Raw genomic sequence first — 57671 nt, 5'->3', positions numbered from 1 at the left:
TGGTAGAACCTTTTCTGAACCATACGCATAGCGTATGGTTTTCTTTTTACAACCAAAAAAGCAACACTATAGAAATAGTGTTGCTTGACATATCTTTTAGTAAAGTATGACACATAGTTAAATGGTTATTAGTCAACCATACGTTGTGCTTCTTGTAATTGGAACGTACGAACTTTTCTAGGTAAGAAACGTCGAATCTCGTCATCATTATAACCAACTTGTAGTCGTTTATTATCTAAAATAATTGGACGACGTAATAAGCCAGGATTATCTTGAATGATTGAATATAAGTCTTGTAATGGTAGTGAATCAATATCAACATTTAATTTTTGGTATGTTTTAGAACGTGTAGAAATGATTTCATCAGTACCGTCTTCAGTCATTTTTAATATTTGCTTAATTTCATCAATTGTTAAATGTTCAGAAAAAATATTACGCTCCGTATACGGAATGTCATGTTCTTGTAACCATGCTTTCGCTTTACGGCAAGATGTGCAACTTGGTGAAGTAAATAATGTTACCATACATCTCACTCTCCTATTTGAATGAATAAAATTCATTGCTTAAAATTTAGTTATAGATCAAGAAAAAACATTTTTTTCTAAAATTCTTAATCGTTACTATTTATTATAACTATCTAACATTAAAATTAAATGAGAAAAACCTAATTTTTCAGATAAGTTTCTACACTTATAAAAAAGATTATTAATCCCTTTGTTAGTAGTAAGTTATACGTATATTCTAACACATCTTACATTTTTAAGAAATACTGTTATAATGATAATTATTAAAATATTACTAAGAAAGTAGGCATTTAAATGGAGACATTATTTTCAGGCATCCAACCTAGTGGAATTCCTACTATTGGAAATTATATTGGCGCACTAAAACAATTTGTTGATGTGCAAAATGACTATGATTGTTATTTCTGTATCGTAGATCAACATGCAATTACAATGCCACAAGATCGCTTAAAATTACGTAAACAAACTAGACAATTAGCAGCGATTTATTTAGCTTCTGGTATAGATCCAGACAAAGCAACATTGTTCATACAATCTGAAGTCCCTGCACACGTACAAGCAGGATGGATGTTAACTACGATTGCTTCTGTTGGAGAATTAGAGCGTATGACGCAATACAAAGATAAAGCTCAGAAAGCAGTTGAAGGTATACCAGCTGGTCTATTAACATATCCACCTTTAATGGCAGCTGATATTGTTCTTTACAATACTAATATCGTTCCAGTTGGCGATGACCAAAAGCAGCATATCGAATTGACTCGTAACCTTGTAGATAGATTTAATAGTCGCTATAATGATGTGCTTGTGAAACCTGAAATTCGTATGCCTAAAGTTGGTGGACGTGTCATGAGTTTACAAGACCCAACAAGAAAAATGAGTAAGAGTGATGATAATACTAAAAACTTCATTTCATTATTAGACGAACCAAATGTTGCTGCTAAAAAAATTAAAAGTGCTGTGACTGATTCAGACGGTATTATTAAATTCGACCGCGACAATAAACCAGGTATTACAAATTTAATTTCAATATACGCTGGATTAACAGACATGCCTATTAAAGATATTGAGGCAAAATATGAAGGTGAAGGTTACGGTAAATTTAAAGGCGACCTTGCTGAAATAGTTAAAGCATTTTTAGTAGAATTCCAAGAAAAATACGAAAGTTTCTATAACTCAGATAAACTTGATGATATTTTAGATCAAGGTAGAGATAAAGCACACAAAGTTTCATTTAAAACTGTCAAAAAAATGGAAAAAGCGATGGGTTTAGGACGTAAGAGATAAAATAAGAGCTTTGGACATTAAGTTCTTAGGCAATGTAAAAAAGCTGATTTCTATTAATTATTTGATAGAAATCAGCTTTTTTGATATGTATTTTATAATGTACAGCTCGTTGAGCTGCTATTTCCCTTATATTAAGTGCCATTAATACAAAACCTAGCTCTCGTTTAACTTTATTTATTCCTCGAACTGACATTCGAGTGAAACCCAAAATAGCCTTCATAAATCCAAAAACAGGCTCTACATCAATTTTTCTTTGACTATAGATTTTTTTCGTTTCTGGTTTAGAAAGCTTTTGATTAATTTGGGCTTTAAAGTATTCCCAATTATAATTCTTCATGATTTTCTTATTGGATTTCAAATTTGGCTTCATGCATTGATGTCTCAAAGAACATGCTGAACAGTCATCGCGTTCATATAGCTTGAAGTCACGTTTAAAACCATATCTATCATTACGGTACGCATATCTTTTAAAACCTATTCTTTTGTTATTAGGACATATAAACTCATCATTAAATTCGTCATATTTCCAATTTTGAGGAATTCTAACAGAAGTTTCTATTGGTAGTGTAAGTTGGGTCATGTTATAATTTTTATACATAAGGCACCTCGTTAATTTAGTTTAGTGGTATTTATTAAATTATACGAAGGGACCCAACACAGAAAATTCATTTTATTGAATTTTACATTTATGTGCAAGTTGGGCAAAGTGTCTTATTTTTTTAAGTATTTAAAAGTAAAATTACATGTTAATACGTAGTATTAATGGCGAGACTCCTGAGGGGGCAGTGCCAGTCGAAGACCGAGGCTGAGACGGCACCCTAGGAAGGGACCCATCATCAAAAATTCTATTTATAGAATTTTACAGTAATGTGCCAGATGGGCAAAGCGAAGCCATTCAATACGAAGTATTGTATAAATAGAGAACAGCAGTAAGATATTTTCTAATTGAAAATTATCTTACTGCTGTTTTTTAGGGATTTATGTCCCAGCCTGTTTATTATTTAACGTCTACCTCTAGGATTAAAAGCATCTTTAAGCCCTTCACCTACAAAGTTTATACTTAATATAGTTAATGTAATCATTATAGCAGGTGGCATCCATATCCACGGTTTACCACTTATAACATCCCCTTCTTGAGCATCACTCAACATATTACCCCAAGATGGGATTGCTTTACTAATTCCGAATCCTAAAAAACTCAATCCTGATTCCACTACAATCATACCGGCAAATAACAATGTTGCTTGTACGATAACTACACTTAATATATTCGGCAAAAGATGTTTCAAAATAATTTTATATGTGGGTGTACCAATTGATTTTGCTGCCAAAAAGTATTCATTTTCTTTTTCTTGAAGTACTTTACCACGAACAAGTCTTGCAATACCTCCCCAACTTAATACGATAATAACTAGAACAAGAATTATGGCAGATCCATAAGGATTTTTAATTTTATCTCCAAGTGCAGCATTTAATACAATTGCAAATATTAAAAATGGAAATAACATAACAAATTCGGTTATTCTCATTAATAATGTATCAACAATACTTCCAAAATAACCAGAAATCACTCCAACTGTAATTCCAATCAAAAGCATTCCTATTGTAGATGTAATTCCAATGGATAATGAAATACGACCTGCATATAACAAACGACTAAAGTTATCCCTACCACCGGAGTCTGTACCAAGAATGTTTTGTGCTGTCATTTCACCTTTTATATTTAATAAATCTTGTTGGTTCACTGGAAAAGGAGCTATTAATGGCGCTATAATTGATACAATAGTTATGATTAATAAAAAAATAATCGATAACATTGCAATTTTATTATGAATAAATTTAGACAATGCAATTTTAAAAGGCGATTTTGACTTATTTTGCATTCCAATCCCCCCTAGTTACTTCTAATTCTTGGATCTATAAATCCATAAGTAATATCAGAAATCAAATTACCCAGTAAACCTAAAAATGAGAAAAACAACGTTAATGCCATCATTAATGGATAGTCTTGACCTATTACCGATTCTAAAAATAATTTACCGATACCGTTATATGAAAAGATAGTCTCAGTAATCACAGCTCCACCTAAAATACTTACAATATCAGCACCTAAAAATGTAATAATAGGTATTAAAGAATTTCTCAATATATGTTTATTATAAATTTTATTCATAGATAATCCTTTTGACCTTGCCGTCAATACATAATCTTTTTTAGAATTTTCAATAATATCATTACGTAAATATTGAATATAACCAGCAGTAGATAATAATCCTAAAGTTAATGCAGGCAAAAATGTATGATAAATTTTACTCATATAATATTCAAAAGTACCTTCTTTAAGGTTAATATCAACAGAACCTTGAAACGGAAACCATTGTAATTCAAAAGAAAAAATAAAAATTGCAAATACTCCCGCAATAAAAGATGGAATAGCTAACATCAAATAATTAAATATTTGCACAGTATAATCAGTCAAACTGTAAGAATATCTACCTGACGTTATTCCTAAAGCAAATGAGATAATATAAGTAATAATTAATGACATAGCACCGAGTAATATTGTATTTGGAATTCTTTCCTCAATAACATCAATTACCGGCCTTTTATATTTGATTGACTCCCCTAAATCACCATGTATAACATGATTGACCCATCTAATGTATTGATGTGATATAGAGTCGTTGAGGCCTAACTTTTCCCTTTGTGCATTTATCGCTTCTTGTTTTATTTTTCCGTTTTGTAAATCTGAAAATGGATCTCCTGGTTGAATGATAGCTAATGAAAATACAACAATAGAAATTAAAATTAGTAACGGAATCATTAAACCTAATCTCTTTAATATTAATTTAACCATTTAAATCACCTACTTTATTTACATAAAAACAAGCAACTTGATGTTCATCACCAATGTCCTTTAATTGTGGTATATTTTCTTTACATTTATCTTTTGCAATCGGACATCTTGTATGAAAAGGACAACCTTGCGGCGGATTACTTGGCGAAGGTAATTCTCCTTTTAATATAATTCTATTGTTATTATGTTTATCAATTTGTGGTATTGATGAAATCAACGCTTTTGTATATGGATGTTTGGGATTTTCATAAATTTCTTTATCAGATGCGATTTCAACTATATGACCTAAATACATAACTCCAATGACATCACTTATATGTTTTACTACACTTAAATCATGTGCGATAAATAAATAGCTTAAGTTAAATTGTTCTTGTAAATCTTTTAATAAATTCAGTACTTGAGATTGAACAGATACATCTAATGCACTTACAGGCTCATCAGCAACAATTAAACTCGGACGCAAAGCCAATGCTCTTGCAATTCCCACTCTTTGTCTCTGTCCACCTGAAAATTCATGTGCATATTTATAATATGCATCTTCACTTAGGCCAACACATTTTAATAAATATAGTACTTCTTTTTTTATTTCTTCTTTTGGCAATTTTTTATAATTTAAAATAGGTTCTGAAATGATATCTCCAACCATTTGCATCGGATTCAATGATGCATACGGATCTTGAAATATCATCTGATATTGTTGTCGTGATTTTCTGAGTTTTTTACCTTGTAATCTTGTTATATCTTCACCATTAACAATTATTGAGCCTGAAGTTGCATCTTCAAGCCTGATAATCACTTTACCTAACGTTGACTTACCACAACCCGATTCTCCTACTAATCCAAAAGTTTGTCCTTTTTTTATTGAAAACGATACGTCATCAACAGCTTTAACGTACTGAGTTTTTTGTAATAATCCAGTTTTAATTTTGTAGTATTTTTTTATTTGGTTGACTTCTAAAATATTTTCCATTCTTATATCTCCTTATATTCATTTTTGTACAAATGACAACGTACAATGACGTCTTCACAAACATGCATTTTAGGAGATTGATTATTACAAATATCCATTTTTTTGTTACATCTATTTGCAAATCTGCACTTATTAACGTGAAATGCTTGGATTGATGGCACAATTCCTTCTATCGTTTCAAGTCGTTTCTGCTCTTCTTTAAGTTTTGGAATTGTTGATAATAATTTTTGGGTATAAGGATGTTTCGGATTGTGTAGTATTTCTTTTATGCCTCCAAATTCTACAATTTGACCTGCATACATAACTAAGACTTTATCGCAAAACTCAGCAACTACACTCAAATCATGTGTAATCATCATAATTGCCATTTGCGTTTCCTTTTGCAATTCTTTTAATAAGTCTAATATTTGCGCTTGAATCGTGACATCCAATGCTGTTGTAGGTTCATCAGCAATTAATAATTTAGGAGAACATGAAATGGCCATTGCAATCATTACTCTTTGTCTCATACCACCAGATAATTGATGAGGATAGCTATTTAATATTTCATCTTGTCTAGCAATTCCAACTTTTTTTAGTAAATCTTTTGCTAAGTTATTTGCTTCTTTTTTAGAAATTTTTTATGTGATTTTATAGATTCCACAAGTTGATTTTTTATGGTAAATACAGGATTTAAAGCAGTCATAGGTTCTTGAAAAATCATAGCAATATCATTTCCTCGAATATCTAGCAATTGCTTCTCATTGAGCGTATCGATTCGTTTACCATCAAATATAACTTCTCCACTACTTAGTTTAGATATCTTTTCTGGTAATAATTTAATAATTGACTTACTTAATATGGACTTACCGCAACCAGATTCCCCTACTATACCCAAAACTTCTCCTTTAGATAATTCAAAAGAAATATTTTCAACAGTTGCTAACCATTCATTATTTATTTTTAATGATGTTTCTAAATCTTTAACCTCTAACAATACATTATTCATAACATCCCCCCATATAAGTAAACCTCGACAAAATCGTCGAGGTTACATTACTAAGCTTCTTTAGTTAAATTATATAAACTTTGATCAGTTCCAATTTCAATGTCTAAGTTTCGTACTTTATCGTTAACAATAGTTATCGATTTACCTTGGAACATTGGTAATCCAGGTAACTCATCATTCATATATTTTTGCCATTTAACATAAATATCTTTACGTTTCTTTTCATCAATGCCTACTTTTTCGAAGTCTAATGCATCATCTAAATATTGATCTGATTTTGGTAAAACTGTTCTCATTTCATTTTGAGGTCTATCAGTGTGGTATAAATCTGATGGATCTGGATCTGTACCTCCTGCCCATGATCTAAAGTACACTTCCATATCTTTAGATGCATTTGCTAAGTCTTCATTATATTTACCGAATTCTACTAACTTCACATTTGTTTTCAAGCCAACTTTTTCCCAGAAATCTTTTATCGCAGCAGTTCTTGGTTCAAAAGTAGGATTTGAACCTGAATAATGTTTAAAGTTAATCTCAAATTTATTACCTTTAGGATCTTCTCTAAATCCATCACCATCTCTATCTTTATAACCTAACTTATCTAAGATTTTTTTAGCTTTTTCAGGATCATATTTATAATCGTTTAGTTCCTTAGGATCAGCAGCTATCCAATGCATTGATGGTACAAAACTATTTATTTCACTAGCGTAACCATTGAAAAATGCTTTGATCCATTTTTCTCTATCAATTGCATAAAGCATTGCTTTACGTAATTCTTTGTCTTCATATTTTGGTCTCACTTTACCAGTTTTATTAGATTTTTTATCGTAATCATGAGATACGAATCCTATTAAACCGTAGTCTAAGCTTGGCGCAGATAATACCTTGAGACCAGCATTAGATGACTTAGCATCTTTTGCCATTGCACCGGTAGCATCATTCGCAACATCAATATCGCCTTTTTCCATTGCCTTAATAATTTGAGCTTGATCAATAACTTTTAAATTGATTTTGTCTAGTGCAGGCTTACCTTGCCAATAATCATCAAATTTAACGAGTTGAACAGCCTCACCTGGAACGATTTTCTTAACTTTATACGGTCCAATACCAATAGGATATTTTCGGATTTTATCTGATTTCGCTAAATCTTTAATTGGTACATCTGATAAATATTTTTTACTTAATAAAGGTCCAGTAATAAATCCTGTTAAGTAATTTTCTTGTTTTTTATCAAATGTAACCTGCATAGTGTAGTCATCTATTTTCTTCAATCCGCTAATATGATCAGTTTTTCCTTCATGATAATCTTTCGCACCTTGGATATTTTCTACACTTGGATAATAAGCACCTTCGTAGTCCTTGTTAGCTAAGACTTCAATTGAATAAATCCAATCATCAATTTTCAATTCATTACCATCATGCCATTTAATACCTTTTTTAATTTTAAATTCTATTTTCTTAGCCGGCTCGATGTCCTTCCATGAAGCAATATATGCCTTAGGACGTATTTTTTTATCAGTTGCTAATAAGCTTTCGTTAAAATATCCCTCAACTACAGCATCCGCATGTGTACTATTTAATAACGAAGAATAAACACCACTTGGAGGTGCTGTTAATGCTACATTTAAGGTACCACCTTTATGTTTTGAGGTTTCTGTTTTAGTAGCATCTTTTACTCCTTCGTCTTTATTACTGCTTTTTCCGCAAGCACTCAACACTAAAACGATAACAATAAGTATTGAAATATATTTAATTAGCTTCCCCATTTATATGCCTCCTACTTTCAATCTAATTTTTCTTTTTAGTTTACTCATAGAAAAAATTATTACAAGTTTATTTTTAGAATATTCAGTTATTTATGCATTTAATCAATTTCAGTAATTTAAAAAACGACTTATTTTAAATTTTTATTCCCAAAGTTTCTATCCAACACAAAAAGACTGGAGATATGTCTCCAGCCTAATTTACAAAGCATATTATTTTTTCTTCTTACCTGTTTCTTTATCTATCGATTTATCAATATAGACATGTTTAAGTGAGTTATTTGGACCAAATTTATGGTAAATTAATCCTTTTACTTGAGGATTTGTTAAATGTGCAACACCTTTTTGATAAATTGGTGCTACCGGTGCATCTCCTAGGAACATTTCTTCTGCTTTTTTCAAGTTTTCATATCGTTCGTTCGGTTGAAGTGCCAATTTGGTTCTTGCTACTTTAAGTAATTGATCATATTCTTTATTACCCCAGTCTGTATTATTTTGTGCGCTACCTGTGGTCATTGTTTCTAAATAAGCCATAGGATCAGGGTAATCTGCAGACCAACCACTAAGTGATGCTTCAAAATTGTTACTTAACTCTAATGAAACTCTTTGCTTAAATGGCAATTGCTTAATTTTTAAAGTAACACCTGGTAAATTTTTCTCAACTTGCGATTTGATATATTCTGCAGATATTTTTGCATCTGGCGTATCTTCTGTGTTCATAGAAAATGTCACTTCATTTTTACCTAACTCTTTTTTAGCTTTTTCCCAATGTGCTCTTGCTTCTTTAGGATTATATTTTAACGGTGAATTCATGGTACTCGCATAATCTTTGCCATTCGGTGCTTTCGCAATTCCTTTGGCTGTTAGTGTATCGGAAGGAATTGAGCCATTGTTTTTCACTGAATCAACGTATCCTTTTTTATCTATTGCTTGTGCGATAGCCAGTCTTAAATTTTTGTTTTTAAAATCAGGATATTGTTTTTCATTCATTTTTACAAAAAATGTCCCAGTCGTTAACACAAAGTTTAATCCTTTGTTATCTTTATATTTATTTACTTGATCTGCAGTAATAACTGCGTCATCTACTGATTCAGTATCATACAATGATGCACCGGCTTGTAAGTCTTTAATAACTTTATAATTCACTTTATCTAATTTTACATTCTTTTTATCCCAATAATACTGATTTTTAGATAGTAAGGTTTTATCTTCTTGTTTCCAATCATCAACTTTAAATGGACCATTGTATACCGCTCTATCAGCTGCCGTACCGTAATTTTTACCATATTTTTTGGCAACTTTTTCATTTTGAGGTGCAAATGTATTAAGTGCTAATAATTGATTAATATATGGAACCGGCTTTTCTAATTCAATTTGTAATGTTTCATCATTTAATGCTTTGATACCTAATTGCTCTACAGGTTTCTTACCAGTACTAATATCACTCGCATTTTTAATGTCCCCCATAATGTATGCAAATTCAGAACCTGTTTTAGGGTCAACTGTTTTTCTCCAAGCATAAACAAAGTCTTGTGCAGTCACTTTGTCACCATTGCTCCATTTAGCATCGCTTCTTAATTTAACCTTTATAGTTTTACCATCTTTACTCTTTTCAGGAAAAGCTTTCGCAACACCTAACACCGGTTTGTCACCTTTTCCTAATGTGTATAAACCTTCGAATGTTTGCGCAGTCACTTCAGAAGATATTTCATCCGTTATTAATGATGTATCAAGGGATGTTAAGTCTGATGACAAAATTTTTCTGAATACTTGACCTTTATCTGAATAAATACCATCATCATTAGCACAACCACTTAATGCAATTGTAGCAATCAAAATTAAAATAAGTGTTCTAAATTTTCTCGTCATTGCATTTCCCCCTTCCCTTAATTTTGTGTCACCAATTTATTTTCTCGTAGTTGTGCCGCTTCTTCTTCAGTACTAAAGACAAAATGCTGTGGTCTTATTTCATGTAATTGTCTTAAATGATTATTTGCTTCATCATCAATATAACTAAATCGTTTGCGACTACGTTCCGATTCAGGATCCGGTTGAGGAATTGCCGACAATAAAGACTTAGTATAATCATGTAATGGATATTGATAAATATCGTCTGCTGGTCCGATTTCTACAATTTTCCCAAAATGCATGACTGCAATTCGATCAGAGATATACTTCACCATTGATAAATCATGTGCAATAAATAGGAATGTAATACCTTTTTCACGCTGTAATTTTAATAACAAATTGACTACTTGAGCTTGAATCGAAACATCCAATGCTGAAATAGGTTCATCTGCAATAATAAATTCTGGTTCAACGGCTAATGCACGGGCAATTCCAATACGTTGGCGTTGTCCGCCTGAAAATTCATGAGGATAACGATTGGCATGTTCTTTACTTAATCCAACAGTTTCAAGTAAATCATAGACACGTTTTTTACGGTCACGTTTATCAGTTGCTAAATGATGGATATCAATACCTTCAGCTACTATATCCATTACTTTTAACCTAGGATTTAAAGACGCATATGGGTCTTGAAAAATCATCTGTATCTTTTTATTAAATTTAAGCAAATCTTTGCGTTTACGAATCTTTTGTATATCAATACCCTCATACAAAATTTCTCCACTTGTAATATCATTAAGTTTGATAATTGATTTACCAGTTGTAGATTTACCACACCCCGATTCTCCTACTAAACCTAATGTTTCCCCTTTGTATAATTCAAACGAAATATTTTCAATCGCTCTCACTTCGTTTTTCTTTCCTGCGTTAAAATATTGCTTTAAATTTTTAATAGATAATAGCACTTCATCATTTTTCATTGAACGACACCCTTTCTACCTTGAGTGGTTTTTCATAATTATTAGGCATCGGTTTCATACATTGTTTTACCAGCTCGGGTAGTTCAACTTTTGGTGCACGTGCGTCTAATAACCAAGATTTCACAAAATGTGTCGGTGAAACTTTAAACCACGGTGGTTCTACTTTAAAATCAATATCTAATGCATATTGACTACGTCTCGCAAATGCATCACCTTTAGGTGGGTGTAATAAATCAGGTGGCGCTCCAGGAATCGCTAGTAATGGTGTGTCATTTGTTGTTGATAAATCAGGCATTGACGATAATAATCCCCATGTATATGGATGCTTTGGATCATAAAATATTTCGTTAACATCTCCTGTTTCAACCATTTGACCACCATACATAACTGCCACTCTATCAGCAATATTCGCAACAACCCCTAAATCATGCGTTATAAAAATAATTGCTGTATCGATTTTTTGTTGTAGTTCTTTCATTAAATCTAAAATTTGTGCCTGCATCGTTACGTCTAATGCAGTCGTTGGTTCATCAGCAATGAGCACTTTAGGTTCACAAGCTAATGCGGTTGCAATAACAATTCTTTGCCTTTGTCCACCTGAAAATTGATGTGGATATGCTTTAAATCTTTTTTCTGCATTTGGTAAACCTACAAGATTTAGTATTTCCAATGCGCGCTTTTTAGCTTGTGCTTTACTATAATTTTTGTGCTTAATTAATGGTTCCATGACTTGTTTACCAATTTGCATCGTTGGGTTTAAAGATGTCATTGGATCTTGAAAGATCATTGAAATATCTTTGCCACGTAATTTAATTAACTCATTTTCAGGTTTTTTTGCTAAATCTTCCTCTAAAAATAAAATTTCTCCCTTTTTAATTCTTCCTGTGTCCCCTTGGAATAATTTTGTAATTGCTTTTGTTGTTACAGATTTACCTGAACCTGATTCACCAACAATTGCCAATGTTTCCCCTTTGTTTAAATAAAAATCTACACCTCTCACTGCCTGCACTTCCCCTGCTGTAATATCAAAGGAAACATGCAAATCATTTACTTCTAATATTCTTTCAGTCATATGCTATGCCCCCTTTTATTTACGCATTTTCGGATCAAATGCATCACGTAATCCATCACTAAATAAGTAAAAGAATAGAATTAATAAACTTAAAATCATTGCTGGTATAAATAATTCATGTGGATAAATTAATAACATTGCGCGCCCATCATTTACTAATGACCCTAACGATGTTTGAGGTGCGGGTACACCTATACCAATGAAACTTAAAAATGCTTCGAAGAAAATAGCACTAGGTACTGTAAACATTGATGTAACCACGATAGCACCTAATGTATTAGGTAAAATATGCTTAAATATCAATTTGAATTTTGAAGCCCCCAATGTTTTCGAAGCCATGACAAACTCTTGATTTTTTAATTTTAAAAATTCTCCACGTACAACTCTGCTCATGCCTAACCAGCCTGTGATAGACATAGCCAATATAATTGTCCAAATGGATGGTTCAAAAATTAATACAAATAAAATTACGACAATTAAATTCGGAATAGATGCTATGACTTCAAGTATACGTTGCATAATCGTATCGACACGTCCACCGAAGAATCCAGAAATCGCACCATATACAACGCCAATAAAAATATCTAACATCGCTGCAACAACACCGATAAACAATGAAATTTGAGCACCTTTCCATGTTCTTGTCCATAAATCTCGACCCAACTGATCAGTACCAAACCAATAATTTTCTTTAGCATTTGCTGCTTTATAAGCATCCTTGCCATCTGCATCTTTACCATCAAAAGGTAAAAATGGAACTTTGTCTAATACAGGTATTTTTGCCGGAAGATTTCTATGTTGTACATTTTGTTCAGCATAATCATGTTTATTTATAACTGGACCGATAAAAGCAAATATTACAATGATAATTAAACCTATCATACCGACAACAGCTAACTTATTTCGTTTTAATTGAGCCCAAGCATCTTGCCAAAAGTTTTTGCTTTCTCGTTGCATTTCAGGTTCCTGATTAAAATCTAATTCTCTAATAATAAAATCAGATGATGCGATAGCGTCAGAGGTATGCGTCATAGCTGCATTAGAATGATCTTCGTTAATCGACAAATTGTTTTTATTTTCAGCCATTATTTTTTACCTCCTTGAACACGAATTCGTGGATCTATCACACCGTACAAAATATCTACAATAAAAATAGAAACGATAAACAGTGTGCTAAATAATAGTGTGATTGCCATGATTACTGAAAAATCATTTGTTGTAATTGAACGTACGAATTGATCCCCTAATCCAGGAACCCCAAAAATATTTTCAATAGTTAAAGTGCCTGTTAAAATACTTGCTAACATGGGAACGATAATTGTAATAATTGGAATTAAAGCATTTCTAAGTGCATGTCCAAAAAGTACACGCATTGTCGAATTACCTTTAGCTCTCGCTAATAAAATGTAGTCTGAACTTAATACCTCAATCATCTCTGCTCTTATGTATCTGGAGACAGTTGCTAAAACAGCTGCAGATAATGCAAGTGACGGTAATACCGCGGTCGAAAAACCTTCCCATCCAGCTACTGGGAACCATCTTAATTTAACTGCAAATACATATTGTAAAAGTACAGCAAGTACAAAAGATGGTACAGATACTGCAATAACTGAAATAACTGTAGTTGTATAGTCAACCCAAGAATTTTGTTTAGTAGCTGCTGCAACACCTAAAATAAGTCCCAGTATCACACCGATGAACATTGCTGTAAGACCCATTTCAAAAGAAGGTAGTAGTCTCGGTTTAATCAAATCCCACACAGGTTGATTATGATACTGGAATGAATTACCAAAATCGCCTGTAACAACATTTTTTAAATAATGTAAATACTGCGTAGCTACAGGATCATTTAATCCATATTTTTCATTTAAAATTTCTTTTTGTTCAGCATTTAATTTAGCATCGTTAAATGGCGAACCTGGCATTAATTTCATTAAGAAAAATGTAATTGTAATAATAATAAATAAAGAAATAAGCATATAAATAAATCGTTTGAAAATATATTTCCCCATCTAATCCCCTCCTCTAACAAATTCCGATTTCTAAATTTCCATTCCCTTCAAAATTTTCTGAAATCTTAACTAATATTATATATACAATATTTACTATATATCAATATTTTTTTGCTTTAAACTAATGAAGAATGATTGATTTTAGAATTTCAATAAAGCTGAAGAAATTAAAAAATCATTCCTCAATGTCTCATTTTAATGTAAACTATGCGTAAGAGTTTTCTATAAGTGGGAGTGATCAAATGTTGAAAAAATGGCTTGGAATGGCACTAATAACGCCAATATTAACGTTTATTATATGGGTTTTTAATAGCCATACTATCATTACATATTTAAATATATTGTTTTATGTTTCATTAATTATTTTTATTAGCATATTTTTGATTTTACTTGTACAAGAAGGCATTTTTGATGCGACAAGTTATGGTTTTAGAAGATTAAAGTATCAAATGTCATCTTCGAAAAAGAAGAAGTCTATCTCTGATGATCCATTTTTCAACCCACAAGAGGTAAAAAAAGAGCATTACTTTGTTTCTACATGGATAATCCCCTTATTATTAATAAATATTCTATATTTTATTATGACGATTGTGCTGTCGCTCATCTTAGTATAAAGAAACAGAAAAAATCTTCAGTAACTAAAACAACGTTACTGAAGATTTTTATAATTATGCTTCAAATTTCTTGAATACTAATACTGCGTTATGTCCACCGAATCCTAAGCTATTACTCATTGCATAAGTAATATCAAGGTCTTGCGCTTCATTTGGAACAATATCCAAATCACATTCTGGGTCTGGTGTTACCGCATGAATTGTCGGTGCGACTTTAGAGTCTTTAATTGAAAGCGCTGAGAAGATTGCTTCAATTCCACCTGTTGCACCAAGTAAGTGACCAGTCATTGATTTTGTTGAGCTAACTTTTAAGTGTTTAGCTGCTTCACCAAATGTATTTTTAATAGCTTTAACTTCATTTAAGTCACCAACAGGAGTACTTGTACCATGGGCATTTAAGTATTGTACATCTTTAGGTTCAATACCAGCATCATCCATAGCTGCTTGCATTGCTCTAGAACCGCCTTCACCTTCTGGAGCTGGCGCTGTAATATGATAAGCATCACCTGTAGTACCATAGCCAACTATCTCAGCATAAATATTGGCACCTCGAGCTTGTGCTGATTCTAAAGATTCGATTACTAAAATACCAGCACCTTCACCCATAACAAAACCGTCTCTACCTTCTTGGAATGGACGACATGCTGTTTCAATGTCATCATTTGTAGAAAGCGCTCGACTTGCACTGAAACCAGCAATTGCCATATGAGTAATTGGTGCTTCTGTACCACCAGTAATCATTGCATCTGCATCACCGCGTTGCACAATTTTAAATGCTTCTCCGATTGAATTTGTACCTGTTGCACATGCTGTAACTGTTGCACCATTTGGTCCTTTTGCACATAAGTCAATTGATACTTGCCCAGTTGCCATATCAGGAATTAACATTGGTACGAAAAATGGACTCACACGTCTTGGGCCTTTATCCATTAATTGTTTATGTGCAATTTCAAATGTTTCCATACCACCGATACCAGAACCAATCCATACACCGATTCGATCTGCAGTATTTTCATTGATATCTAATTGCGCATCTTTAACAGCCTCTCTAGCTGCTACAATTGCATATTGAGTAAATCTATCCATACGACGCGCTTCTTTTTTGTCGATATGATCTTCAATATTAAAGTTTTTAAGTTCTCCTGCTAAGTGAACGCTATAAGGTTCAGTATCGATACGTGTAATTTTATCGATACCATTTACGCCTTTTAGAGCATTCTCCCATGTTGTTTTGACATCATTACCGATTGGAGAAAGGGCTCCCATACCTGTAATAACTACTCTTTTATTTTGACTCATTCGTTATCCTCCTATTTTCCCCATTTTATTGTCATTGCGCCCCAAGTTAGGCCGCCACCGAATCCGACAAGAACAATTGTATCATCATCTTTGAGTTTACCATTTTTTAATTCTTGATCGATACTTAAAGGTATTGACGCAGCTGAAGTATTTCCATATTTATTTACAGAAACACTCATTTTGTCTTTTGAAATACCTAAGCGTTCTCTAGCTGATTCCATAATTCTAATATTAGCTTGATGAGGAATAAATAAATCTATATCATCTGATGTTAAATTCGCTTTTTCAACTACACGTGTTGATGCATCACCCATAATTCTAACAGCAAATTTAAATACTTCTCGACCATTCATTTTCAGTTTACCAGTATCTTTATCTAAATATAAATGTTTACCACCAGTGCCATCAGAACCCATTTCATAACTTATAATACCTCTGCCTTCTGAAACTTCACCGATAATAACCGCACCTGCACCATCTCCAAATAGAACTGCAGTAGAACGGTCAGTTAAATCTGTTATTTTAGATAATTTATCTGCACCGACAACTAAAATATTATGATAATCTCCAGATTGAACATATTGTTTAGCTGTAATCATTGAATACATAAATCCTGAACATGCTGCAAGTTGATCCATAGAGGCAACTTTGCCCGTCCCTAAACGTTCTTGCAACATATTTGCGACAGTTGGAAATGGCATATCTCCAGTTGCTGTGGCAACAATTATCATATCTATATCTTCGGGCTGAATACCAGCGTCAGCGATTGCTTTTACACTTGCTTCATATGCTAAATCTGAAGTATCTTGATCGTCATCTGCCCAATGTCTTTCTTTAATTCCAGTCATCTTAGAAATCCATTCATCAGATGTATCTAAAAATTGCTCAAAATAGGCATTGTCAATAATCTTTTCTGGTGCATATGCACCAAAACCTTTAATACCCACGTTCATAGTTGAACACCTTCTTAATAAAATTTTTAATACCAGGTATTAATTTAACATAGATTACTTTTTAAACTCAAGTCAGAGGTAGGAATATTGACTAGTTAATAAAATTTTAATGCTTTATTATCGTCAAATTCCAGTATGAAATTTGTTTTAATGTGCTTAAATTATAATAGCCATTCAGATAAAATCATTTATTTAAACTGTATAATATGGTCAAAATATATGAGATGTTACTATACAAATTTCTAACTTTCACTTAAAATAAAATATATATAATTAAAGTGGAGGTAGAATGACATGAAACACCTCGTAACATTCTTTTGGGCATTATTATTAATGCAAATGGTTAACTTTGTACTTAATAGCCTAGTAGGTGGAGACAGCTTAAATTTAGTGAATCCAATTATCATGGCAGTATTGTTCACGATTTTCACAGCAATTTTTGCTGCAGTAATTAAACCGCCGAAAGATTCATCACAATAACTATTTAGTATAAAATGAAATATGTCTTTCTTATTATTGAAGCTGCCCAGATAAAGGCGGCTTTTATTTTTGGCCATTAATGTTTTGTATTTTGAATATTTTAAAGCTCAATGACCTCTAACCCATCACTTTTAAATTTAGAAAAAGCCTTAATACAAAGATGTCATTTACGAGTAATCTTTGTATCAAGGCAATTATATTATAATCATCACTGTAAAATTAAATGCTTCATGTTGAATTTGATAATTTTAAGTGTTTATTTAGTTTTTACATTAATATCAATTTGTTTAATTGAATTTGAATCAAACAAGTTTGCTGTGTAGCTATCTTTCTTAAGATCCACTTCTTTTTTACTACTATCTTTCCAAGTAATCGTGTAAACGGCAGATTTTGCATTTCGAATCTTCTCAGGTGTTACACCGCGTTCATCATATAATAAAGCTTTAACTTTATTTCCTAAATCTAAATATGATAATTGGCTATCTTTTGGTAAATTTAAGTAAGATTGATTGAAAGCCATAATGCCATCTACTGCAATTGTATATGGAACATTTTGCATTTCTTTAGCTTTTTGAGTTGCTGGTTGTTTGTCCTTTTCTGCTGCAGATACCTCATTACTTGCCACAGTAGCGCCAGTCGTTGCGATCATGCCCAGTGCCAAAGTTACAGTTATAAATGATTTTAATTTCATATAATCTCTCTCCTTTGTGAGTTAAAGTATCTTACAAAATCAATATAACACAAATTGAAAAGTTTCAAAAATTATAAGTATGTAAATTGTTTACTTGTTTTTAAAAATAAATTTTAATTAATGTAAAAGCTATAATTGTTAATACTTTCTATTTTTTCAAATAAATTCACATTACAATAACTAAGTTTACATTTCTTAAATTTAATTACTTCTTTGCATTATAGCGAACGCCGTACCTAATATATAAATTAAAACCTTTGTTTCTTTGTACTTTTAATTGAACAATTTTATATTGATGAGATATTTAGTATTAAATTTTTCTTCCTATAAGGTTAATACTTGTTTGATCAATTTTATGTTGATTTACTTCTTTTAAAAATTCATTCAAGTAGAACCCATTCTTCAAATTTAAAGAATGATCTAACGCATAAACTGTTAATTCATATTGATGATCTTGATCAGGTGGTGTAGGTCCTACATAGTGATTTTCTATTTCTGAAAAATCATCAGCTAACAAACCACTAGTGAAGCTATTTTTACCTTGTACATAGTCGCCCTTTGTTCTTGATAAATCAGGTTTAATTGAAATTGAATCACGAGTGACACTTACATTAGCAACGCTCCAATGAATCCATGCAAATCCGCAAACTGGTATTGCATCATAATCTATCAGAGACCATGCAAGATATTTAGTATCTTTTGGAAGTTCTGTTATTTCAAACGGGAATGATTTAATTGGATTGCCATTTATTAAATCACTTATATCTGCGCCTGCCGCATATTCATATGGTATATTATTTCCTTTAAATTCTGTGTTGATTTTCATGTTGATCTCTCCTTAAATAAAATAATGTTAGTAAATATATAAACGTCAATAATGACATAAATAACATTAAATATTGAATAGTTCCAATTGAATATAGGTAACCACCAATAAGTAAAAATGCTATATTAAAAATAAAGTACAGTGTTTCCGCGTAATTAAGTATAGCTGCTAAGTTACTACTATTTGAAAGTTCATTAATTGTCTGAGGACGAGTTAAGCCTGAAGAAATCCCTAAAAATAAAATAGCGATTGTAATTGCAATAATATTTTGGAATGTATATATTATTAAAAATATTACTAAACAAATTTCAGATAGAAATTTATAATTCAAATATCTAGTCAAGTAGCGGGAAGAAATGTAACCCATTATTGTATAACTAGTTAATACAGATATAAATTGAACGTTATTCAGTTTTAAATCAATATACAAATTAATTGGAATAAATCCTACAAAAAACCCTAATATTAAAGCTCTTAAAAAAGAATAATGTAATACCCAAAATTTCTCATCAGCCAATAATTTTTTTCTCTTTCTCTTAGATTCCGATTTTATATTACAATCAACGTTTTCAACCAATGTGAGTAGAATAACTAAAATTGTTAAAATCGAAAATAAACCTGTCATATAAATCGGCCATTTTATATTAATTCCATAAAGGTAACTCCCAATAATTCCTGAAATTAATAATGATAAAAACATATAACCATTAGATTTATTTTGTATAAGTTTATGATTTTTTATATTCATTTTAATAATAGAAGTATCTACTCCAGCCATTATTGAATAACTCAAACCTAATAACAGTTGGGCTACTAATAAAATATAAAAATGGCTTGGATACAATAATAATATTAAGCCTATTATTTTAAATACCTCACTCACAATTAATTTATAAGCATCTTTTATCTGATAAATTCTAAATATTTTCTCTTTATATAAACCGAACAAAAAAGCTGCAACTCCATATGTCGCCATTAGTATTTCTAACTGCATTATAGAATAGTTTTGTGCTAAAAAATAAATTAATAAAAATGGCAAATAGAAGTAAGCTCTTGACAAAATTCGATATAAATAAATTCCAAGTATTAATTTATTCATATTGAATACCTGAACCTAGTTTTGCTTTTATTTCTTCGAATTTTATATCCCCTTCTCTTAAGAGTTCAATTTTATTCCCCGTCACTTTAATAATCGTACTTGATGATTTATATTTACTTTTATTTTTACTCCTAAGCATATAATTAACATTATTCCCCATATGTTTAATTGCTTCATTTTCAGTTATCAATATATCATCAGCAGTTCCTGAAATATTCGCTGAAGTGATAGCAATTGGTGATTGAATGTAGGAAATTAGATTTCTCATTGTTTTATTTTGAACACATCCAATCGCAATACTATCTGAATTATTAAGCATGTAGTTATAATTCGTTTTATTTTTCAAAATAATATTTAATGGACCTGGCCAAAATATATTAACCAGTTTATCTACTAATTCTACATTTTTATTTTCTCCATATAATTTCCAGTCTTCTGGTTCATCAATAAATAAAGATAACGGTTTGTCTTTTGAACGCTTTTTATATTTAAATATTCTATCAATGCAAATTTTATTGTTAGACAAGCTGCATAAATTATAATTTGTATCCGTGGGAACAATTATGGGGTAACTATTTTGTAGTTGTAAGTATAATTTTTCAAAGCTTTCAACAGATTCATTTAAAATTTCCATCTTTACTCCTCCCTTTTATTACCTGAAGTAAGTCTGCTGTATCTTCAGGTACAACCTCAGGTATGAATTTGTTTATGAGTTTATAAAATGATATGTTTTCCTCAATATCTTTAGGATGCACAATTGATTTAAATTTATTTTTCAAAATTTTCTTACTCGAAATATTACTTATTGGAAATTGCACTGCTTTTGAATTTTTTAATCCTAAATCACTAGGTAATATATACTGGTACATACTTATATTTTTATTAGTGCCATCTTGATGAATGCCTGATTCATGTTTAAATATATTTTTTCCGATAACAGGTTTATTTTCAGCTAATCGAATATCAAGTATTTTACTTATATTCATGCTAGTTTTATAAATATCTGGTAAATTCAATGAAGTCATTACTATTTGCTTTTTTGTTAAAATTGCTATTATCTCTTCAATTGAGGCATTACCTGCTCTTTCACCAATTCCTAAAAAAGTTGTCTCGATTTGCTGTGCACCATTTAAAATAGCAGCAAATGTGTTGGCAGTAGCCAATCCAAGATCATTATGACAATGAGCAGAAAAAGTTATATTTGGATATTTTTTTACAAATTCCTTAAAAATATTTCCATATTCAAATGGAGTTGAACATCCAACAGTATCAGCAAAAGTAACTGTTCTTATTGGAAATTTTGAAATCATTTCCATATATTCACATAATTTTTCTAATGAACATCTTGTAGCATCTTCAAAACAAATATCAATTGCTACTTGATTTACCTTTATCATATTTAAACACTTATTAATTCGTTCATTGTAATACTCACTTGTGAAGTTAAGTTTTTCTTTTATGTGTAAATCAGATATTGGTAAAAGTATTTTTACTGCTAGGTTATGTATTTTTAAATTTAGAATTTTATTAATTTCATTTTCATCTAGCCGAGTTAAGACTACTATTTCTTTATCATTATTTAAAATTTCTCGGTATTGATGAATATTATATTCATCCTCAAAAGTTGTGCACATGCCAACTTCCACAGAATTTATGCTTATCTTATTTATTTCTTGTAACACTTCTTTTTTTACAATAATGCTTTTACGAACATTACTTTGTTGCATACCATCCCTTATTGTATTATCTTGAATTCGAATCATATTACTTCACCCCCTCGGTAACCTCTGATATAATATTAATATTATTTTTATGCAATAAAAATTAAATATTATCTAATGAATTATTAACTTTTTTGAAAGAGGTAAGTTCATGAATTTGGATTGGTACTATACATTTGTCATTTTAGCGAAGACGTTAAACTATCGATTAGCTAGTGAAGAAATTAATCTCACTATACCTTCTATACATAAGCAAATTAAAAATTTAGAACAGCATCTCAATGTGAAACTATTTGAAACTTATAAAAATCAAATTATCTTGACTGAAGATGGTCATACATTTCTTCCAATTGCGCAAAGTTTTATTGAACAATATGAAAGTGGCATCAAGCATATCCAACTTAAAAAGACGATGTTTCAATCGAAATTAAATGTTGTCGTGTCTTCATATATCGCGACATTCATTATGCCCAAATTTTTAAAATCTTTCTTTAACGAGCATCCGTTTATTGATGTTTCTCTCCATGTCAAAAATGAAAATATTGAAAAAGATATTAATAATCATACGTATGACATCGGGATTAGCAGAAATCAACCTAAACTAAGAGAAGTTCATTCTGAAAAAGTATGCGAAGGTAAAATTGTATTGATTGCTCCCAATAAAGAGAATAATCATCTTCTAACCGAGGCATCTTTATTTGAAAAATACAAAATAATAAGTGATAACCATCCAGAATATTGGTCATCACTTAAAAATAATATTTTAAATATTTATGAAAAAGCACAATTTCTATCTATCAATGATGTGCATACTTCAATTAAATTAATCGAAATGAATCAAGGTATATCATTCCTGCCTATTTATATAACAACAGATAGTGATTACAATATTTCGGTTATTAACACGAAAATTTTACAAGCACCTATTTCATTTACATATATATACAGCAAAAAAGAAAGTCCAGAAATATTGGCGTTTATTAGATCATTTAAAAAGTATATTGCCAATGAACAATTATAATAAATTTCAAATCTAAAAAACCAAGAATGCGATTAATCATCACATTCTTGGTTCAATTTTATTCATGAATTTTTTCAACATTAAACGTTAAGTTATTGTCTGAATTTAAATTAACTTTAATCGTTGTACCTTCTGGGAATCCCTCTTTAATCATCATACGTGCTAATGGTGTTTCAATTTGGCGTTGTACAAAACGTTTTAATGGTCTTGCACCGTATTGAGGTTCATAAGCCTCTTGACCTAGCCAAGCTTTAGCATCATCAGAAACTTCAATTGAGATTCGTTGTTCTAGTAATCTTATATTTAATTGCGTTAAGATTTTATCTACAATCATACTCATGTCATCAATAGATAATGGTTTAAATAATACGATATCATCCATACGATTCAAAATTTCTGGTTTGAAATATGCATTTAAACTTGTCATAACAGCTTTTTCTGTTGATTCTGTAATTTCACCAGTCTCTTTTACGTTTTCTAATAAAACTTGAGATCCAATATTACTTGTCATAATAATAATAGTATTTTTAAAATCAACGCTACGTCCTTTAGAATCAGTTAAACGACCTTCATCTAAAATTTGCAATAATACATTAAAGACGTCAGTATGCGCTTTTTCAACCTCATCTAATAAAATAACTGAGTATGGATTACGACGAACCGCTTCAGTTAATTGACCCCCTTCATCATGTCCAATATATCCTGGAGGTGCCCCTATCAATCTTGATACTGCATGTTTTTCCATATATTCACTCATATCAATACGAATCATATGTTTTTCAGAATCAAATAATGATGCAGCTAATGATTTAGCTAATTCAGTTTTACCTACTCCAGTTGGACCTAGGAATAAGAAACTACCAATAGGTCTGTTTGGATCTTTAATACCTGCTCTTGCTCTAACTACTGCATCTGAAACCAGGTCAACCGCTTTATCTTGACCTACAACACGTTTATGCAAGATGTCACTTAAGTGAAGTAATTTTTCACGTTCTGTTTCAACTAATTTTGAAACTGGTATGCCTGTCCATTGGCTGACAATATCGCCAATTTCTTCGTCTGTTACAACTTCACGAATCATTCGATCTGTATCTTCACCTTGCTCATCTTGGAAATTATCCTCTAATTCTCTAAGTTCTTTTTCCAATTGAGGAATTGTTCCATATTGTAGTTCAGCAGCTTTTTCTAAATTGTTATTTGTTTGTGCATCTTCCAACGCTTGTCTACTTTCATCTAGTTGCGCACGTTTTTCTTGTAAATTTGCTATTTTTTCTTTTTCTGATTCTACACGAGATTGAAGTGCTGCTTGTTTCTCTTTTTCATTGGCAAGCTCTTCTTGTAGTTCTTGTAATCTCTGTTTGCTCGCATTGTCAGATTCATTTTTAAGTGCGCTTTCTTCAATTTCTAATTGCATGACACGTCTATTAACTTGATCCAATTCAGTTGGATTTGATCCCATTTCCGTACGAATTGTTGCACATGCTTGGTCAACTAAATCAATCGCTTTATCTGGTAAAAAACGATCAGTGATGTAACGATCAGACAATTCAGCGGCAGCAACTAAGGCTCTATCTTGAATACGCACACCATGATACACTTCATATCGTTCTTTTAAACCACGTAAAATTGAAATTGTATCTTCAACATCAGGCTCACTAACTGCTACTTTTTGGAAACGACGCTCTAATGCCGAATCTTTTTCAATATATTCTCGATATTCATTTAAAGTTGTTGCACCAATACAATGTAACTCTCCTCGTGCTAACATTGGTTTTAGCATGTTGCCTGCATCCATGGCACCATCTGTTTTACCAGCACCAACAAGCATATGGATTTCATCAATAAATAATATAATTCTACCATCAGACTCTTTAACTTCTTTTAGGACTGCTTTTAATCTCTCTTCAAATTCACCACGATATTTAGCGCCCGCTACTAATGCGCTTAAATCTAACTCAAAAACAGTTTTATCTAATAATGATTCTGGCACATCTTTCTTAACTATACGCTGCGCTAATCCTTCAACAATTGCAGTTTTACCAACACCTGGTTCACCAATGAGCACAGGGTTGTTTTTAGTTTTACGACTTAAAATACGAATCGTATTTCGAATTTCTTCATCTCTTCCTATAACAGGATCCATTTTACCTTGTCTAACTTCTTCTACTAAGTCGCGGCCATATTTAGCTAATGCTTCGTAATTAACTTCTGGATTTTGTGATGTCACGTGATTTCCCCCTCTTACTTTTTTAATAATTTCTTTGATAACTTCTACTTTATTATTTATATAATGTTTTGTTGTTTGATCAATGTCCATTGCCGAACGTAAAATATGCTCCATTGAAATATATTCATCTTCATATTCTTTCATGTATGATTCAGCCTTAGTTATCAATTGGTTTGCTTGTTGGCTAATATATTGACCATATTGTATATTGTCACCTTCTACAGATGCATACGTGTTTAGTTTGTCTTCATAAGCTTTGTTTAATTGATCTACCTCAATATTTGCTCGTTCTAAAATACTTTTATATAAGCTTTCACTTTCATTTAAGGCAGCGCTTAAAATTGCCTCAATTTCTATATTTTGTAATTTATGTTGCTGACTCAGTTCAACTGCTTGTTGTAAAGCACTTTGAACAGCATATGTCATTTTATTTATATCCATATAATTTCACCTCTAATTTGTAGAGTTGGTCAAGTTGCACTTTTGACTTTGACTTTCTTTGACCTTAATTATATTATAGTCCCAATATAATCATTTATCAACTCTTTTACACTTAAATTTCCTAATATTTGTAAATAATTTTTTGAATTAAAAAAATCTAGCTAATGTTACGTTACACATTAACTAGACTTATTAAACATATGTTATTTCTTTTTAAGTGCTTTTAATATTTCATCTTTTAAAGCTAGGACTCCTTTGTACTCTAAATGTACACCGTCTGGTGCAAAATATTCACTATGTCCTTGTGATCGCTTATACCAATCAATTAATGTGACATTGGACTTTCGTTTCGCTGCGTCAGCTAATAATCGATTTACATTTGCCTCATAAATTCTTGGAACACGTGTATTAACTAAATAAATCTTGGCTTTTCCAAATTGATTTAGTAAATCGTCGAGCTGTTTGACAGTAAAGTCGCCATTTGTACCTAATTCTAATACGACTTGATCAGATGATTTTTTATATTGTGAATAATTCGCTTTAACTAAAGGTAAGGTTTGATACAATTGACGCCCTACTTTTCCATCAATTCTAGACTTAGGAACTGATGACTTAAATGACTCACCGATATCAACCATTACTGAATCACCGATTAAAAGAGGTTTAATATTATTATATACGTCGGAAGATTCCTTTTTCTTCTCACTTACTAAGCCATCAATGTGTATGTTATCAATTGGTGCTATCCGCATTAAATAATTATCTTCAATAGTGGTATCAAAGCTATTCGCTTTTTCTCCAATAATGTCTTTACCATATTTATTGAATGCACCTACTAAAATCAACATAAATGGAATTAACAAGGTTACTACAATTGCCATTCTTATAAATTGTGGTATATAAGAAGGTCGCCAATTTAAAGCTTTAATACCTTCTTTTCTAAATGGAGTTTCTATAAAGCGATATGATAGCTCTGCAAATATAATTGTTAAACTTATATCTATAAAGTACACATATACAGGTATCTGTCCGTCTACATAGTAACTATGTACGAAACTAATTACTGCAAAATGCCATAAATATAAACTATAAGACCTTTTCCCGATAAATACTAACACTGGATTTGAAAATATCTTCGCTATCCATGTAGATGGATGAACGACACTGGCAATAATAAATAACGTTAATATGGATATTAAATAGAAACCACCATCATATATCCAATTCGTCTCATCATTAATAATGAAAAATAATAATATAAGTATTATAAATGATAAACTACCTATGCTATCAATAACATATTTTACAACTTTAGGTGGATCATTTTTCAATTTAAACGGTGGCCATAAAAAAGCTAAAATAACACCCAGTAACAATGTCTGTAATCTAGTATCTGTACCAAAATACACTCGTGAATGATCCCCATTAATACTGTAGATAAACATCATTAACCCTAAAGAAATTATTGATACTCCCCAAAAAATAAATCCTATTTTGTATCGCTTTTTAATTGTTAACAATAATGTAACCAAAATAACTGGGAAAAATATGTAAAACTGTTCTTCAATTGCTAAAGACCATAAATGCTTTAATGGCATAAATGAAAATTGCTCAAAATAATTAACATCTTTTGCTATATACCACCAGTTTGATACATAAAATATCGCAGCAATAATATCATGTTTAACCCTAATGATATTATCTGATTTTAATAATAAGGTTGCTGTCCCTACAACCATTAATAAAACTATGACTGCTGGTAATAAACGTTTTAAACGACGTATCCAAAAGCTTTTCAATTTAATGATACCTGTGTCATCATACTCTTTTAGTAATAAGCTCGTAATTAAATAACCAGAGATCACAAAAAATGTATCCACACCTAAAAAGCCACCTGTCAACCATTGCTTATTTAAGTGGTAAATAATAATTCCTAGAACAGCGATTGCCCTCAAACCATCGAGCCCTGGCATATATCTCATTTTCTTATACTTTGTAAAACCCTTTGTTTTGTTCATTTTTGCATTCTTCCCTTTTAAAACTGTTCTTCTTAGATGCTTAATTAAATTTAGTTATGCTGTTTAAAAGAATATTGAAATGCATATGTATATTATTGAATTACGACATCATCAAAATCATATTGACTAAAATACTGTTAAATTAAAAAAATTACCAATGATGATTCTTACTTCGAAATCCAATTTGTAATGCAACTCGGCAACTTAAAAACTATGAAGTATTATGTATTGTAATATAACTGTAATATAAATTCAATTTATTATAAAAATTTTCAAGAAAATATTCAACTAGAAAATGAATTGTGCGCTCTTAGAAGTGAGAAACACTGTCTTAATTCATATTTTTTGAAACAAGTTAGATATAAATTTTCAAAATAAAATCAGAACCTAGAACATAAATAAGGCTCCCTTCAAAATTTTCATTTTTCAATGTCTACTTTGAAGGGAGCTTATTCACAATGAATTATACTCTACAAGGTTATATTGACTGCGGGGCCCAAACACAGAGAATTTCAAAAAGAAATTCTACAAGCAATGCGAGTTGGGGAGCGGGCCCAAACACAGAGAATTTCGAAAAGAAATTCTACAAGCAATGCAAGTTGGGAGCGGATCCCCAATTGGATTTCCAATTTCTACAGGCAATGCACGTTTATGTTAGCTCACACCAAGTGCAATCTTAGCGTAACGTGACATCATATCTTTTGTCCAAGGTGGACTCCATACGATATTCACTTCAGTATCCTGAATTTCAGGAATCTCTGCTAATACTGTTTTAACTTGATCAATAATTTGAGGTCCCATTGGACATCCCATTGATGTTAAAGTCATATCAACTGTACATACGCCTTCATCATCAACATTCACTTTGTATACTAAACCTAAATTAACGATATCAATTCCTAATTCAGGGTCAATTACCATTTCTAATGCACCTAAGATACTATCTTTCAATGCCTCTTCCATCCATATCACCTCTTTAATGTCATATTATTCATAATATATCAAATATCCGACAAAACGCCAATAAAATGCTATGATGTATCTATATGAACTAAGCAACTTATGAGGAGAGAGATATGCAACCACATTTAATATGTCTAGACTTAGACGGAACATTATTAAACGATAACAAAGAAATTTCATCATATACTAAACAAGTATTAAATGAATTACAACAACGTGGACACCAAATTATGATTGCGACTGGCAGACCTTATCGTGCAAGTCAAATGTATTATCATGAATTAAATTTAACGACACCAATTGTTAATTTTAATGGCGCTTACGTACATCACCCTAAAGATAAAAACTTCAAAACTTGCCATGAAATTTTAGATTTAGGCATCGCACAAAACATTATTCAAGGATTACAACAATATCAAGTATCGAATATTATAGCAGAAGTGAAAGATTATGTTTTCATTAACAATCATGATCCAAGATTATTTGAAGGTTTTTCAATGGGTAATCCAAGAATTCAAACTGGTAATTTACTTGTCCACTTGAAAGAATCCCCTACCTCAATTTTAATTGAAGCCGAAGAAAGTAAAATACCTGAAATCAAAAATATGCTTACTCATTTTTATGCCGATCATATTGAGCATCGACGCTGGGGCGCACCATTCCCTGTCATTGAAATTGTAAAACTTGGTATTAATAAAGCAAGAGGCATTGAGCAAGTTAGACAATTTTTAAATATTGACCGAAATAATATTATTGCATTCGGTGATGAAGATAATGATATTGAAATGATTGAGTACGCCCGCCATGGTGTTGCTATGGAAAATGGTTTGCAAGAACTTAAAGATGTAGCGAATAATATTACATTCAACAATAATGAAGATGGCATTGGTCGATATTTGAATGATTTCTTTAATTTAAATATTAGATATTACTGTTAATTTATAACTAATCATTTTATAATATTTTAAAACAATAGGAGGTAAGTTACGATGCCCAAAATAGTCGTAGTCGGAGCGGTCGCTGGCGGTGCAACATGTGCCAGCCAAATTCGACGTTTAGATAAAGAAAGTGACATTATTATTTTTGAAAAAGATCGTGATATGAGCTTTGCTAATTGTGCATTGCCTTATGTCATTGGCGAAGTTGTTGAAGATAGAAAATATGCTTTAGCGTATACACCTGAAAAATTTTATGATAGAAAGCAAATCACAGTAAAAACTTATCATGAAGTTATTGCAATCAATGATGAAAGACAAACTGTAACTGTATTAAATAGAAAGACCAACGAACAATTTGAAGAATCTTACGATAAACTCATTTTAAGCCCTGGTGCAAGTGCAAATAGCCTTGGCTTTGAGAGTGATATTACATTTACACTTAGAAATTTAGAAGACACTGATGCTATCGATCAATTCATCAAAGCAAATCAAGTTGATAAAGTATTGGTTGTAGGTGCAGGGTATGTTTCATTAGAAGTTCTTGAAAATCTTTATGAACGTGGTTTACACCCTACTTTAATTCATCGATCTGATAAGATAAATAAATTAATGGATACCGACATGAATCAACCTATACTTGATGAATTAGATAAGCGGGAGATTCCATACCGTTTAAATGAGGAAATTGATGCTATCAATGGAAATGAAATTACATTTAAATCAGGAAAAGTTGAACATTACGATATGATTATTGAAGGTGTCGGTACTCACCCCAATTCAAAATTTATCGAAAGTTCAAATATCAAACTTGATCGAAAAGGCTTCATACCGGTAAACGATAAATTTGAAACAAATGTTCCAAACATTTATGCAATAGGAGATATTGCAACATCACATTATCGACATGTCGATCTAACGGCTAGTGTTCCTTTAGCTTGGGGCGCTCACCGTGCAGCAAGTATTGTTGCCGAACAAATTGCTGGAAATGACACTATTGAATTCAAAGGCTTCTTAGGCAACAATATTGTGAAGTTCTTTGATTATACATTTGCGAGTGTCGGCGTTAAACCAAACGAACTGAAGCAATTTGACTATAAAATGGTGGAAGTCACTCAAGGTGCACACGCGAATTATTACCCAGGAAATTCCCCTTTACACTTAAGAGTATATTATGACACTTCAAACCGTCAGATTTTAAGAGCAGCTGCAGTAGGAAAAGAAGGTGCAGATAAACGTATTGATGTACTATCGATGGCAATGATGAACCAGCTAACTGTAGATGAGTTAACTGAGTTTGAAGTGGCTTATGCACCACCATATAGCCACCCTAAAGATTTAATCAATATGATTGGTTACAAAGCTAAATAAATGAATCATGCGATTCAATCTAATCTTAATTGTCTAGGTTAGAATTATGTTGGACTGGTACTACTATCCAGTCCATTTTTTATGTTTAACATTTTTAAAATCAAAAAAGACATAAGGTCTTGGACTAATAATTGTCCATGCCTTATGTCATAAACTATATGTCTTATCAATTAGCCAATACCGAATAATTTTGATATAGGCCCTAACGGTAGAATGACACCTAATACCATTGTGATGATAATTAATGCAATTGTTATCCAAAACATTGTGTGACTTTGTTCATGTCTCTTTCTTTTAGCAATCGACACTTCCATCAATCCAACTACTGCAACACCACACAGCATTTTCAATGTAAGCAACATATGATTTGCCCCGCCATTCATAAATGACTGAATTAATATCCAAAATCCTGAAATTAACGTCAACAGCATAAATAAGCGTAAAATCATGTGCAACGGTTTGAAAAATGGTGATCCGCCTTGATTTTTTGAAATGTTTAAGTATGTAGCGATAAATAAAATAATCGCTAATACCCAACTTAATATATGTAAATGTAACATACTGATTCCCCCCACTTTAATAATTTATATTATTAAATTAAAGCTTCTTGGGATTAATACCCACTTGCTTGTAATTTAATCATGATTTGATTATACACGAATATATATTCTACCACACTTCTATATTTGAGAGGAAGAACATGACATTTTATTCCTTATTAGAATATTGTGCATCTGCTGTAAAATAATCAACTACTTCTTAATATCAATATTTCACTTTCATCTCAAAATGGTAACATTATAAACAATGATCTTTAACACCTTATTAGAAAAGCAAAAAACTAACCAATCTATATAAAGACTGGTTAGCTTTTTAAATGATAATTATTTAGCGATATAAGTTGTCAGCGTTCCAATATTATCAATAGTCACTTTAACTTCATCACCTGGTTGTAAGAATTTAGGTGGTTGCATACCTGCACCAACGCCTGCTGGTGTACCAGTTGCAATAATATCTCCCGGATGTAGTGCAACATATTTTGAAATTTCTTCTATTAATTCATCAATTTTAAGAATCATTTCGCCAGTGTTACCATCTTGTCTAATTTCATTGTTAACTTTTGTAACAATATTTACATTTTCAGGTAATGGTAGTTCGTCTTTAGTAACGATATAAGGACCCATTGGGCAACCGCCAGTTAAACTTTTTGATAAAAATGCTTGATCTTGTTCACTTTGTGCTTTGCGATCAGTGATATCGTTAATAATTGTATAGCCGTAAACATAATCTAAAGCTAATGCTTTTGGAATCTTTTCACCAGACTTACCAATAACAATACCTAATTCACCTTCATAATCTAATTGATCAGTAATATCTTTATGATTTGGAATTGTTGCATTATCTCCTGTTAAAGATGACGCTGCTTTTGTAAATACATATAATCTTTCTACTTCATGATTTAATTCGTTCGCATGATCTTTGTAATTTCTACCAAAAGCAATCACATTATTCGGAGGTGTTACTGGTGGTAAGAATTCAATGTCATTAAATGAAATTTTATAGTCTTCAGCTTTGCCGCTATCTTCTGCTGCTACAACTGCTTTACGTACTTGTTCTTGAAAATCTAAAGTATGATTTTGTTGTAAACCAGCTAACAATGTTTTAGGATGGAAATCTCCTTCTGCAAAGTCAGCAAATACTTGTGTTAAATCCCATACAGCATCTTCGCGTTTTACTTTAACGCCATATGAAGTTTTGTCATTATACTTGAATGATAAGAATTTCATTCATTCTCAACTCCTCATCTTTATCTTAATTCACATTATAACTTTTTTCGTTATCAAATAACAAATAAATAAGTAAGACAATTTTGAAAATGAGTTGTGTTCATTCTGCTACAAGGGCTTTGCACTTAATCGAAATTTTTTTATTCTTTTGAAAATCAAAATACTACAGTTGCAATGTACCAAATTTGAAGAAGTATAAATAACCTTTAACTTCTTTATTAAGAATCGTTTGAAGCGTATTTTGATAATATTTCATCTGTATCTTATATTTATTTTTTAATTGTGTACCAATTTCTTCATCTGTCATCCCACGGCGACGATTAAATGCATCGGTTTTATAGTCTACAAAATAATGCACACCATCTTTAACAAAGATTAAGTCAATCATACCTTGAATAATTGAGACGTCTTCGTCTCCTTGTGGCAATTGGTCAACTAATGCTTGGTTAACTACAAACGGTAATTCACGATAAACTTGCTCTGCTTCAGCAATAATCGAATATAACTCACTATTGATAAATGTCATTATTTCATCCATACGGATATCTTTTTTCGCATCTGCTTCGATAATATGTTTATCGATTAATCCATCGATATACTGATGTAACTCAACTTCAGATATGCGTTCTTTTTTGAATGGTAAATGTTGCATCACTGTATGCATTAACGTACCAATTTCATTCGCTTTTCGTTTACCTTGTTCACTTAGAAATTTAGGTCGTTCATACGTTGAAAAACCGATACGATATTGTCTTACTCGTTCGTAACTTGTGCCACTTTCTTCTGTTTCATATTGCCTTTTCAATTCAGAAACAGATTGTTTTGATGGCTTTTTAGTATCATTTACATATGGATATTGATAATCAAGTTGGTGTTTAATTTGTGCTTTAACATCCTCATTACCATTTTGCATAGTTTCTAATTGATTAACCGAACGATATTCATTATTATCTAAAATGGTTTCTGTAGACACATCTTCAAAGTATATAATTGAAATATTTACATTCGGACGACTACTATCTTCAACTTGTGCTATATCTTTTTCAAATTTTAAATCATCTGGAATTGACGCAGATTGATGTTTAGATAAAATACTATAAATAAGATGGAACGGATTTGGTGAAGTTAATCGTTCATTGACAGCAATATGCTCACCAGAAATAGACAATTGCTCTAGTTCTAGTAACGATTTATCATTTTTCACTCTACCAATTAAATAAAGTTGTTCTTTCGCTCTTGTTAATGCTACATAGACTAATCGCATTTCTTCTGACACAAGTTCTTTTTCGGCAACAGCTTTATATGCAACCGAAGCTAAAGATGGAAATGCCATTTCTTTATCCACATCAAAATAATCCATTCCGAGACCAAATTGCTGATTTAAAATAACTGGTTGTTTCAAATCACGTTTATTAAAATCTTTTGACAATCCAGAATAAATGACAAATGGAAACTCTAGACCTTTACTACTATGAATTGTCATCATTCTAACGACATTATCGTTTGGACCAACTACATTTTCCTCACCAAAATCTTTGCCTCTTTCAATCAATTCATCGATAAAACGAATAAATTGATATAAACCTCTAAAACTTGAATTCTCAAACTCGATAGCTTTATTAAATAAACCATAAAGGTTTGCACGTCGTCCACGTCCACCAATAAGTCCACTAAAGTATTGAATAACATAATGATCATTATAAAATTTATCAATTAACTGATACACCGGATGATCTTTACTATATTGTTGGTAACTTTGAATATCTGATAAAAACATCTTTAATTTATCAACTAAAATAGCATCTGCTACTTCGTCATTAATGTAATTTACAATCGATTGATAGAAGTAGTCATCATTTGGACTCAATATTCTAATTTGAGCTAATTCGTCTTCTTTGAACTGATATATAACGGAGCGCATTAACCCAACTAAATAAATATCTTGTAATGGATTATCTATCGCTCTTAAAAATGATAATACTAAGCGGACTTCTGTTTGTTCAAAGTAACCTTCACGACTATTCACATGGAATGGAATATCTTCATTTTTAAAGGCTTGTTGTAAATTGCGAGCTTGTCCAAAGCTGCGTTCTAGAATAACGATATCTTTGTATGTCGCACTTCTATAGCTTCCTGTTTTCATATCATAAACTTTTTGATGTTCTAAGATATCTTTAACTTGTTCTACTATAAAATGCGCTTCTTGTTCACTACCAGTTAAATCACTATGTTCTTGATCCGCTTCAACAAGCACTTTTAAGTTTACTGGATGGTCCGATTCATCATATGGTGCACCATAATACAATTGTGCTGATTCATCATAATTTACTTCACCGACTTGTTCATCCATCATATGTTTGAATATATAGTTAGTCGTTGACAGTACTTCTTTTCGAGAACGGAAGTTTTGCGACAAATCAATTCGACGTCCAGTGCCATCTCCATTTATAGTAAAGCGTTGATACTTTTCAATAAATAAACTTGGATCAGCTTGTCTAAATTTATAAATGGATTGCTTAACATCTCCAACCATAAATAAATTACCATTATGTTCTGCACCCGTTTTTATGCAAGATAGTATTTTCTCTTGAACTCGGTTCGTATCTTGATACTCATCGACCAATATTTCTTGGAAGTGTTGACGGTATGATTCGGCAATTTCTGAAGGCGAACCATCCTCATTAGTTAAAATTTGTAATGCAAAATGTTCATAATCAGAAAAATCTAAAATATTTTTGCTACGCTTTTTTCGATTGAATTCTGACATAACATCTTTCACAATACGCGCAAGGTACTTTACTCGTGGCGCCAATTGTTGCATATCAGCTTTCAAATCATCAGCTTCTCTTGAAAAGTAATCACTCTTCACTTTATCAATTAATGATTTATATTTTTTATACTGAAGTTTAGCATCTTCTAAGGCATCGACCATCATTTCATTTGCTTCTTTAATTTTCGCTGTTACATTAGGCAAACGCGCGCCAAATTCGTGACCAGTTAAATAAGGTATATCAATAAAGCCACCTTCTAAAACACGCCCCATTAAACGTCGTTCATCTTCTATAACAGCTAAATGTTTATCGACGCCATCCATCATACTAAACAAATCATTCGCCTTATTTAAAGCATCATAGGCAGCTGTGATAAATACTTTAGATAAGTCTGTTAGTAGTTGAATAAGTTGCGCTTGTTGTGCTTCTTCTTCGTATGGTGTCACCAATTGATCCAACCAATTTGTAGGATTTGGATTTGCAACGCTAAAGAAATACAATTGTTTAATAATCATTCGAAACTGATCATCACTTCTATCTGAAGACAATTGCTCTGTTAATTCAATAAAAGCAGGATCAAGGATATCGTAATGTTGTTCTATGACCTCATCTATCGTTTGTTCTAATAATAAAATATTTTCAGCTTCACTGCTTGTTCTAAAGTTCGGGTCAATATTTAATACATCATAATGCTGTTGAATTAATTTCAAGCAAAAACTATGAAGTGTAGATATTTGTGCTTGATGAATTTTGATACGTTGGTTTTTCAAGTGTGCATTTGCAGGATCAGCAATCGATGCCTCTTGAATACGTTGGTCTACACGATGCTTCATTTCACGTGCGCTTAAGTTTGTAAACGTTACGACTAAAAGTCGATCGACATCAATGCCATCACGTAAAATCTTTTGGATAATACGCTCAACTAGTACAGCTGTTTTACCTGAACCTGCCGCGGCTGCAACAAGTACATCTTGTCCAGTTGCGTAAATACTTTGCCATTGCGCGTCAGTCCAAATCACGCCTTGTGGTTTCTCTGGAATTGTCATCTATTGCTCACCCCCAAATTCATCATTAATGTTAATATTTTGAATTGCTTCAATTGGATTTATTGTTTCATCTACAGTTCGATATCGCTTACTATCAATCATGCCATCTACATGACATACCGATTGATAACTACAAAAAGCACATGGCAATTTTTGTTTGTACTTTAATGGTGCAACTTCAGTATGTCCATCCATAATATTTGAAGCGGTTTCTATAAAATTCTCTTTGTTATGTTGGATGAATTTATAAATCGTTGCTTCATCTGCAACTTGACTGCCTCGTTTACTCAAAGAGCCATCTTTATTCAAACCAACTGGTACAATATCTGAAGTGAATTTAGGTTCTAAACGAATATCCAATGCATCAATAACAGTTTGGTCTGCATTCACTAAACCACTCAGCTTAAACTTTTTAATTAAATCTTGTTCTAATTTATCTTCATCAATATCTGCCCAAGATTTAAATTTAATTCTAGGTTCATGTACATGGAAGTATAATAATCCACCTGGCTTCACAATATCTGTTAATCCAAGGCGTTGTTTATTTTGTAAAACGATATCCATGTATGTCATCATTTGCATTTGCATACCATAATATACTTTCGTTAAATCAAGTGTCGCACTACCTTCAGAGGATTTATAGTCAATGATATTAACAAAACTTGTATCATTCTTTGTATACGTATCGATACGGTCAATTTGCCCTCTAATATTAATTGGAATACCTTGAGTTGTCGTTAATGTTTGTGCAATTAATTCGTCATTTGTTCTTGGTTTCCTTCTAAAACTTGTCTCAAAATGTTTTGGCATAAACTTTGAATACGTGCCTTGATATTTTAATGCGCTTAGTGTTGTTTCTACAATAGCGCCAATGCGTCTTGATAAATAACGATAGTAAGCTGAAGAATTTAATAAATTAAACTGAACTTTAGGTAAAATTTGTTCCAATGCTTCATTCGTTAATTGTCTTATTTTTTTCAGGTCTAATTGTTTAAAATCGCCATTAATACGTTCAGATATATATTTTAAAACGGAATGGAAAATATCACCTAAATCAAAGTTTTGAAGTTCATACTTCGTTCGCTCATTTAGTTTAAGACCATGTGAGGCATAGTGTTTAAATGGGCATTGTTGATAACCTTCAAATCGAGATACACTGGCATTGATTTCCTTACCATATAAATCTTTAGACAACGTTTCACCTAATTTTACAGTTTCATTGTCAAACGTTAATGCTGACATCAAATAATCTAAACCTTGATTTAAATGATCGCTATCTCTAATTACTTGATAAGCATCTAACCAACTATCAGCCACAATTTCATCATCTAACCAAGCACGCAATGCTTCAAATAATGTAATTTTGGTTTGCTTAGCATGTTGCATTAGTGACAATGGGTTAACTTCATGGTATTGAGGAATGTTAGTAATTTCCAATTGGTTGAACAATGATTGAATTTGATTTAAAAATGGGCTGATCTCCTTATCATCACCACTTGATCCCATTAGACTGTAAGAAAATGTAACATCTCCCTTAGCTCTAGTCATAGCAACATAGCAAACAAATGCTTCATCCATCTGTAAAATATCTGATGTAGGACTCAACTCTACATTTGCTTGTTGTTCAAAATATTTCTTTTCTTCATCAGTAATTAAACTTGATGCAGTTACTGGTTGTGGCATGGTGCCGTCGTTCATTCCAACTAAGTAAACATGTTGCTTATTGTCGACTTTAGCCAAATCCATCGTACCAATACTAACTTGATCTAATGTTTGTGGAATCATGACAAATTCTAATTGTTCTAAACCAATATCAAATACTTCTAAGAAACGTTCCATCGACATTGGTTCATCTCCAAATACTAGAACTAAGTCATCAAGGATTTGAATTAAGCCATTCCATATTTGATCAATTTCCTCCGCCTTTTCATGATTACCATTTAAATCAAGTTCATCTCGCTCTGTCATCAATTGATTTGGCAGTTCGAAATATTCCATACTTTCATAAAAAGCAGTTGCAAAGTCTTTTACAGTTTCCGCTTGTGACATTTGCTTTTCAAAATGTAAAATTTTATCAATGACATCTTTCTTTAACTTAACGACTTGTTTAAATGTGTTACGTTCATCTTCGGTCAGTTTATGCGCTTTACGCCCCATTTTGCTAAAATGTTCGACATTAAATAGCTCATCATCTAACCAACGTTTACCGTATATACCACGTTCAAGTACAAAATTTTCAAGTAAATCAACTAAGTATGCACTTTTTAGATATGATGCCGTTAACACATCAGTCTTCAATAAGCGTAGCATTGGATTCACTTGCCAATTAGATTGAATAACTTCAATCAATGAACGAATCATTTCCATGACCGGATGATGTGTCATCGAACGCTTTGTATCAATATTATAAGGAATATTATAAAGCGGTAATATGGAATCAAATAAATAAGCATAAGATTCATCACGATATAAAATAGCAATATCTTGATATCGTAATTGCTTATCACGAATATCAACGATGATACGTCGCGCAATTTCATTTATTTCCTCTCTCATAGTCGCAGATTCTAAAATATTGATATGACCTTGACATGCCACTCGATTGATTTGAAGTGCATCAAATTCTTGTTCAAGATGCTTTAAATCTTGATTATTGAAGCGATATAATTGCTTGAAATATTGACGTTCAATAGAAATATTGAGTTCATTTGCTATTTCTTCAATATGTCGTAACACTTCCGATGGTTTTCTAAATAAACTAAATTGATCGTGGTTACCATCTGTCGTCAATATAATTGTGACACTCTTCGCATATTTAATTAATCCTTTGATTATTAAATACTCAATCGTTGAAAAGTTGTGAAAACCATCAATATATATATCAGCACGTTTTAGCCACTCTGATTTCGGCATACAATCAATAAAATATTGTAATGAATCCTCACCCGTAATAAACTCGTTTTGAATGCGTTGTTCGAACTCACGGTATATTAAAGCAATATCCTCTAACTTATTTTTAGTTCGAGTTTGCATATTTTTATCAGCAATAAAGTGTTCTAAATGTTCAGGCGTTACTGCATATTTTTTAAAATCTTGAATTTGTTCTGTTAATTTTTCACTAAAACCATAATATTTTGCTTGTGATTGATAAAGTTTTAAATACTTTTGTTGTTCTTGAACAATGTTATAAATCATCATTTCCGTTGCAGCTTTAGATAACTTTTGTTCGCTATAACTACCAACTTCTTGGAAAATACGATGACTTAATCGTTCAAAATGCAACACTTCTGTTCTTAAACTACCATTTAATTCCGGATCATTGACAAAGGCTTGTTCTAATTGAAATGTACTTTGAGTTGGCGCAATTAAAATGATTGGATCTCCAAGCGGATCCTGTTTCATTTTTTGTTTTATTTCGGTTAACATTTTCGTAGACTTACCTGTTCCTGCTCTTCCTAAATAAGCATGTAATGTCATGACAAACCCTCACTTCCTTTGACACATATTTTAACACAAAGTGATTGTGATTGATTTATTATAAGTTCATTTCGAACTTAGCTTTTATTGTGGTACTAACAAAATAAAACATCGTTTATCAGTATTAAAACCGACAAACGATGTTTTATTTGTTTCATATTAATTTTTAGTGTTTTCAGGATTGAAATTATGTTTAAATTCACTAAATGGCCAGAATCTAAATGAAACTTTGCCAACAATTTGGTCTTCATCAATGAGGCCAAACGCACGGCTATCTTTACTTACTTCACGATTATCTCCAAGCACTAAATATTTACCTTTTGGAATGACATTTGATTTAGGATTCGCATTCGGTAAATCTTTAACTTGGAAAGTCCCAGTAATATAATCACCTTGTTTATGTTTTAAATTGTAGTTTAAATATGGTTCATCTTGTTTTTTACCATTGACATATAATGTATCATTTTTATATTCTACTTTATCACCAGGAACACCGATAACACGTTTAACATAGTCATCATTTTTGTTTGCATGGAAGACAACTACATTACCTTTTTCCAAACCACCTGTTTTATATCCAATAATGTTTACAGCTACTCGCTCACCATCTTTCAAAGTTGGATCCATTGATTCACCTTTAATCATATATGGCGTAACAATAAATTTACCTACTATAAATAAAATGACAAAAGCGACTGCAATTGAAATAATCCATTCCAATAATTCTTTTTTCAATTTTGACACCTCTTTTTAAGATTTGAACTGAATCGTCCATTTTGAAAAAGGATAATATCTCAAACTTATATTACCAATAATATCCTTTTTATCAATTAAACCAAATTGTCTAGAATCATGCTGATTGTTATCATAATCATTTAGCACAACAAAATTGTTAGGCGGTATAATATCTCCATCTAATTCTTTAAAATTGCGCAAACTAAAATCTTTAATTTTTCTGTTCTTGGCATAAGATGCGTCAACCGGTCGGTCATCACGGTATAATTGTCCCTGACGAAACGCCATTGATTGACCAGGTTTGGCAATAATCCGACTAGTATATATCTCGTTACCACGCCTATATGTAATGATATCACCATTATTCAATTGATTAAATGTAACTTTAATTTTATTTACAATAACACGATCCCCTTTGTTAAGGGTTGGTGACATATCATTATTCGGAATGACATGACCAACTATTACAAAAGTTTGTACGAACAGTACAATGATAATAGCAAGTATCAATGAAATCAAATATTTTACAACTTTTTTCACGATGTCACTCCTTTTTCGACCCCATAAAATGCTGTTCTAACTTTTTTCCAACAATCCAAAATACAACCAACACAACTAACATTAATATCCCTCTTAAAGGTTGCGTTAAAATTGTAGTAATTTCTTTTCCTAAATAACCTAAAATAATTGTTGAAACTAACTTTGACGATGCCAAAACAATGAAATAATATTTAGGTCTAATATGAGATAGACTCGCTACAAAATTTATTAATGTATTTGGCGTAAAAGGAAAACAAAGTAAAATAAACAATGGGATTAATCCTTGGCGATCAATAAAACTAATCAAGCGTTGAACAGCAGTACGTTGTTTAATTCGCTGCATCCTCTCAGTGTTCACCCATCGTTTACAGATCAAATAGACTGTAAATGTTCCAGAAATTAATCCAAGCCAACTAATCAATATACCTAAAATAGGTCCATAAGCTTGAATGTTAATTAAAATATAGAGTGCTAAAGGAAATACTGGAATTATCGCTCTAATATATAACAATATAAATCCAGGTAAATAACCAAACTGTCGAAATATCTCAAACCATTCTTCTACTTGATGAAACGACAAATCATCAATCCCTTTCTTTGGCTGAAGATAATTATTCTTACATTATAAAGTTAATTACTAAGTAAAGAAACATTAACATGTAATCATGCTAATAAATCAGTCTCTAGTAGTATAACAATATTATTGTATGACAGATGTTATTTTTTCTTTAATTTTCTCTTAACATCTTGTCACATTAGCTAGTAACCTAGTTCTTGCATATAAATAAAAACGAGGTTGTCATTACATTTTTACATTTGTAATGACAACCTCGAAAATATGCTTTAAATAGTTAACGTCTAGTTCTATCTTTTCAAACTTCACTAATCTTTGAAGTAATGTATTTTATAAACGTTCTTCTAATTCTTTTTTCAAGTCTTCAAAACCAGGTTTACCTAATAATGCGAACATGTTTTGTTTATATGCTTCTACACCAGGTTGGTTAAATGGATTTACGCCTAATTGGTATCCACTCATTGCACAAGCAAGTTCGAAGAAGTATACGACATAACCGAAAGTTTCTTCATCTAATTGTGGAATGTTCACTACCATGTTAGGAACACCACCATCAGTATGTGCTAATAATGTACCTTCGAATGCTTTTGTGTTAACTTCGTCGATTGTTTTACCAGCTAAATAATTTAATCCGTCTAGATCATCACTATCTTTTTCAATAGTAATATCATATTTAGGATGATTTACTTTTACAACTGTTTCGAATAAGAAACGACGTCCTTCTTGTACATATTGACCTAAAGAATGTAAATCAGTTGTGTAGTTGGCACTTGAAGGATAGATACCTTTGAAGTCTTTACCTTCTGATTCACCAAATAATTGTTTCCACCATTCATTAAAGTATTGCATAGATGGTTCATAGTTAATCAACATTTCTGTTGTATAACCTTTTGCATATAAAATGTTTCGAATTGTCGCATATTGATATGCAATGTTTTCTTCTAATTTATCTGAAGATAATTCTTCACGTGCTTTTGCAGCACCAATCATCATAGCTTCGATGTTAATTCCAGCTGTTGCAATTGGTAATAATCCTACTGCTGTTAAAAAAGAATATCTTCCACCTACATCATCAGGTACGATAAACGTTTCATAACCTTCGTTTGTAGCCAACTGTTTTAAAGCACCTTTTTCTTTATCCGTTGTTGCAAATATACGTTTTTGTGCTTCTTCTTTACCGTATCTTTCTTCAACTAATTGTTTGAACAATCTAAATGCAACTGCTGGTTCTGTAGTTGTACCAGATTTAGAAATAACGTTTACAGAGAAATCTTTGTCTGCTAAATAATCAACTAACTCTTTCGTATATGTTGATGACAAGTGATTACCAACAAATACAATTTCAGGGTATTCATTGCTGTTTCTAAATGATGACGTTAACATTTCGATTGCTGCACGTGCACCTAAGTAAGAACCACCAATACCGATGACTACTAAAACATCAGAATTTTCTTTAATGCGTTTTGATGCTTCAACAATTCTTGAAAATTCTTCTTTGTCGTAATCAACTGGTAAATCAACCCAGCCTAAGAAGTCACTACCTGCACCAGTACCTTCATGAATTGTTTTGTGAATTGATTTAACAATTTCTTGTTGTTGTTTTAATTCGTGTTCACCGAAAAATTCTAACGTTTTACTAAAATCTAATTGAATATGAGTCATCTATAAAAGCCTCCTGTTTCATTTAATATCTTAATTTTACTAAGTTTACGTTTGCGATTCAATTCACAAGTTTGTACTTAATCAATAAAATTGATATTTATGTGACGTTTCACACCTATTTTTCAACAAACATTTCAAACTGGCGTCAAACACTCAAACATTTTTTATACAATTTGCATGTTTTTTAAAATACTTTTAAACATTGATAAATAAGCATTTATACTTACAACTCTAACTATCTCTATCGCATTTTATGAATAAATATGTAAAATAATGGTTTTATTTTCATTAAAAGTTTGCTATCATGTGTTCATACGAAATATTCAGATAACTACAATGAGGTGAATTTTATGAAAGAGAAAATTGTTTTAGCATATTCAGGAGGACTAGATACAAGTGTGGCCGTTCAATGGCTTATCGACAAAGGATACGATGTTGTAGCTTGTTGCCTAGATGTTGGTGAAGGTAAAGATTTAGACATCGTTTATAAAAAAGCTTTAGATATGGGAGCAGTTGAATGTCATATTATTGATGCAACAAAAGAATTTAGTGATGAGTATGTAAGTTATGCAATCAAAGGAAATTTAATGTATGAAAATGCATATCCATTAGTTTCAGCTTTATCAAGACCATTAATCGCTAAAAAATTAGTAGAGATTGCTGAGAAAACAAATTCAGTAGGTATTGCACATGGTTGTACTGGTAAAGGGAATGACCAAGTACGTTTCGAAGTTGCCATTAAAGCATTAAACCCATCATTGAAAGCATTCGCACCTGTACGTGAGTGGGCATGGAGTCGTGAAGAAGAAATCGATTATGCAATTAAACATAATATCCCTGTATCAATCAACCATGATTCACCTTATTCTATCGATCAAAATCTATGGGGCAGAGCGAATGAATGTGGTATTTTAGAAGATCCTTATGCTGCGCCACCAGAGGATGCGTTCGATCTAACAAATGCTTTAGAAGAAACACCAGATACTGCTGATGAAATCATTTTAACGTTTGATAAAGGCATCCCAGTTCAAATTGATGGCAAAACATATGAATTAGACGATTTAATTTTAACGTTGAATGCATTAGCTGGTAAGCATGGTATCGGAAGAATTGACCATGTAGAAAATAGACTTGTAGGTATCAAATCAAGAGAAATTTATGAAGCACCTGCTGCAGAAGTTATTTTAAAAGCGCATAAAGCATTAGAAACGATTACGTTAACGAAAGATGTCGCACACTTTAAACCAATCATCGAGAAGCAATTTGCTGAACAACTATACAATGGACTTTGGTTCTCACCTTTAACTGATAGCTTAAAATTATTTATTGATAGTACTCAGCAATACGTAAGTGGTGATGTCAGAATTAAATTATTCAAAGGTAATACCATCGTAAATGGTAGAAAATCACCTTACACATTATATGATGAAAAATTAGCAACTTATACAAAAGAAGATGCATTTAATCAAGACGCTGCTGTTGGCTTTATCGATATCTATGGTTTACCTACTCAAGTAAATGCGATGTTGCATGGAGGCTATAGCAATGAGCAATAAAGCTTGGGGCGGTAGATTTGAAGTACAACCTGAAGAGTGGGTTGACGACTTTAACGCATCCATTACTTTTGATCAAACGCTCATAGATCAAGATATCGAAGGCAGCATTGCACATGCAACTATGCTTGCGAATCAAGGCATTATTAGTCAACAAGACAGCGAACAAATTATACAAGGACTAAAATCTATTCAACATGATTATCATCAAGATCAAATTCAATTTAGTGCATCATTAGAAGATATTCATTTAAATATTGAACATGAATTAATTAAACGTATTGGTGATGCTGGTGGTAAGTTGCATACTGGACGCAGTAGAAACGATCAAGTTGCAACAGATATGCACTTGTACACTAAGAAACAAGTGCAAGATATCATCGCATTAATTAAGTCGTTACAAAGTGTAATTGTAGACATCGCTTCCAATAATGTTGATACAATTATGCCTGGTTATACTCATTTACAGCGTGCACAGCCAATTTCATTTGCACATAATATTATGACTTATTTTTGGATGTTACAACGAGACCAACAACGATTTGAAGATAGTTTAAAACGAATCGATATTAATCCTTTAGGTGCAGCAGCCTTAAGTGGTACCACATACCCTATCGATAGACACGAGACAACAGCATTGTTGAACTTTGGCAGTCTCTATGAGAATAGCCTAGATGCTGTTAGTGACAGAGACTATATTATTGAAACATTGCATAATATTTCTTTAACGATGGTTCACTTATCACGCTTTGCAGAGGAAATTATTTTCTGGTCCACAGACGAAGCTAAATTCATTACATTATCAGATGCATTTTCAACTGGCTCATCTATTATGCCACAAAAGAAAAATCCTGATATGGCAGAATTAATTAGAGGTAAAGTTGGTCGAACGACTGGTCATTTAATGAGCATGCTTATGACTTTAAAAGGATTACCTCTAGCATATAACAAAGATATGCAGGAAGATAAAGAAGGTTTATTCGATGCTGTCCATACAATTAAAGGTTCTTTACGTATTTTCGAAGGTATGATTCAAACGATGACAATTAATAAAGAACAACTCAATCAAACTGTTAAAGAAGATTTTTCAAATGCAACGGAACTAGCAGATTATTTAGTAACTAAAAATATTCCATTTAGAACTGCACATGAAATTGTAGGAAAAATTGTCTTAGAATGTATACAACAAGGTCATTATTTATTAGATGTTCCTTTAGCAACATATCAACAACATCATTCTAGTATTGATGCCGATATTTACGATTATTTGCAGCCTGAAAATTGTTTAAAACGACGTCAAAGTTACGGTTCAACAGGTCAATCATCGGTCAAACAACAACTTGATGTTGCTAAACAATTACTATCACAATAAATACGTTAATCTACCTACCCACAATGTCTATTAAAATTACATTGTGGGTATTTTAATGCTCTCTTCGTCTTGTTGAAAATCACATTTTTAAGATTCCTAAAATGTTTGATAATTCTTTTAAATTTATATTACAGAAATGTTATAAATTGTAAAAGAAATGTGTAAAGCGTTTTCACAAGCAGGTTTTTGTAGTATTTTAAAATTGTTAGACTACAAATAAAGAGATGAAAGGATAAAGACTATGACTAACTCTTCGAAAAGCTTCACTAAATTTATGGCTGCTTCTGCTGTTTTTACTATGGGATTTTTATCAGTACCTACTGCTGGCGCTGAACAAACAAATCAAATTGCAAATAAACCTCAGGCTATTCAATGGCATACAAATTTAACGAATGAGCGATTCACTACTATCGCACATCGTGGCGCAAGTGGCTATGCACCCGAGCATACGTTTCAAGCATATGATAAGAGTCATAATGAGTTAAAAGCATCTTATATCGAAATTGATTTACAACGTACCAAAGATGGCCATTTAGTTGCTATGCATGATGAAACTGTTAACCGTACAACAAATGGACACGGTAAAGTTGAGGATTATACCCTTGATGAATTAAAACAGTTAGATGCAGGAAGTTGGTTTAATAAAAAATATCCAAAATACGCAAGAGCAAGTTATAAAAATGCTAAAGTACCCACTTTAGATGAAATTTTAGAACGTTATGGCCCGAATGCAAACTATTATATTGAAACAAAGTCACCTGATGTATACCCAGGAATGGAAGAACAATTATTAGCTTCATTGAAAAAGCATCACCTTTTAAATAACAATAAATTAAAAAATGGACATGTAATGATTCAATCATTTTCTGACGAAAGTTTAAAGAAAATTCATCGTCAAAATAAACATGTGCCATTAGTAAAATTAGTTGATAAAGGTGAACTACAACAATTTAACGACCAACGCTTAAAAGAGATACGCTCTTATGCGATTGGATTAGGTCCTGATTATACAGATTTAACTGAACAAAATACCCATCATTTAAAAGACTTAGGTTTTATAGTACATCCTTATACAGTAAATGAAAAAGCTGATATGTTACGATTAAATAAATACGGCGTTGATGGTGTCTTTACAAATTTCGCTGACAAATATAAAGAAGTCATTAAGTAGTATTGTTAAACTAGAAAACATAAATACAAAAATATAGCTATTACTAAAAAAGACAGCAGTAAGATATTTCCGAATAGAAAATATCTTACTGCTGTCTTTTTAATCAACTATATATAGTTGACCGTTTAATTAGAAATTCTCTGTGTTCGGGGCCCCGGCTATTTTTGAAATAAGCTTGTTACAAGTGTATTTTTATTCAGTCAACTACTGCTAAAATAAAATTAACGAGCTTAGGGCTTTGTTTTCTGTCCCAAGCTCGTTAAATCACATATGATAATTAATTATGCCCAACCACGATATCTAGCTGCTTCTGCTGTACGTTTAATACCTATGATATATGCTGCAAGTCTCATATCTATTTTTCGATTTTGAGACAATTCGTAAATCGTATCAAATGCCGCTTCTAATTTTTCACGTAGCTTTTCATTAACTTCTTCTTCAGACCAATAATAACCTTGATTATTTTGTACCCATTCGAAGTAAGAAACCGTTACACCACCAGCACTTGCTAATACGTCTGGAACTAATAATATACCACGTTCAGTTAAAATACGTGTTGCTTCTGGTGTTGTAGGTCCATTAGCAGCTTCAACAACGATGCTAGCTTTAATATCATGTGCATTGTCTTCTGTAATTTGGTTTGAAATAGCCGCTGGTACTAAAATGTCACAATCTAATTCAAACAATTCTTTATTTGAGATTGTTTCTTCAAATAAATTTGTTACCGTACCAAAACTATCACGACGGTCTAATAAATAATCTATATCTAAGCCATTTGGATCGTGTAATGCACCGTAAGCATCAGAGATACCTACAATTTTTGCACCTAAATCATATAAGAATTTAGCTAAGAAACTTCCGGCATTACCGAAACCTTGAATAACAACCTTGGCACCTTCAATTTGCATATTACGACGTTTTGCAGCTTGTTCAATTGCAATAACTACACCTAGTGCAGTTGATCTGTCGCGTCCATGAGAACCACCCAATACAATTGGTTTACCTGTGATGAAACCTGGTGAATTAAATTTATCTAATGCACTATATTCATCCATCATCCAAGCCATAATTTGTGAGTTTGTAAATACATCTGGTGCTGGAATATCTTTGTTCGGACCTACGAATTGTGAAATTGCTCTTACATATCCGCGTGATAAACGTTCAACTTCATGAATGCTCATTTGACGTGGATCACAAACGATACCACCCTTACCACCACCGTATGGTAAGTTTACAATGCCACATTTCAAAGTCATCCACATTGATAATGCTTTTACTTCTTCTTCATCAACATCTGGGTGGAAACGCACGCCCCCTTTTGTTGGTCCAACAGCATCATTATGTTGCGCACGGTAACCTGTGAATGTTTTAACAGTACCATCATCCATTCGTACAGGGATACGCACTTGTAACATTCTTAAAGGTTCTTTAATTAAATCGTACATTCCTTCGTCAAATCCCAATTTATGCAATGCTTCTTTAATAATTCCTTGAGTAGAAGTTACTAAATTATTGTTCTCAGTCATGATCCTTTTCGCCTCTTCTTTACCTAATGATTTCGCTTTCAAACATATTGTAACATAACGTATTCCTTTTTAAAGCCCTTACAAACTGATTGTTACAACTTTTTGACATTATTGAAATACGTGTCTTATTTTTTCAAGTGCAAGGTCCAATTCTTCTTTAGTAATAATTAATGGTGGTGCAAAACGAATGACAGTATCATGCGTTTCTTTACATAATAAGCCTTCTTCTTTCAAAGCTTCACAATATGGTCTAGCACTTTCATTAAGTTCCACACCTATAAACAAACCACGTCCACGGACTTCTTTAATTGATGGATGATCAATTTGCTTTAATTGTTCTTTAAAATAATCTCCTAATTCTAAAGAGCGCCCTGGTAAATCCTCATCAACGATAACATCTAATGCAGCAATTGATGCAGCACAAGCAAGTGGATTACCACCAAATGTTGAACCATGTGAGCCAGGTGTAAAGACATCTAATACTTCTTTATCTGCTAATACAACAGAAATTGGGAAGACACCACCACCTAGTGCTTTACCTAAAATATAGACATCAGGTTTTACATTATCCCAATCCGTAGCAAATAATTTACCCGAACGACCTAATCCTGCTTGGATTTCGTCAGCAATAAATAAGACATTATGTTCATCACATAATTCTCTAATTGCTTTCAAATATCCTTCTGGCGGTATATTTATACCCGCTTCACCTTGAATTGGTTCTACTAAAACTGCTGCAGTATTTTCATTAATTGCAGCTTTCAATGCATCTACATCTCCAAAATCAACTTTTCTAAATCCATCTAATAACGGACCATAACCACGTTGGTATTCTGCTTCTGAAGATAATGAAACTGGCGCCATTGTTCGACCATGGAAGTTACCATTAAATGCAATGATTTCTGCTTTATTTGGCTCAATTCCTTTAACATCGTATGCCCAGCGTCGTGCTGCTTTCAAAGCTGTTTCTACTGCTTCAGCACCTGTATTCATTGGTAAAGCTTTATCTTTACCTGCCAGTTTACAAATTTTTTCGTACCATTCACCTAAGTTATCACTATGAAAAGCACGTGAAACTAGAGTCACTTTATCAGCTTGATCTTTTAATGCTTGAATAATTTTCGGATGTCTATGACCTTGGTTAACAGCGGAATATGCAGATAACATATCCATATATTTATTGCCTTCAGGATCTTTAACCCATACCCCTTCAGCTTCTGAAATGACAATTGGCAATGGTAAATAATTATGTGCTCCGTAATGATTTGTTAACTCAATAATTTTTTCAGATTTAGTCATCATATCTCCCCTTTTCATCATTTATAACTATTATACATGAAACATTATCCAAATAATTACATTAGTTTTCAAAGCAGATACTTTTCCACCAAAAAAGATGAAATAATCACTAAGTTTCATTAATTTTGTCTATTTTGAAAACCCTTACATTTATAATGACATAATTACTTAAATGATTACAAGCAAAAGAATTGATAATTTTACACTTAATCAAAAGTATATTTTACTAAGAATATTTTTATTTATAAATATTGAAAACCACTAACAAATTGTATACACAATATCATTAGTGGTAACAGTTAAACACTTATTTATCTTTACGTGGTAATGGATAGAACCCTTCATTAAATTGATGCCATAAATTAGGAGTTAAGTGATGATTATCTTCTCTCTCTGGATCAAAGTAATTAATAATTTCATCTTCGCGTCCATCTTTAATTTTCTCAATAAATTGATAATCCAGTAGTAGCTCTCTACCAATAGCTACTAAGTCAACACCAACATTTTCAACTGCATCTAAAGCTTCGTCAGCTGTGAAAATTGAACCAATACCGATAAGTGGCATACGACCATTTATCCATTTGTGAATTAAAGGCAGTCTTTCTTGTCCAGCGTATTTACCTTCACGTGTCGTTGCATGCGTATCCATCATTGAAACATGAATATAGTCGATTGGCATATGGCTAATTTTATTAACGAGTTCCTCTGTAATTTCCATTGTGATTCCTGGAGACTCCGCTTCTTCCGGAGACAATCTGTATCCAACTATAAAGTCTTTATTGCCATACGCTTCTTTCGCTTTAAGCACTTCTTCAATCACAGCGACCGGGAATTTATATTGATTTGCCCATACATCATTTCTACTATTATAGTATGGTGATACAAATTGATGAATTAAGTAATGATTCGCACCATGTATTTCAACACCATCAAACCCTGCTTCAATTGCACGTCGCGTTGCTTCACCAAAATCCTTGATTGCTTGTTCAATCTCTTCATTCGTCATTTCTCTAGCACTATGTTCTTGTTTCTGACCGAAACTTTTTAAAGAAATTGGACTTGGTGCTACGACGTCTCCACCAGGTGTTAATTCAGGCAATGCTTGTGCACCGCCATGATGTATTTGTACGAGTGCTTTGGCACCGTTTTTCTTCATTGCTGTAGCTAATCGTTTTAGTCCTTCAATATCACTGTCATGCGCGATTGATGGCTGTCCTGGAAATGCTTTTCCGACATCACTCACATTACTCGCAGCATTAATTGTAATACCAACATCTTGTGAACGCTTTTCAATATAAGGAAGTTCTACATCTGAAATAGTACCATCATCATTTGAAGAAATATGTGTTAAAGGGGCTAACACAAATCGATTTCTCAACTCTACTCCATTTGGTAATTCTACTTTATCAAACAATGGTTCGTATTTACTTTTCATTACTTAATTCCTCCTTAAAATTATTGAGTTGACTATAACATGTAATTTTTTCATTCTCCAATTATCTGTTTATATAGTTGCAATTCGTTTAATACTTTAAGTTGTAGTTCTCATTTCTAAAATAAATTAAAAAAACAAATCCACATACAATATTGCAAATCAACGATTCTATCTATCAAAGATAATGGATATGTCACCTTAAACCATTTGTACGTGTAAATAGAATCAATCATATTACGTTATCGTAGACAAAAAGAGATTAGTATCTAATAAAATTTAATAGATACTAATCTCTTTTATAGTCTAAGAAACTTTCATTTCAGACCCTTTGTATGATTTTCGGTACGATTTATCTGTTCCTTTAGTCGTTTCGAATTGCTTGCTTTGACTGTTTTATCCAGATTGGTAAGCGTTCTTTAAGTGTTTGAAACCCATATTTTTCTGTTTCTCTGATTTCATCTAATACTGATTGTTTTTCCTTCTTACGCTCATAATTTTTGAAGTAATCATTATCCTTTAATGATAGATTAAGCTTTCCTTCATCATCTATAGACAAAATTTTAGCTTTAACAATTTGGCCTTCTGATAGAAATTTCTTCAAATTATGAACGTAGTCATCCATAATTTCTGATATATGAATCAGTCCTTCAGTATGATTAGGGGTCTCAACAAACGCACCGTATGGTTGAATACCAGTTACACGCACCTTGATATGTTGGCCAATTTTGTAGTTATTCAACTTAATAACCCCTTATTTCGTTTACTTAACACTATTATCATAGCACAAATCGAAATGGTGGACTAATTAAAACATCAAATCATACGAATATTATTTTATAAATGAATAAGAATACTACAAACTTGGATTTACAAATAAAATCAGCAACAAATTCCTATCTAAATCAATATGATATCCAGCTACTTTGTTTTCAATTTATTAACTATTTGAATAGCAATTCTCTGTAAAAACATAAAAAGCAACCTCAACTATTATCTTTAGAATACACATCTATTTAAAAACTGTGCTTTCTTGATAAATATATTGAGATTGCTCATCATGTTAGTTTATTTGTTTTCGTTGGAATATATACTAATCCATTCATAAATTAGCTTTATCCGAGTTTAAAATGTTGGTAGTTAATTATGTTTAGATTTTATTCTTCAACATCAATAGATTCAATTACAACATCATGAAGTGGTTTATCTTGTGGTCCCACTTTTGTATTTGCAATATCTTCTAATGTAGTTTCACCATCAATGATTTGACCGAATACAGTATGTTTTTGATCTAACCATGGTGTACCACCCTTCTCGCCATATGCATCAACGATTGGTTGTGGCCAACCACCATCTGCAAGTTGACTTAACATATTTTGAGGTACTTCTTTCATTTGAACAATGAAAAATTGTGAACCATTTGTATTAGGTCCTGAGTTAGCCATTGATAATGCGCCATATAAGTTAAATGCATTTAATGAAAATTCATCTTCAAAAGCACCGCCATAAATACTTTCGCCACCCATACCAGTAGCTGTTGGATCGCCACCTTGAATCATGAAGTCATTAATGACACGGTGGAATGTTATTCCATCATAATAACCATTTTTTGCATGTGTCACAAAATTTTCAACTGTTTTTGGTGCAATATTTGGAAATAATTTGAATGTCATGTCACCTTTATTTGTGTGCATAACCACTTTAATTTCACCTTGTTGTACTTCTTTGTTTAACTGTGGATAGTTAGCCATTTATATTCTCCATTCATGTTATGATACATATATATTAACATACTTTTAAGGGAGGAAAATAGCATGAAGTTATATCGATTTTCACACAAAACAGGTAGCTATGGTGTCACGATTGTTGAAGAAAATGGAGACGATGTCCTTGTTAAAGTTGAACAAGTTATCAAACACCCGAAACAAGGTGATTTACATAACCCTACTGAAACTGAAGGTGTATTTTTCCATGAACGCAAAGCATTAAGCCATTTTGAAAAACGCTATACGAAACGTTCACAATTACGCGACTTCAATGTTGATGTATTGCGCTATGAAGATTCACTTCAACAAGCAATTACAGATTTAGAAACTAAACTTAAAGCTCAGCAAACAAAACATGCTGAAATGTCTTTAGCTAGTTTAGCACGCTTAAAAGAAGATTATTCACTTCAATACAAAGAAAATTTTAAATAAAAAATGACGTGTTTCTTCTTATTTAAATACTTCTGAAAATAAAGCACAACAAGGAGTGTGTACGTTTTTCAGAACTATATCATTCATGTATAATGAATAACATAAATATTTTTTAAAGGAGGACAACATAGTGAGTTTGTTACATATTGCGGTGATATTACCGTTAATATTCGCACTCATTATTCCTATCCTGTATAGATTTTTTAAACGTATACATTTAGGATGGTTCGTATTACCTGTCCCTATCGTCATATTTATTTATATGCTTACATTAATTAAAACGACGATGTCAGGTAATACTGTAATGAAAACCTTAAATTGGATGCCTCATTTTGGTATGAACTTTGATTTATATCTTGATGGCTTAGGTTTACTCTTTAGTTTGCTTATTTCAGGAATCGGCAGTTTAGTAGTATTATATTCAATCGGCTACTTAAGTAAGTCAGAACAACTAGGGAATTTTTATTGTTATTTATTACTATTTATGGGTGCAATGTTAGGTGTCGTACTTTCAGATAATGTTATTATTCTATATTTATTCTGGGAGCTAACGTCATTTTCTAGTTTTTTACTTATTTCATTCTGGCGCGAACGACAAGCATCTATATATGGTGCTCAAAAATCGCTCATAATCACAGTATTTGGTGGTCTATCATTATTAGGTGGTATCATCTTACTCGCTATACCAACACAATCATTTAGCATTCAGTACATGATTCAACATGCTTCTGAAATTCAAAATAGCCCATTCTTCATTTTTGCGATGATTTTAATCATGATTGGTGCTTTTACAAAATCTGCTCAGTTTCCATTTTATATTTGGCTACCAGATGCAATGGAAGCACCTACACCAGTGAGTGCTTATCTTCATTCAGCAACAATGGTTAAAGCAGGGTTATATTTAATCGCTCGAATGACACCAATCTTCGCAGCATCGCAAGGTTGGATATGGACTGTCACACTCGTTGGTTTAATTACGTTATTCTGGGCTTCGCTAAACGCAACAAAACAACAAGACTTGAAAGGTATACTGGCATTTTCAACAGTATCCCAATTAGGTATGATTATGGCGATGCTTGGAATCGGTGCCATTAGTTATCACTATCAAGGCGATGATAGCAAAATATATGCTGCTGCATTTACGGCTGCAATATTCCATTTAATCAACCATGCAACATTTAAAGGTGCCCTATTTATGATTACAGGTGCAGTGGATCATTCTACTGGTACACGTGATGTTAAGAAATTAGGTGGCTTACTAACAATTATGCCTATTTCATTTACAATCACTGTTATTACAGCATTAAGTATGGCTGGTGTACCACCGTTCAATGGTTTCTTATCAAAAGAATCATTTTTAGAAACAACATTTACAGCAAGCCAAGCAAATTTATTCAGTGTTGATACATTAGGCTACCTATTCCCAATCATTGGTATAGTGGGCAGTGTCTTCACATTTGTATATTCAATTAAATTTATAATGCATATATTTTTCGGACAATATAAACCTGAACAATTACCTAAAAAAGCACACGAAGTATCAATATTAATGCTTTTATCACCAGCTATTTTAGCTACATTAGTAATTGTATTCGGTTTATTCCCTGGCATTTTAACTAATTCGATTATTGAACCTGCTACATCTTCGATTAATCATACGGTAATTGATGATGTTGAATTCCATATGTTCCATGGATTAACGCCTGCCTTTTTATCAACATTAGTGATTTATATTTTAGGTATCTTACTAATTGTGACATTTAGTTATTGGGTGAAATTGTTGCAACGACAACCTGGTAAACTAACATTCAATTATTGGTACAACAGAAGTGCAAATGTTATTCCAAACTACTCTGAAAAGATGACGAATAGCTATGTTACCGATTATTCACGTAATAATTTAGTTATCATTTTTGGTACATTAATTTTATTAACATTTGTCACTATATTCTCAGTACCTTTCAACATTAATTTTAAAGACGTTAGTCCGATTAGAATTTTCGAAGTTTGTATCGTAATTTTATTATTAAGTGCTGCCTTTTTAATTCTTTTCGCTAAATCAAGATTATTTAGCATTATTATGTTAAGTGCAGTTGGATATGCTGTGTCTGTATTGTTTATATTCTTTAAAGCACCCGACTTAGCATTGACACAGTTTGTCGTTGAATCTATTTCAACAGCATTGTTCTTATTATGCTTCTACCACTTACCAAATTTAAATCGTTATAATGAAAAGCGCTCATTCCAGCTTACTAATGCTTTAATTGCTGGTGGAGTTGGTTTGTCCGTCATTATTATCGGTTTAATTGCATACGGAAATAGACATTTTGAATCGATATCTAAGTTTTATCAAGAGCACGTTTATGATTTAGCTCACGGTAAAAACATGGTAAACGTCATACTTGTTGATTTCCGTGGTATGGATACTTTATTCGAGTCATCTGTACTTGGTATCGCAGGATTAGCTGTATATACAATGATTAAATTACGTAAAAAGCGTCAAACGCAAGGTAACGAGGTGAAAAATCATGAATAGACAACAAAATGATCTAATTTTGCAATTTGCTGCAGTTATTATCTTTTTCATGGTAATGGTCTTTGGTTTTTCACTTTTCTTAGCAGGACATTATACACCTGGTGGCGGTTTCGTCGGCGGGTTATTATTCGCAAGTTCACTTGTTATCATTACGATTGCATTTGATATAGAAACAATGCGTAAAATTTTCCCGTTAGATTTTAAAATCTTGATAGGTATCGGATTAGTTTTTTGTATTGCGACGCCTATCGCAAGTTGGTTTTTAGGCAAAAATTTCTTTACGCATGTCACATTTGATATACCGTTATTTATATTAGAACCTGTTCATATGACAACAGCAGTATTCTTTGATTTCGGTGTTTTATGTGCAGTAGTTGGTACTGTCATGACAATTATTATTTCGATTGGAGAGAACGAATAGTGGAAATTATTATGATTTTTGTTAGTGGTATTCTCACAGCAATTAGTGTCTATCTCGTTTTGTCTAAAAGTCTGATACGAATTGTTATGGGAACTACACTATTAACACATGCAGCAAATTTATTTTTAATAACTATGGGCGGACTTAAACATGGTACTGTTCCAATTTATGAAGCGAACGTAAAAAGCTATGTTGATCCTATCCCGCAAGCACTTATTTTAACAGCAATCGTTATCGCCTTTGCGACAACAGCCTTTTTCTTAGTATTAGCATTTAGAACATATAAAGAATTAGGCACAGATAACGTTGAGAGTATGAAAGGAGTTCCAGAAGATGATTGAAAGTAATATGCTTGTGTTAACGCTAGTTATTCCAGTAATTACAGCCATATTACTTGTCTTTATTGGAAAGCGTCCTATTATAAAGCGTTATGTCGCACTAGGCGGTACATTATTAACCTTGGTCGCGGCAATTATCAATTTAGCAAATGTTGTTAAACATGGACCAATACGCGTAGAGCTAGGTTCATGGAAAGCACCATACAGTATTGTCTTTGTATTAGACATATTCAGTGCCCTACTAATAATTACTAGTATTATTATTACAGCTAT

The 57671-nt window shown here is 32.0% G+C and carries 46 protein-coding genes and 3 pseudogenes; 14 read left to right on the top strand and 35 right to left on the bottom strand.

The genetic code is table 11. The features are described from left to right. Window positions 1–128: 128 nt before the first annotated feature. Complete coding sequence (gene spxA, locus IDG65_RS08635) at window positions 129–524, bottom strand: transcriptional regulator SpxA (protein ID WP_000258001.1); 396 nt, start codon at window positions 522–524, stop codon at window positions 129–131. A gap of 294 nt (window positions 525–818) precedes the next feature. Here spxA and trpS point away from each other — a divergent pair, with 294 nt between their 5' ends. Then, a complete protein-coding gene (gene trpS / locus IDG65_RS08630) occupies window positions 819–1808 on the top strand; it encodes a tryptophan--tRNA ligase (protein WP_000448941.1) in 990 nt (329 codons plus the stop codon). A gap of 25 nt (window positions 1809–1833) precedes the next feature. Here trpS and IDG65_RS08625 read toward each other — a convergent pair. The 11 genes and pseudogenes from IDG65_RS08625 to opp3b form a co-directional block, all read right to left on the bottom strand. Further along, window positions 1834–2343, bottom strand: a pseudogene (locus IDG65_RS08625) (transposase); the annotation flags it as partial. A gap of 466 nt (window positions 2344–2809) precedes the next feature. Next, on the bottom strand, window positions 2810–3691 hold the full coding sequence (opp4C, locus tag IDG65_RS08620; protein ID WP_001180267.1) for an oligopeptide ABC transporter permease: 882 nt from the start codon (window positions 3689–3691) through the stop codon (window positions 2810–2812). Between the two features lie 11 nt (window positions 3692–3702). Next, window positions 3703–4665: an oligopeptide ABC transporter permease gene (opp4B, locus tag IDG65_RS08615; protein ID WP_000239820.1), complete on the bottom strand. Its 963-nt coding sequence runs from the start codon at window positions 4663–4665 to the stop codon at window positions 3703–3705. Beyond that, window positions 4658–5638 carry an ABC transporter ATP-binding protein gene (locus tag IDG65_RS08610; protein ID WP_000427769.1) on the bottom strand — a complete coding sequence of 327 codons (981 nt, stop codon included), beginning with the start codon at window positions 5636–5638 and terminating at the stop codon, window positions 4658–4660. The genes opp4B and IDG65_RS08610 overlap by 8 nt, the downstream gene beginning before the upstream one ends. A 2-nt stretch (window positions 5639–5640) precedes the next feature. Then, window positions 5641–6626: pseudogene (locus IDG65_RS08605) on the bottom strand (ABC transporter ATP-binding protein). Between the two features lie 50 nt (window positions 6627–6676). Next, window positions 6677–8392, bottom strand: coding sequence for an oligopeptide ABC transporter substrate-binding protein (opp4A, locus tag IDG65_RS08600; RefSeq protein WP_000517164.1), 1716 nt, complete (start codon window positions 8390–8392; stop codon window positions 6677–6679). Window positions 8393–8602: 210 nt separating this feature from the next. Then, window positions 8603–10258 carry a peptide ABC transporter substrate-binding protein gene (locus IDG65_RS08595; RefSeq protein ID WP_000197013.1) on the bottom strand — a complete coding sequence of 552 codons (1656 nt, stop codon included), beginning with the start codon at window positions 10256–10258 and terminating at the stop codon, window positions 8603–8605. A 17-nt stretch (window positions 10259–10275) separates the two neighbouring features. Continuing rightward, complete coding sequence (locus tag IDG65_RS08590) at window positions 10276–11217, bottom strand: ABC transporter ATP-binding protein (RefSeq protein WP_000786752.1); 942 nt, start codon at window positions 11215–11217, stop codon at window positions 10276–10278. Then, complete coding sequence (locus tag IDG65_RS08585; protein WP_000140044.1) at window positions 11207–12289, bottom strand: ABC transporter ATP-binding protein; 1083 nt, start codon at window positions 12287–12289, stop codon at window positions 11207–11209. The genes IDG65_RS08590 and IDG65_RS08585 overlap by 11 nt, the downstream gene beginning before the upstream one ends. Before the next feature lie 15 nt (window positions 12290–12304). After that, entirely contained in the window at window positions 12305–13375 is a 1071-nt protein-coding gene (opp3C, locus tag IDG65_RS08580; protein WP_000829647.1) for an oligopeptide ABC transporter permease, read from the bottom strand. Beyond that, the gene (gene opp3b, locus IDG65_RS08575; RefSeq protein ID WP_000521535.1) at window positions 13375–14301 is read right to left on the bottom strand and encodes an oligopeptide ABC transporter permease; all 927 of its coding nucleotides are present in this window, start codon (window positions 14299–14301) and stop codon (window positions 13375–13377) included. Before opp3b ends, opp3C begins: the two co-directional genes overlap by 1 nt. 242 nt (window positions 14302–14543) lie before the next feature. Here opp3b and IDG65_RS08570 point away from each other — a divergent pair, with 242 nt between their 5' ends. After that, window positions 14544–14915 (top strand): DUF3899 domain-containing protein, encoded by a 372-nt coding sequence (locus IDG65_RS08570; protein WP_000915157.1) that lies wholly within the window; start codon window positions 14544–14546, stop codon window positions 14913–14915. A gap of 54 nt (window positions 14916–14969) precedes the next feature. Here IDG65_RS08570 and fabF read toward each other — a convergent pair whose 3' ends face one another. Together fabF and IDG65_RS08560 are read right to left on the bottom strand one after the other, a co-directional pair. Continuing rightward, the gene (gene fabF, locus IDG65_RS08565; RefSeq protein ID WP_000081233.1) at window positions 14970–16214 is read right to left on the bottom strand and encodes a beta-ketoacyl-ACP synthase II; all 1245 of its coding nucleotides are present in this window, start codon (window positions 16212–16214) and stop codon (window positions 14970–14972) included. Window positions 16215–16225: 11 nt separating this feature from the next. Then, window positions 16226–17167 (bottom strand): beta-ketoacyl-ACP synthase III, encoded by a 942-nt coding sequence (locus IDG65_RS08560; RefSeq protein ID WP_001100526.1) that lies wholly within the window; start codon window positions 17165–17167, stop codon window positions 16226–16228. A gap of 294 nt (window positions 17168–17461) precedes the next feature. Here IDG65_RS08560 and IDG65_RS08555 point away from each other — a divergent pair, with 294 nt between their 5' ends. After that, window positions 17462–17647, top strand: coding sequence for a YjzD family protein (locus tag IDG65_RS08555; protein ID WP_000682088.1), 186 nt, complete (start codon window positions 17462–17464; stop codon window positions 17645–17647). A 256-nt stretch (window positions 17648–17903) separates the two neighbouring features. Here IDG65_RS08555 and IDG65_RS08550 read toward each other — a convergent pair whose 3' ends face one another. The 5 genes from IDG65_RS08550 to IDG65_RS08530 all read right to left on the bottom strand — a co-directional run bounded on the left by IDG65_RS08550 (window position 17904) and on the right by IDG65_RS08530 (window position 22026). Further along, entirely contained in the window at window positions 17904–18338 is a 435-nt protein-coding gene (locus IDG65_RS08550; protein WP_000769692.1) for an MAP domain-containing protein, read from the bottom strand. Window positions 18339–18648: 310 nt separating this feature from the next. Next, entirely contained in the window at window positions 18649–19164 is a 516-nt protein-coding gene (locus tag IDG65_RS08545; RefSeq protein WP_000700883.1) for a YbhB/YbcL family Raf kinase inhibitor-like protein, read from the bottom strand. Beyond that, window positions 19142–20263, bottom strand: a complete 1122-nt coding sequence (locus IDG65_RS08540; protein WP_001037456.1) for an MFS transporter — start codon at window positions 20261–20263, stop codon at window positions 19142–19144. Before IDG65_RS08540 ends, IDG65_RS08545 begins: the two co-directional genes overlap by 23 nt. After that, the gene (locus tag IDG65_RS08535; RefSeq protein WP_052997639.1) at window positions 20256–20897 is read right to left on the bottom strand and encodes an L-threonylcarbamoyladenylate synthase; all 642 of its coding nucleotides are present in this window, start codon (window positions 20895–20897) and stop codon (window positions 20256–20258) included. Before IDG65_RS08535 ends, IDG65_RS08540 begins: the two co-directional genes overlap by 8 nt. After that, window positions 20881–22026: a LeuA family protein gene (locus IDG65_RS08530; RefSeq protein WP_000619353.1), complete on the bottom strand. Its 1146-nt coding sequence runs from the start codon at window positions 22024–22026 to the stop codon at window positions 20881–20883. The genes IDG65_RS08535 and IDG65_RS08530 overlap by 17 nt, the downstream gene beginning before the upstream one ends. 109 nt (window positions 22027–22135) lie before the next feature. Between IDG65_RS08530 and IDG65_RS08525 the strand changes: the two genes are divergently transcribed. Continuing rightward, window positions 22136–23005, top strand: coding sequence for a LysR family transcriptional regulator (locus IDG65_RS08525; RefSeq protein WP_001047062.1), 870 nt, complete (start codon window positions 22136–22138; stop codon window positions 23003–23005). Window positions 23006–23063: 58 nt separating this feature from the next. Here the strand turns inward: IDG65_RS08525 and clpB are convergent, their stop codons facing one another. The 3 genes from clpB to IDG65_RS08510 form a co-directional block, all read right to left on the bottom strand. Next, a complete protein-coding gene (gene clpB, locus IDG65_RS08520) occupies window positions 23064–25673 on the bottom strand; it encodes an ATP-dependent chaperone ClpB (protein ID WP_000353955.1) in 2610 nt (869 codons plus the stop codon). A gap of 203 nt (window positions 25674–25876) precedes the next feature. Then, window positions 25877–27691 carry an acyltransferase family protein gene (locus tag IDG65_RS08515; protein ID WP_001044227.1) on the bottom strand — a complete coding sequence of 605 codons (1815 nt, stop codon included), beginning with the start codon at window positions 27689–27691 and terminating at the stop codon, window positions 25877–25879. Between the two features lie 654 nt (window positions 27692–28345). After that, window positions 28346–28654 (bottom strand): metal-sulfur cluster assembly factor, encoded by a 309-nt coding sequence (locus IDG65_RS08510; RefSeq protein WP_000390575.1) that lies wholly within the window; start codon window positions 28652–28654, stop codon window positions 28346–28348. A 113-nt stretch (window positions 28655–28767) separates the two neighbouring features. Here IDG65_RS08510 and IDG65_RS08505 point away from each other — a divergent pair, with 113 nt between their 5' ends. Both IDG65_RS08505 and IDG65_RS08500 read left to right on the top strand, forming a co-directional pair. Beyond that, window positions 28768–29592: a Cof-type HAD-IIB family hydrolase gene (locus IDG65_RS08505; protein ID WP_001182436.1), complete on the top strand. Its 825-nt coding sequence runs from the start codon at window positions 28768–28770 to the stop codon at window positions 29590–29592. 51 nt (window positions 29593–29643) lie between these two features. After that, a complete protein-coding gene (locus tag IDG65_RS08500) occupies window positions 29644–30960 on the top strand; it encodes a CoA-disulfide reductase (protein WP_001124516.1) in 1317 nt (438 codons plus the stop codon). Window positions 30961–31130: 170 nt separating this feature from the next. Here IDG65_RS08500 and IDG65_RS08495 read toward each other — a convergent pair whose 3' ends face one another. The 8 genes from IDG65_RS08495 to IDG65_RS08460 form a co-directional block, all read right to left on the bottom strand. Further along, window positions 31131–31520, bottom strand: a complete 390-nt coding sequence (locus IDG65_RS08495; RefSeq protein ID WP_000902807.1) for a YisL family protein — start codon at window positions 31518–31520, stop codon at window positions 31131–31133. A gap of 324 nt (window positions 31521–31844) precedes the next feature. After that, the gene (locus IDG65_RS08490; RefSeq protein WP_000670755.1) at window positions 31845–32747 is read right to left on the bottom strand and encodes a fumarylacetoacetate hydrolase family protein; all 903 of its coding nucleotides are present in this window, start codon (window positions 32745–32747) and stop codon (window positions 31845–31847) included. Between the two features lie 163 nt (window positions 32748–32910). Beyond that, on the bottom strand, window positions 32911–36564 hold the full coding sequence (addA, locus tag IDG65_RS08485) for a helicase-exonuclease AddAB subunit AddA (protein ID WP_000154918.1): 3654 nt from the start codon (window positions 36562–36564) through the stop codon (window positions 32911–32913). Continuing rightward, window positions 36565–40041: a helicase-exonuclease AddAB subunit AddB gene (gene addB / locus IDG65_RS08480; protein WP_000172374.1), complete on the bottom strand. Its 3477-nt coding sequence runs from the start codon at window positions 40039–40041 to the stop codon at window positions 36565–36567. 159 nt (window positions 40042–40200) lie between these two features. Beyond that, entirely contained in the window at window positions 40201–40776 is a 576-nt protein-coding gene (lepB, locus tag IDG65_RS08475; RefSeq protein ID WP_000711894.1) for a signal peptidase I, read from the bottom strand. Between the two features lie 15 nt (window positions 40777–40791). Then, complete coding sequence (gene lepB, locus IDG65_RS08470; RefSeq protein ID WP_000758216.1) at window positions 40792–41316, bottom strand: signal peptidase I; 525 nt, start codon at window positions 41314–41316, stop codon at window positions 40792–40794. A gap of 4 nt (window positions 41317–41320) precedes the next feature. Next, window positions 41321–41896 (bottom strand): TVP38/TMEM64 family protein, encoded by a 576-nt coding sequence (locus IDG65_RS08465; protein ID WP_000007970.1) that lies wholly within the window; start codon window positions 41894–41896, stop codon window positions 41321–41323. Window positions 41897–42220: 324 nt separating this feature from the next. Then, the gene (locus tag IDG65_RS08460) at window positions 42221–43552 is read right to left on the bottom strand and encodes a glucose-6-phosphate isomerase (protein ID WP_000148851.1); all 1332 of its coding nucleotides are present in this window, start codon (window positions 43550–43552) and stop codon (window positions 42221–42223) included. Window positions 43553–43902: 350 nt separating this feature from the next. On the opposite strand from IDG65_RS08460, the gene IDG65_RS08455 reads away from it, so the two are divergent. The 3 genes from IDG65_RS08455 (at window position 43903) to IDG65_RS08445 (ending at window position 47648) form a co-directional block, all read left to right on the top strand. Further along, a complete protein-coding gene (locus IDG65_RS08455) occupies window positions 43903–45108 on the top strand; it encodes an argininosuccinate synthase (protein WP_000660047.1) in 1206 nt (401 codons plus the stop codon). After that, window positions 45098–46477 (top strand): argininosuccinate lyase, encoded by a 1380-nt coding sequence (gene argH / locus IDG65_RS08450; RefSeq protein ID WP_000066061.1) that lies wholly within the window; start codon window positions 45098–45100, stop codon window positions 46475–46477. Before IDG65_RS08455 ends, argH begins: the two co-directional genes overlap by 11 nt. 241 nt (window positions 46478–46718) lie before the next feature. Beyond that, entirely contained in the window at window positions 46719–47648 is a 930-nt protein-coding gene (locus tag IDG65_RS08445) for a glycerophosphodiester phosphodiesterase (RefSeq protein WP_000185319.1), read from the top strand. 281 nt (window positions 47649–47929) lie between these two features. On the opposite strand, the gene IDG65_RS08440 is transcribed toward IDG65_RS08445, so the two are convergent. The 5 genes from IDG65_RS08440 to IDG65_RS08420 form a co-directional block, all read right to left on the bottom strand. Next, window positions 47930–49174, bottom strand: a complete 1245-nt coding sequence (locus IDG65_RS08440; RefSeq protein ID WP_000138487.1) for a Glu/Leu/Phe/Val family dehydrogenase — start codon at window positions 49172–49174, stop codon at window positions 47930–47932. Window positions 49175–49282: 108 nt separating this feature from the next. Continuing rightward, on the bottom strand, window positions 49283–50473 hold the full coding sequence (locus tag IDG65_RS08435; RefSeq protein ID WP_000167314.1) for an ornithine--oxo-acid transaminase: 1191 nt from the start codon (window positions 50471–50473) through the stop codon (window positions 49283–49285). 307 nt (window positions 50474–50780) lie between these two features. Continuing rightward, window positions 50781–51908 (bottom strand): NADH-dependent flavin oxidoreductase, encoded by a 1128-nt coding sequence (locus IDG65_RS08430; protein ID WP_000838036.1) that lies wholly within the window; start codon window positions 51906–51908, stop codon window positions 50781–50783. Between the two features lie 361 nt (window positions 51909–52269). Then, the gene (ygs, locus tag IDG65_RS08425) at window positions 52270–52647 is read right to left on the bottom strand and encodes a S1 domain-containing post-transcriptional regulator Ygs (protein WP_001067293.1); all 378 of its coding nucleotides are present in this window, start codon (window positions 52645–52647) and stop codon (window positions 52270–52272) included. A gap of 415 nt (window positions 52648–53062) precedes the next feature. Next, window positions 53063–53656: a peptidylprolyl isomerase gene (locus IDG65_RS08420; RefSeq protein WP_000035058.1), complete on the bottom strand. Its 594-nt coding sequence runs from the start codon at window positions 53654–53656 to the stop codon at window positions 53063–53065. A gap of 63 nt (window positions 53657–53719) precedes the next feature. Between IDG65_RS08420 and IDG65_RS08415 the strand changes: the two genes are divergently transcribed. The 5 genes and pseudogenes from IDG65_RS08415 to IDG65_RS08395 all read left to right on the top strand — a co-directional run. Continuing rightward, window positions 53720–54103: a kinase-associated lipoprotein B gene (locus IDG65_RS08415; RefSeq protein WP_000781162.1), complete on the top strand. Its 384-nt coding sequence runs from the start codon at window positions 53720–53722 to the stop codon at window positions 54101–54103. Between the two features lie 130 nt (window positions 54104–54233). Next, the gene (gene mnhA1 / locus IDG65_RS08410; protein ID WP_000054604.1) at window positions 54234–56639 is read left to right on the top strand and encodes a Na+/H+ antiporter Mnh1 subunit A; all 2406 of its coding nucleotides are present in this window, start codon (window positions 54234–54236) and stop codon (window positions 56637–56639) included. Further along, window positions 56632–57060 (top strand): Na+/H+ antiporter Mnh1 subunit B, encoded by a 429-nt coding sequence (gene mnhB1, locus IDG65_RS08405; RefSeq protein ID WP_001081626.1) that lies wholly within the window; start codon window positions 56632–56634, stop codon window positions 57058–57060. The genes mnhA1 and mnhB1 overlap by 8 nt, the downstream gene beginning before the upstream one ends. Then, window positions 57060–57401 (top strand): Na+/H+ antiporter Mnh1 subunit C, encoded by a 342-nt coding sequence (gene mnhC1 / locus IDG65_RS08400; protein WP_000402803.1) that lies wholly within the window; start codon window positions 57060–57062, stop codon window positions 57399–57401. Before mnhB1 ends, mnhC1 begins: the two co-directional genes overlap by 1 nt. After that, window positions 57394–57671, top strand: a pseudogene (locus IDG65_RS08395) (Na+/H+ antiporter subunit D); the annotation flags it as partial. The gene mnhC1 and the pseudogene IDG65_RS08395, both read left to right, overlap by 8 nt.

It is taken from the genome of Staphylococcus sp. EG-SA-17, from assembly GCF_017151845.1.
In the GTDB taxonomy this organism is placed as follows: domain Bacteria; phylum Bacillota; class Bacilli; order Staphylococcales; family Staphylococcaceae; genus Staphylococcus; species Staphylococcus aureus.
Note: the sequence above shows the minus strand (reverse complement) of the source record. Positions and strands in the feature narration are given on the sequence as shown.

Bases quoted from the DNA above. Each gene is read 5' to 3' on its own strand.
- spxA (WP_000258001.1), bottom strand. From the start codon at position 524: ATGGTAACATTATTTACTTCACCAAGTTGCACATCTTGCCGTAAAGCG.
- trpS (WP_000448941.1), top strand. From the start codon at position 819: ATGGAGACATTATTTTCAGGCATCCAACCTAGTGGAATTCCTACTATT.
- opp4C (WP_001180267.1), bottom strand. From the start codon at position 3,691: ATGCAAAATAAGTCAAAATCGCCTTTTAAAATTGCATTGTCTAAATTT.
- opp4B (WP_000239820.1), bottom strand. From the start codon at position 4,665: ATGGTTAAATTAATATTAAAGAGATTAGGTTTAATGATTCCGTTACTA.
- IDG65_RS08610 (WP_000427769.1), bottom strand. From the start codon at position 5,638: ATGGAAAATATTTTAGAAGTCAACCAAATAAAAAAATACTACAAAATT.
- opp4A (WP_000517164.1), bottom strand. From the start codon at position 8,392: ATGGGGAAGCTAATTAAATATATTTCAATACTTATTGTTATCGTTTTA.
- IDG65_RS08595 (WP_000197013.1), bottom strand. From the start codon at position 10,258: ATGACGAGAAAATTTAGAACACTTATTTTAATTTTGATTGCTACAATT.
- IDG65_RS08590 (WP_000786752.1), bottom strand. From the start codon at position 11,217: ATGAAAAATGATGAAGTGCTATTATCTATTAAAAATTTAAAGCAATAT.
- IDG65_RS08585 (WP_000140044.1), bottom strand. From the start codon at position 12,289: ATGACTGAAAGAATATTAGAAGTAAATGATTTGCATGTTTCCTTTGAT.
- opp3C (WP_000829647.1), bottom strand. From the start codon at position 13,375: ATGGCTGAAAATAAAAACAATTTGTCGATTAACGAAGATCATTCTAAT.
- opp3b (WP_000521535.1), bottom strand. From the start codon at position 14,301: ATGGGGAAATATATTTTCAAACGATTTATTTATATGCTTATTTCTTTA.
- IDG65_RS08570 (WP_000915157.1), top strand. From the start codon at position 14,544: ATGTTGAAAAAATGGCTTGGAATGGCACTAATAACGCCAATATTAACG.
- fabF (WP_000081233.1), bottom strand. From the start codon at position 16,214: ATGAGTCAAAATAAAAGAGTAGTTATTACAGGTATGGGAGCCCTTTCT.
- IDG65_RS08560 (WP_001100526.1), bottom strand. From the start codon at position 17,167: ATGAACGTGGGTATTAAAGGTTTTGGTGCATATGCACCAGAAAAGATT.
- IDG65_RS08555 (WP_000682088.1), top strand. From the start codon at position 17,462: ATGAAACACCTCGTAACATTCTTTTGGGCATTATTATTAATGCAAATG.
- IDG65_RS08550 (WP_000769692.1), bottom strand. From the start codon at position 18,338: ATGAAATTAAAATCATTTATAACTGTAACTTTGGCACTGGGCATGATC.
- IDG65_RS08545 (WP_000700883.1), bottom strand. From the start codon at position 19,164: ATGAAAATCAACACAGAATTTAAAGGAAATAATATACCATATGAATAT.
- IDG65_RS08540 (WP_001037456.1), bottom strand. From the start codon at position 20,263: ATGAATAAATTAATACTTGGAATTTATTTATATCGAATTTTGTCAAGA.
- IDG65_RS08535 (WP_052997639.1), bottom strand. From the start codon at position 20,897: ATGGAAATTTTAAATGAATCTGTTGAAAGCTTTGAAAAATTATACTTA.
- IDG65_RS08530 (WP_000619353.1), bottom strand. From the start codon at position 22,026: ATGATTCGAATTCAAGATAATACAATAAGGGATGGTATGCAACAAAGT.
- IDG65_RS08525 (WP_001047062.1), top strand. From the start codon at position 22,136: ATGAATTTGGATTGGTACTATACATTTGTCATTTTAGCGAAGACGTTA.
- clpB (WP_000353955.1), bottom strand. From the start codon at position 25,673: ATGGATATAAATAAAATGACATATGCTGTTCAAAGTGCTTTACAACAA.
- IDG65_RS08515 (WP_001044227.1), bottom strand. From the start codon at position 27,691: ATGAACAAAACAAAGGGTTTTACAAAGTATAAGAAAATGAGATATATG.
- IDG65_RS08510 (WP_000390575.1), bottom strand. From the start codon at position 28,654: ATGGAAGAGGCATTGAAAGATAGTATCTTAGGTGCATTAGAAATGGTA.
- IDG65_RS08505 (WP_001182436.1), top strand. From the start codon at position 28,768: ATGCAACCACATTTAATATGTCTAGACTTAGACGGAACATTATTAAAC.
- IDG65_RS08500 (WP_001124516.1), top strand. From the start codon at position 29,644: ATGCCCAAAATAGTCGTAGTCGGAGCGGTCGCTGGCGGTGCAACATGT.
- IDG65_RS08495 (WP_000902807.1), bottom strand. From the start codon at position 31,520: ATGTTACATTTACATATATTAAGTTGGGTATTAGCGATTATTTTATTT.
- IDG65_RS08490 (WP_000670755.1), bottom strand. From the start codon at position 32,747: ATGAAATTCTTATCATTCAAGTATAATGACAAAACTTCATATGGCGTT.
- addA (WP_000154918.1), bottom strand. From the start codon at position 36,564: ATGACAATTCCAGAGAAACCACAAGGCGTGATTTGGACTGACGCGCAA.
- addB (WP_000172374.1), bottom strand. From the start codon at position 40,041: ATGACATTACATGCTTATTTAGGAAGAGCAGGAACAGGTAAGTCTACG.
- IDG65_RS08460 (WP_000148851.1), bottom strand. From the start codon at position 43,552: ATGACTCATATTCAATTAGATTTTAGTAAAACGTTAGAATTTTTCGGT.
- IDG65_RS08455 (WP_000660047.1), top strand. From the start codon at position 43,903: ATGAAAGAGAAAATTGTTTTAGCATATTCAGGAGGACTAGATACAAGT.
- argH (WP_000066061.1), top strand. From the start codon at position 45,098: ATGAGCAATAAAGCTTGGGGCGGTAGATTTGAAGTACAACCTGAAGAG.
- IDG65_RS08445 (WP_000185319.1), top strand. From the start codon at position 46,719: ATGACTAACTCTTCGAAAAGCTTCACTAAATTTATGGCTGCTTCTGCT.
- IDG65_RS08440 (WP_000138487.1), bottom strand. From the start codon at position 49,174: ATGACTGAGAACAATAATTTAGTAACTTCTACTCAAGGAATTATTAAA.
- IDG65_RS08435 (WP_000167314.1), bottom strand. From the start codon at position 50,473: ATGACTAAATCTGAAAAAATTATTGAGTTAACAAATCATTACGGAGCA.
- IDG65_RS08430 (WP_000838036.1), bottom strand. From the start codon at position 51,908: ATGAAAAGTAAATACGAACCATTGTTTGATAAAGTAGAATTACCAAAT.
- IDG65_RS08420 (WP_000035058.1), bottom strand. From the start codon at position 53,656: ATGGCTAACTATCCACAGTTAAACAAAGAAGTACAACAAGGTGAAATT.
- IDG65_RS08415 (WP_000781162.1), top strand. From the start codon at position 53,720: ATGAAGTTATATCGATTTTCACACAAAACAGGTAGCTATGGTGTCACG.
- mnhB1 (WP_001081626.1), top strand. From the start codon at position 56,632: ATGAATAGACAACAAAATGATCTAATTTTGCAATTTGCTGCAGTTATT.